We start from the raw sequence: 56,638 nt of genomic DNA, 5'->3' as shown, positions 1-56,638 counted from the left end.
GCCGGGTCCAACCCGGCCCGCCGAAGACCGATTTCCAGTTGTTCGGAGGCAACTCGCCGTGCGTGCCCCGCCCGTCGCGGAACAGGTACATCTCCCGCTCCGGCGAGCCGGGGCCGGCCGCCACCGCCTCCCGGAACCAGCGGTGCTCGTCGGAGGTGTGGTTGGGCACCAGATCCACCACGACCCGCAGCCCGGCCGCGTGCGCGGCCTCGATGAGCCGGTCGGCGTCAGTCAGGTTCCCGAAGAGCGGATCGATCTCCTCGTAGTCGGCGACGTCGTAGCCGGCGTCCGCCATGGGGGAGCGGTAGAAGGGGGACAGCCAGATCGCGTCGACACCCAGCGCGGCCAGGTAGTCGATCCGGGAGATGATGCCGGGTATGTCGCCGTAGCCGTCGCCGGTCGAATCGGCGAACGAACGGGGGTAGATCTGGTAGATGACGGCGTCTCGCCACCATTCAGCGGTCATGCACAGGGTCCTGTCGAGTGTCGGATGATCAGATCGGGGTGGAACAGCATCTCGGTCGGGTCGGTGGGGAGGCCGCGGATCGCGGTGAGGAGGGAGCCGACGGCGGCCTGCGTCATCACGGCGACGGGCTGCCGGACCGTCGTCAGCGCCGGGTTGGTGAAGGCCATGAGGGCGGAGTCGTCGTAGCCGACCACCGACACGTCGCCGGGCACCTCGAGGCCGCGGGAGCGTGCCTCCCGGATGGCGCCCAGCGCCATGACGTCGGACCCACAGACGAGCGCGGTGTGGCCGGCGTCCAGGAGGCGTGCCGCGGCGGCCTGACCGCCCTCGACGGTGAACAGCGTCGACACCACCGAGCGCTCGTCGAAGCCGAGGCCGAGGAACGCGGCGTGCTTGCGGCGACTGGGCAGATAGCGCATCTGGCCCACCGCCAGCCCGATCCGCTCGTGCCCGTAGGAGCGCAGGTGGGCGACGGACATCGAGACGGCCTCGGCGTCGGAGCAGGAGAAGAAGGCGCCGTCGACGGACGGGTTGTACCCGTTGATGAACACGGCGGGGACGCCGGCGTCGATCAGCCGCTGGTAGTGCTCGGGGGATGCCTCGGTGTCGGCTGGGGTGCCGGAGACGGAGATGATCCCGGCGATCTCGACCCCGAGCAGGGCGTCGAGATACTGCTCCTCGCTGGTGCCGCCGGGGCCGGCGGTGCAGAGGATCATCTGGCGGCCGGCCGCCGTCAGGACCAACGCGAGCTCGTTGGCGAACGAGGCGAAGGACGGGTTGGCCAGCTCCGGGACCATGACGGCGATGAGGCCGGCGCTCTCCGCGGGCTCGGGTTCCGTGCTGTAGCCGAGTGTCTCGAGCGTCGCCAGTACGGAGGCGCGCGTGGCGTCGGCGACGCCGGGCTTGCCGTTGAGGACTCTGGAGACCGTCGCCGTCGAGACGCCGGCGGCGGCGGCCAGGTCGGCCAGCCTCGCGCGGGTGGGAATCATGGTCTCCTCTTCCTTGAGAGCACCGTCTGCTGCAACGTGTCGAGGGATAGTTTGCAGGTGTCCGGCAAACTTTGCAACGGTCTTGCAGAAAGCGTTGCAGAATGAGATCGTTCACATTCGGCGCCGTGGGGCTCGGATTGGATCGCGGTCTCACCAAGCGGGGCCGTGGGCTCAGCCAGTTGTTATCGAAGTGTTATGCAACAGACTTGCAAGCGTTGCAAAAACCGTTACGATTCACATCAGAACGGGCTGCAGTGGAGCGGCCCGGATGACGAAGGAGTTACACACATGCGCAAGAGCTTCCTCGCCGCAGCCGCGGTCGGGCTCTCCCTGACGCTCGCCGCCTGCGGCAGCGGGTCGTCGACCAGCACCCCCTCTGCCACCGGCGACGCCACCACCAGCGCCGCCGCCACCACGTCGTCGGCTCCCGCTGCCGCCGGCAGCCTGACCGTGTGGGCCGACGAGACCCGCATCGACGCGTTCAAGACGCTGGGCGAGACCTTCTCCGCCGAGACCGGCGTCGCCCTGGACGTCGTCCAGAAGCCGTCGGCCGACATCAAGAACGACTTCATTGCGCAGGTCCCGACCGGTGAGGGCCCCGACCTGATCGTGACCGCGCACGACGCGACGGGTGACCTCGTCAAGAACGGCGTCGTGTCGCCCGTCGAGCTCGGCGACAAGGCCGAGGCGTTCGGGGACGTCGCACTGCGCGCCGTCAGCCTCGAGGGCCAGGTCTACGGCGTGCCCTACGCGGTCGAGAACATCGGCCTCGTGCGCAACAACGCGCTCGTCCAGGACACCCCCGCCACCTTCGACGAACTGATCGCCCAGGGCAAGGGCGTCTCCGGCGCCGAGTTCCCGATCGTGATCCAGCAGGGCGAGAACGGGGACCCGTACCACCTGTACCCGCTCCAGACCTCGTTCGGCGCCCCGGTGTTCAAGTCCGACGCCAACGGCGACTACACCGCGGAGCTCGGCATGGCCGGACCCGAGGGTGAGGCGTTCGCGCAGTACCTGAAGAAGCTGGCCGACGAAGGCGTGCTCTCGGCGTCCATCGGCGGCGACCAGGCCAAGCAGGCCTTCCTCGACGGCAAGTCCCCGTACATCATCACCGGCCCCTGGTGGACCGGCGAGTTCGTGGACGCCGGCCTCGACATCTCCGTCCTCCCGGTCCCGTCGGCCGGTGGCCAGCCCGCCGCCCCGTTCGTGGGCGTCCAGGCCGTGTTCCTGTCGTCGAAGTCCGAGAACCAGCTGCTCGCGCAGCAGTTCCTCGACTTCATGGGCACCAAGGAGACCCAGGACACGCTGTTCGAGATGGGCGGCCGCATGCCTGCCCTGAACGAGTCCGCCGACGCGGTCTCCGACGAGATCCTCGCCGGCTTCGGTGAGGCCGGTGCCGAGGGCCAGCCGATGCCCGCCATCCCCGAGATGGGTGCCGTGTGGCAGTACTGGGGCGGCGCCGAGGTCAGCATCCTCACCGGCAAGGCCGAGCCCGTCGCGGCGTGGCAGACGCTGGTGACCAACCTCGAAGCGGCCTTCCAGGCCTGATCGACCTCTCCGGGGGCTGCGTGGCCACGGCCGCGCAGCCCCCGGACTCTACAGACGCAACGACGCGAAGGCCACCACCTTGAGCAGCACCCCGACCCAGCCGCCACGGCGGCTCTCCCACGCGCGCGACATCTCGCGCCCAGGCTTCTACATCAAGCTCGTCCTCATGATGCTGGTCAACGCGCTTGGCCTCTACGGCATCCTCGCCGCCTACGGCCAGCGGGAGTGGGGCGTCCTCGCCTTCCTCGTCCTCGCCCTCATCATCGCGGACTACGTCTACTTCTCGAAGCGCGCGATCCCCGGCAAGTACCTGTACCCCGGCCTGCTGTTCCTGGCCGTCTTCCAGATCTACGTCATGGTCAACACGGCCTACGTGGCGTTCACCAACTACGGCGACGGCCACAACGACTCGAAGCCGTCGGCCATCACCCAGATCATGAAGACCTCGGACCGCCGCGTCGACGGCACCCCCACCTATCCGGTGACGGTGCTGGACCGCGACGGCGAGATGGCCTTCGCCATCGTCGACGACGACCGCGTCCTGGTCGGCGACGCGGAGGAGCCCTTGACCGAGGTCGGCGACGCCGTGGCCGAGGACGGCCGGGTCACCGAGGTTCCAGGCGCGACCGTGCTGCAACTGGCCGAGATCCAGCAACGGCAGAACGAGGTCCTGGGGCTGCGCGTCAGCATGACCGACGACCCCGACGACGGCTGGCTACGCACCGACAACGCGGCCATGGCCTACGTCGCCAAGTCGCTGCTGCAGTACGACGAGGCCAGCGACACCTTCACCGACGCCGAGGGCACGGTCTACACCGCCGATCCTGCCCAGGGGCTGTTCGTCTCCGACTCCGGCGAAGCGCTCACCCCCGGCTGGCGGGTCCTGGTGGGCTTCGACAACTTCACGCGCATGTTCACCGATTCGCGGCTGGCGGGCCCGTTCGTGTCCATCCTCAGCTGGACGTTCGCGTTCTCGATCCTCTCGGTGCTCACGACCTTCGCGCTCGGCCTCATCCTGGCCGTCGTGTTCAACGACCCGCGCGTCAAGGGGCGCACCATCTACCGGGCGTTGTTCATCCTCCCGTACGCCTTCCCGGGCTTCCTCGCGGCGCTCGTGTGGCGCGGGCTGCTCAACCAGGAGTTCGGCTTCATCAACGAGGTTCTCCTCGGCGGAGCCAACATCCCGTGGTTCTCCTCCGGCATCCTCGCCAAGCTCAGCATCATCGGCGTCAACCTCTGGCTCGGTTTCCCGTACATGTTCCTGGTCGCCACGGGCGCCCTGCAGGCCATCCCGGGGGAGCTGGCGGAGGCGGCCGTCATGGACGGCGCCGGGCCGTGGCGCCGCTTCTGGTCGATCACGCTGCCGCTGCTCCTGGTGAGCGTCGCACCGCTGCTCATCGCCAGCTTCGCGTTCAACTTCAACAACTTCTCACTCATCTACATGCTGACCGGTGGCGGCCCCAACTACCCCGGTGCTCCGCTGCCGATCGGTGAGACCGACATCCTCATCTCGATGGTCTACGCCATGGCCTTCGAGTCGGGGACCCGTCAGTACGGCCTGGCGAGCGCCATGAGCATCATCATCTTCGTCGTGGTGGGCGTCATCTCGTGGCTGGGCTTCCGTCAGACCCGCAAGCTCGAGGAGATCATGTGATGGCCAGGAAGATCCTCGCCAACGGCGACAACGACACCCGCCTGCGCGGCGCCAAGTGGTGGAGCCAGGTCGGCTGGAAGCACGTCTTCGCGATCCTCATGATCGTCTACTGCGTCTTCCCGCTTCTCTACGTGCTGTCCGCCTCGCTCAACCCGGGTGGCACCCTCACCGGGAGTACCCGCCTGTTCACCACCGTCTCCGGCGTGAACTTCGCAGACCTCATGGAGACCGACTTCCCGCGGTGGATGATGAACTCGTTCATCGTCAGCACCGTCACCGCGGTGGGGACCGTCGTGATGGGGGCGGCCGCGGCCTACGCGTTCAGCCGGTTCCGGTTCGCCGGCCGCCGCGGGGGGCTGACTGCCCTGTTGATCATCCAGATGTTCCCGCAGATGCTCGCCTTCGTCGCGATCTTCCTGCTGGCGCTGACCCTGGGTGAGATCTTCCCGGGCCTCGGCATCGGGTCGAACCTGCAGCTCATCGCCATCTACCTCGGCGGCGCGCTCGGCTCCAACACCTTCCTCATGTACGGCTTCTTCAACACGGTCCCCGCCGACATCGACGAGGCCGCCAAGATCGACGGCGCCACGCACGCGCAGATCTTCTGGGGCATCATCATGCGCCTGGTCACGCCGATCCTCGCCGTCGTGGGGCTGCTGAGCTTCGTCGCCTCCTACGGCGAATTCATTCTGGCCCGCATCGTGCTGGCCCGCCCGGAGAACTACACGCTGGCCGTCGGCATGTATGTGTGGGGCTCGGACGAGCGCAACGCACCGTGGTCGCTGTTCGCGGCCGGCGCCGTGGTGGCCGCGGTGCCGATCATCCTGCTGTTCATGTACCTGCAGAAGTACATCGTCGGCGGGCTGCTGGCGGGCGGCGTCAAGGGCTGATCCGCGCCACTGTCACCACCGTCGCGGCGGGCCGGCCCCTGGGGTCAGCTCGCCGCGACGCGCATCTGCGCGCCGGCGTCATGCAGGTCGAGGTGGCACAGCCGGGGCCCCACCTGGATGCGATCGGCGCTGTGCGTTCCGCCGCAGGAGTCCAGGTAGCCGTCGATGAACCCCTGGTGGATGGCGCAGACGACGGGCAGCTCCGCCAGGCCGACCTCGGGGCGGAAGGGGCAGCGGGTGAAGGTGAGCGCGTCCTCGCCCCGGATGGTGCCGAAGCCGCGCTCGGCGAGCTGGGCGACCAGACCGTCCAGCACGTCGGTGGCCGGCTCCGTGTCGTCGCTGACCTCGCGCCCCCACGAGCGGCCGGCCTCCTCCGCCAGCCGCGACGCATCCGGCAGGCTCGACACGAAGCTGCGGATGAGGACCTGGGTCAGCTCCATGAGATGGGAGTTCGTGACGTTGGGGGAGTCGCTCGTCGCCGTGAACAGCAGCGGTGGGCGGCCCAGGTGGCCGGTGGCGCCGGTGGTGCAGTCGACGTAGCCGGCCTCGCGCAGCCCCTCCAGGTGGAACCGCGCGGAGTTCTTGTGCAGCCCGAGCTCGTCGGCCACGTCGGCGACGCTGAGTGGCGCGGCGGCCGACTGGAGCAGGGCCAGGACGCGGGCCCGCGTGGGCCCCAGGCCGTGGTGTTCGCTCGTCACCGACCCAGTTTCTCACGAGCATGGTGGAGTAACTCGGTCGGGGTAGGCTGCACCCCATGCATGGGCCGGGTCTGCTCGACGGTTACGGGAGGGTCGCGCGCGATCTGCGCGTGTCACTGACCGACCGCTGCAACCTGCGCTGCACGTACTGCATGCCCGCCGACGGCCTCGCCTGGCTGCCCACGGAACAGACGCTGACCGACGCCGAGGTGGCCCGCGTCATCGGCGTCGCCGTCGAGCGCCTCGGCGTGACCCGCATCCGGTTCACGGGCGGCGAGCCCCTCCTGCGCCCCGGCCTGGAGCGCATCGTCGGCGCCGCCGCGGCCCTGCGCGGACCGGGCGGTCGCCCCGAGCTCGCGTTGACGACCAACGGCCTGGGCCTGGACAAGCGCATCGAGAGCCTGGCCGCGGCCGGGCTGGACCGGGTCAACATCTCGCTCGACTCGCTCGATCCTGTCCGCTACGCGCGCCTCGCCCGCCGCGACCGCCTCCACGACGTCCTCACCAGCATCGACGCCGTGGACAGGGTCGGGCTGCGGCCGTTGAAGGTCAACGCGGTCATCATGCGCGGCGAGAACGAGCCCGACATCGTCCCGCTGGCCGAATTCTGCCTGGCCCGCGGCCACCAACTCCGGTTCATCGAGCAGATGCCGCTCGGCCCGCACGGCGAATGGGACCGCAGCCAGATGGTCACCGCCGCGGAGATCCTGGGCGCGCTGGGGGAGCGCTTCGCCCTCACGCCGTTGGGCGAGCCGCGCGGGGCGGCGCCGGCCGAGCTCTGGGCAGTGGCTGCAGACGCCGCGCAACCGGGCGGGCGCATCGGCGTCATCGCCTCGGTCACCAACCCGTTCTGCGGCGCGTGCGACCGCACGCGGGTCACGGCAGACGGTCAGGTCCGCACGTGCCTGTTCTCGCGCACCGAGACGGACCTGCGCGGCATCCTGCGCTCCGGCGGATCGGACGACGACCTGGTCGCCGCTTGGACCGGCGCGCACGCGCGCAAGGCCAAGGCCCACGGCATCGACGAGCCGGGGTTCGTCCAGCCGCAGCGCACCATGAGCGCCATCGGCGGCTGAGGTCGTGCGCTGTGCGGTCGTGCTTGCGGGGGGACGCTCCTCGCGCATGGGCACGGACAAGCTGGCCCTGACTCTGGAGGGCGAGACGCTGCTGGGCCGGGCGGTCCGGGCTGCTGCGGCGTGGGCTGAGCGCGTGGTCGTCGCCTCTCCCGAGCGGTCGGACCCCGCGCTGGCCGGGGTCACCGTCGTGCTGGAGGATCCACCCCTCGGCGGCCCCGCGGCCGGGCTGGCCGCGGCCGTGACGGCGCTGCCGGAGGGTGCCGTCGAGACCCTGGTGCTGGCGGGGGACCTTGCCGACCCGTGGGCGGTCGTCGCGGCGCTCGCCGACGCGGATCTGGGCGACGACGGTGTCGTGCTGGTCGACGACGAGGGCTGGCCGCAGTACCTCGCCGGGAGGTATCGGGTCGCGGCGTTGCGCCGGGTCGTCGAGGCCGCCCCGACTGTGCGCGACGTGGCCGTGCGCCGCCTGCTCGCGCCCCTCGTCGTGCGCCGGTTGCCCGCGTCCTCCGAGGTCACGCGCGACATCGACACCCCGGAGCAGGCCCGCGCCGCACGTGTCGAATAGCGCATCTACGACACCATGTAATAGCCTTTTCCCGAGAAGTTCGAACGTATCCGTCCTCGGCATGGAAAGCTGACCGCTATGAGCACCGACACCGCGCGAGTCGACGGCCCCGCCTCCGATGCCCTGTTGAAGATCGGCCGGTTCTTCACCCACTGGGACCAGACCGACGACGGCCGGGCCGTGTTCCGTGAGGGCGGCCGGGCCGGCGACGTCTTCTACCGGGACCGCTGGAGCCACGACAAGGTCGTCCGCTCCACCCATGGCGTCAACTGCACGGGCTCCTGCTCGTGGAAGGTCTACGTCAAGGACGGGATCATCACCTGGGAGGCCCAGCAGACGGACTACCCGACGACGGGGCCGGACCGCCCCGAGTACGAGCCCCGCGGCTGCCCCCGTGGGGCCGCCTTTTCGTGGTACACCTACTCGCCGACGCGCGTGCGCTACCCCTACGGTCGCGGCGTGCTCATCGAGATGTACCGCGAGGCCAAGAAGCGTCTGGGGGACCCCGTCGAGGCGTTCCGGGAGATCTCCACCGATCCGGCCAAGCGACGCAGGTACCAGCAGGCCCGCGGCAAGGGCGGCCTGGTACGCATCTCGTGGGAAGAGGCCATCGAGATCGCGGCTGCCTCCTACGTCAACACCATCAAGCACTACGGCCCGGACCGGTGCGTGTCCTTCTCGCCCATCCCTGCCATGAGCATGGTCAGCCACGCGATCGGCACGCGGTTCACGCACCTCATCGGCGGCGCCATGACCAGCTTCTACGACTGGTACGCCGACCTGCCGGTGGCGAGTCCCCAGGTCTTCGGCGACCAGACCGACGTGCCCGAGTCCGGCGACTGGTGGGACGCCACGTACCTCATGATGTGGGGCTCCAACGTGCCGGTGACGCGCACGCCCGACGCCCACTGGATGGCCGAGGTCCGCTACCGCGGCACCAAGGTCGTCACGGTCAGCCCGGACTACGCCGACAACGTCAAGTTCGCCGACGAGTGGCTCCCCGCGCAGGCCGGCACCGACGCCGCCCTGGCCATGGCCATGGGCCACGTCATCCTCAAGGAAAACTTCGTCGACCGGAAGGTCGACTACTTCGACAGCTACGTCAAGCAGTACACCGACCTCGGGATGCTCATCACGCTGGTCGACCACCCGGACGGCCACGGCCTGGTGCCCGGCAAGTTCCTCACCGCCGCCGACCTGCCCGCGCACGCCGCCGTCAGCGACGCCGCGTTCAAGACGGTCGTCTGGGACGAGGCGACGGCGGGCCCGGCCGTCCCGAACGGCTCGATGGGTTACCGGTACGCCGAGGACGGCGCCGGCCAGTGGAACCTCGATCTCGGGGACATCCGCCCCGCGCTGAGCCTGATCGACCAGGCCGACGCCGACAAGGTCGAGGTCGCGCTGCCCTGCTTCGAGGACCCGAAGGGGGAGGGCAGCGTCATCCGCCGCGGCGTCCCCGCCCGCGTGGTCGAGGGTCGCCTCGTCACGACCGTGTTCGACCTCATGCTCGCCCAGTACGGCGTGGGCCGCGACGGGCTCCCGGGCGTCTGGCCCTCCGGCTACGACGACGCCACCGTGCCTTACACGCCCGCCTGGCAGGCCGAGATCACGTCGGTGCCCGCGGAGGCCTGCATCCGGACCGCCCGCGAGTTCGCCCAGAACTCCGAGGAGTCCAAGGGTCGCACGATGATCATCATCGGCGCCGGCATCTGCCACTGGTTCCACGCGGACGTCACCTACCGCGCCATCATCGCGCTGCTGATGATGACCGGCTGCATCGGCCGCAACGGCGGCGGGTGGGCGCACTACGTCGGCCAGGAGAAGTGCCGGCCCATGACGGGCTGGTTCAACATGGCCAACGCGCTCGACTGGTCGCGCCCGCCGCGCACCATGATCGGCACGGCGTACTGGTACATGCACACCGACCAGTGGCGCACCGACGGCTTCTCGGCGGACCGCATCAAGTCGCCGCTGTCGACCGGCAGCCTCGACGGGACGCACACCGCAGACGCCATCGCCCTGTCGCACCGCCTCGGCTGGATGCCCTTCTACCCCCAGTTCGACCGCAACCCGCTCGAGCTCGCCGACGAGGCCGAGGCCGCCGTCGCACGCGGCGAGTACGCCACGCCGCAGGCCTACGTCGCGGCGCAGCTCAAGTCGGGCGAGTTGAAGAGCGCCGTCGAGGACATCGACGCCCCGGAGAACTGGCCGCGGACGATGATTCTGTGGCGGTCCAACCTGTTCGGGTCGTCGGCCAAGGGCAACGAGTACTTCCTCAAGCACCTCCTCGGCACGCACAACAACGTCATGGAGAACGGCCACGGCGCTGACCAGCGGCCCGAGGTGGTGCGCTGGCACGACGACGCTCCCGAGGGCAAGCTCGACCTCCTCATCACCGCGGACTTCCGCATGACCAGTTCGACGCTGCTCAGCGACATCGTCCTGCCGGCGGCCACGTGGTACGAGAAGTACGACCTCAGCTCCACCGACATGCACCCGTACGTCCACGCGTTCACGCCGGCGATCGACCCGCCGTGGGAGGCCAAGAGCGATTTCGACGTCTTCACCGAACTCGCGCTGAAGCTGTCGCAGCTGGCCAAGGGGCGTCTCGACACGCGCCGCGACCTGGTCGCGGTCGCTCTCCAGCACGACACCCCGGGACAGATCGCGCAGCCGGGCGGGCACGTGCCGGACTGGCGTGGCACGGACCTCGAGGGCGTGCCCGGGAAGAACATGCCGGTGCTGGCCGTCGTCGAGCGCGACTACACGGCGATCGCCGACAAGCTGCTCACCGTAGGCCCGCTCGCCGAGAAACTCGGCTTCACCGTGAAGAACATCACGTACCAGGTGGGGCACCAGGTGCATCAGCTGGCGCAGAAGCACGGCGTCTACCCGTCGGGGCCGGCCGCAGGGCGGGCCGCCATCAACACGGACCAGCGCATGGCCGAGGCGATCCTGACCTTCTCGGGCACCACCAACGGCGAACTCGCCACGCAGGGCTTCCGGGACCTGGAGCGCAAGACCGGCCGCAAGCTGGCCGACCTGTCGCTGGGCTCGGAGGAGAAGCTCATCACGTTCGCCGCGACGCAGCAGTCGCCGCAGCCGGTCATCACGTCGCCGGAGTGGTCCGGCTCCGAGACCGGTGGCCGCCGCTACGCCGCCTTCACGATCAACACCGAGCGCCTCAAGCCGTGGCACACCCTCTCGGGGCGGATGCACTTCTTCCTCGACCACGACTGGATGACCGACGCCGGCGAACAGTTGCCGACGTTCCGGCCGCCGCTGGACATGACCAAGGCCTACGGGGAGCCGGAGCTCGGGCCGAACGGGGAGAAGGCCATCACGCTGCGCTACCTGACGGTGCACAACAAGTGGTCGATCCACTCCGAGTACCAGGACAACCTGTTCATGTTGAGCCTGGGCCGTGGCGGACCCCAGGCATGGCTGAGCGTCGGTGACGCGACCAGCATCGGGGTCAAGGACAACGACTGGATCGAGCTCACCAACGCCAACGGCGTCTTCGTGGCCCGCGCCGTCGTCACGCCGAAGCTGCCCGACGGCATCTGCTACGTGCAGCACGCGCAGGAGCGCACGATCGACGTGCCCAAGTCGGAGGCCACGGGCCGCCGCGGCGGCATCCACAACTCGGTCACCCGCATCCTGCTGAAACCGACCCACCTCATCGGCGGATACGCGCACCAGGCGTACGCCTTCAACTACATCGGTCCCACCGGCGTGCAGCGCGACATCGTGTCGACGGTGCGGCGCCGTTCCCAGGAGGTGCAGTACTGATGGCCAAGCAGCGACGCGTGATGGCCCAGGTGGCCATGGTGATGAACCTGGACAAGTGCATCGGCTGCCACACCTGCTCGGTGACGTGCAAGCAGGCCTGGACCAACCGGGCCGGCACCGAGTACGTGTGGTTCAACAACGTGGAGACCCGCCCGGGGCAGGGCTACCCGCGCACCTACGAGGACCAGGAGAAGTGGCAGGGCGGCTGGGTCCGGACGAAGTCGGGCCGGCTCAAGCTGCGCTCCGGCGGCCGGTTCAAGAAGCTGCTGAGCATCTTCGCCTCGCCGGTGCAGCCCGAGCTCACCGACTACTACGAGCCGTGGACCTACGACTACGAGAACCTGGTGCAGGCCCCCCTCGGCGACGACTTCCCCGTCGCTCGGCCCAAGTCGCTCATCACGGGCGACAACATGGCGATCAAGGCCTCCGCGAACTGGGACGACGCGCTGGGCGGCATCCACGAGACGGGGCAGGACGACCCGATCGTCAAGAAGCTCCGCGAGGACGCCAACCTGCAGATCAAGTTCGAGTACGAGAAGACGTTCATGTTCTACGTGCCGCGCATCTGCGAGCACTGCCTGAACCCTTCGTGCATGGCGGCCTGCCCCTCCGGCGCGATCTACAAGCGGGCCGAGGACGGCATCGTGCTGGTCGACCAGGACAAGTGCCGCGGCTGGCGCCAGTGCATCACCGGGTGCCCGTATAAGAAGATCTACTTCAACCACCGCTCCGGCAAGGCCGAGAAGTGCACCATGTGCTACCCGCGCCTCGAGGTCGGCCTGCCGACGGTGTGCTCGGAGACCTGCGTGGGCCGCCTGCGCTACATCGGGATCATCCTCTACGACCCCGACATGGTCACCAAGGCCGCGCTGGCCGACGACAAGGACCTCTACCAGGCGCAGCTGGACCTCATGCTGGACCCGTCGGATCCGCAGGTCATCGCCGACGCGAAGGCCAACGGCATCCCGAACGACTGGCTGGCAGCCGCGCAGAAGTCGCCGGTGTACGCGCTGATCAAGCACTTCAAGGTCGCGCTGCCGCTGCATCCCGAGTACCGCACCATGCCCATGGTCTGGTACGTGCCTCCGCTGTCGCCCGTGGTGGACCTGCTCAAGGCGCAGGGCCACGACTCCGAGGCCGGCGGCAACCTGTTCGGGGCCATCGACTCGCTGCGGATCCCCGTCGAGTACCTGGCGGAACTCTTCACGGCGGGCGACACCGAGGTGGTCACGCTCGTCCTGCAGAAGCTCGCCGCCATGCGCTCCTACATGCGCGACGTGACGCTGGGCCGCGAGCGGCAGCCGGAGCTGGCGCACGCCGTCGGCATGGAACCGGGCGCGATGGAGCAGATGTACCGGCTCCTGGCGATCGCGAAGTACGACGAGCGCTACGTCATCCCCAAGGCGCACCGCGAGCAGGCGCACAACCTTGAGGAGATGGGCTGCTCCCTGGACTTCGAGGGCGGACCGGGCTCTGGCGGCGACGGCCCGTTCGGCACGTCGTCCGGCCGGGTCGTTCCCGTGGCCATCGAGAGCTTCGCCGACGCGCGGGCGCGGCAGCGCGACGCGAGCGGGGCATGATGTCGGCGGTCGTGTTCCAGGCGGCGGCGCTGCTGCTCAGCTACCCCGAGCAGGAGCTGCTGGACCGTCTCCCTCTCATCGAGGAGGCGGTCGCGGAGGCCGGCGCGGCCCAGGACTTCGCGCCGACGTTCGCCCACCTGCGGAGCCGGCCGCTCATGGAGCTGCAGGGCTGGCACGTCCAGGAGTTCGACCTGTCCCGGCGGCACGCGCTGCATCTGACCTATTGGACCGACGGCGACACCCGCCGGCGCGGCGAGGTGCTGGCCGCCATCAAGCAGACCTACCGGGACTCCGGCCTGGTCGTCGACCTCGACGGGGAGTTGCCCGACTTTCTGCCGATGGTGCTGGAGTTCGCCGCCGTCGGGCACCCGGAGCTCGGCCGGGCGCTGCTGACCACCTATCGGGCCAGCCTCGAGTTGCTGCGCATCGGCCTCGCGGAGGACAAGCTGCCACAGGCCGGCGTCGTCGCGGCGGTGTGCTCCGCCCTCGGGGGCCCGTCTCCGCGCACCCGCTCGGAGGTCCGCGACCTGCTGGGCGGACCGCCCACGGAGGCCGTCGGGCTCGAGCCCACCCTCCTGCCCTACCCGCAACTGCAAGGGAGCTAAGCGATGGACGTTCTGCTGTGGGGGATCCTTCCCTACGTGGTGGTGCTGGTGCTCGTGGGCGGGCTCATCTGGCGCTACCGCTTCGACCAGTTCGGCTGGACGACGCGCTCGTCGCAGCTGTACGAATCGAAGCTGCTGAAGATCGGCTCGCCGATCTTCCACTTCGCGCTCATCGCCGTCCTCATGGGACACCTGGTCGGACTGTTGATCCCCAAGGCGTTCACGGACTGGATCGGCATCGACCAGCACACGTACCACGCCGGCGCGCTGTACGGCGGCGGGCTGGCGGGGCTGGCGCTCATCGTCGGCCTCGCGATGCTCATCTGGCGGCGCCGCTCCACGTCGGCGGTGTTCAAGGCCACGACGTGGAACGACAAGATCATGTACCTGGTGCTGGCCACGGTCATCGGCCTCGGCATGGTGGCCACGCTGACCGGCGACACGACGCCCACGGGAGAGGAACACAACTACCGCGAGACAGTCTCGGTATGGTTCCGTTCCCTGTTCGTGTTCCAGCCCGATGTCGAGGCGATGGGCGCAGCGACCTGGCAGTTCAAGGCCCACGTGGTCGTCGGCATGCTGCTGTTCGCGATCATCCCGTTCACCCGACTCGTGCACGCGTTCTCGGCCCCGTTCCACTACCTGTTCCGGCCCTACATCGTCTACCGGTCCCGCGATGCTCAGGGCGCGCGGCGGTCGGCGACCGTTAAGGGCCGCGGATGGGATCCGGTCGGGACTCCCGACAACCAGCGCTCCCGCCGCTGACCCATTGACCCCGCCGTCGGCCCGGCCCAGCCGCGCCGACGGGAGGAACCCTGCCCCGACGACCATGAGGAGACCAGTGAGCAAGCACCTGATCGAGGTGCCCCCCATCCACGAGACGGGCAAGGGCGCCGGCCGGGTCCTGACGATGTCGACCATCGCCTTCACCGTGATGTTCGCGGTGTGGCTGATGTTCGGCATCCTCGGAGTGCCCATCCAGAAGGAACTGGGCCTCACCGACGTTGAGCTGTCGTGGATCTCCGCGGTCGCCGTCCTCAACGGCTCCATGTGGCGGCTGCCCGCCGGCATCATCGCCGACCGCATCGGCGGGCGGCGCGTCACGCTGTTCCTCTTGTTCGCCACCGCGATCCCGGCGTTCCTGGTGTCGAAGGCCGACAGCTACCCGCTGCTGCTCGCGCTTGCGTTCCTCGTCGGCTTCGCCGGGAACCTGTTCTCGGTGGGCACCACCTGGAACGCCGCCTGGTACTCCCGCGAGCGGCAGGGCCTGGCGCTGGGCGTGTTCGGCGCCGGCAACGTCGGGGCGTCGGTGACCAAGTTCATCGGGCCGCCGCTCATCGCCGGCACCGCCGGGGTCACCTATGCGTTCGGCATCGAGGGCGGCTGGCGACTGGTGCCCGTGATCTACGCGGTGCTGCTGCTTGTCGTCGGCGTCATCACGTGGCTCGTGGTGCCGCACGTCGACCGCGCGCCTGGGCGCGGGAAGCCCCTCCGAGAGATGTTGCTGCCGCTCAAGCACATGCGCGTGTGGCGGTTCAGCCTCTACTACGTCGCGGTGTTCGGCGCCTACGTGGCGCTGTCGGCCTGGTTGCCGAAGTACTACGTCGACAACTTCGACGTGTCGCTGACCACCGCCGGCCTTTTGACGGCCACATTCATCTTCCCGGCGTCGCTGCTGCGGCCCGTCGGGGGGTGGCTGTCGGACCGCTACGGGGCGCGGCGCGTCATGTACTGGACCTTCGGACTCATGCTCCTGACCTCCGGTGTCCTCATGATGCCCAACGGGCATATCGTCATCGACCACGCCGACGGGACCCAGACCGAGCATCTCGCCTACAGCCTCAACGTGTGGTTCTTCGCGCTGCTCGTGTTCCTGCTGGGCTGTGCGATGGGTCTGGGCAAGGCTGCGGTGTTCAAGCACATCCCGGAGTACTTCCCCGACAACGTCGGTTCGGTCGGCGGCCTCGTCGGAACGCTCGGCGGCCTGGGCGGGTTCATCCTGCCGCCCCTGTTCGCGTACACGAAGGCGTGGTCCGGGTTCCCGACCAGCACCTTCTTCGTCATCTTCGTCCTGACCGTCATCTGCGCGGCGTGGATGCACCTCACCATCGTCAAGATGCTGCACGACAAGTCCCCCGAACTCGCCGGCACCATCGAACTTCCCCTTGAGGAGGCCAAGTCATGAGCACCAAGCTCGAGACGAAGGGCGACTGGCTCCAGTCCTGGGATCCGGAGGATCCCCAGAAGTGGGACAGCAAGCTCGCCTGGAACACCCTTGCCGTCACCACGTTCACGCTGACGCTGTGCTTCGTGGCGTGGTTCCTCCCCAGCGCCATCGTGCCCAAGCTCAACGCGCTCGGCTTCGACTTCACGAAGGAGCAGCTCTACTGGATGGCGGCCATGCCCGGCCTCTCCGGCGGCCTGCTGCGCCTGGTGTGGATGGTGCTGCCGCCCAAGATCGGCACCCGCAAGATGGTCACCCTGACCACACTGCTGCTCGTCCTGCCGGTCCTCGGCTGGGGCGTCGAGGTGACCAACCCGGACGTGCCGTACTGGCGCCTCATGGGGCTGGCGTTCCTGTCCGGCATCGGCGGCGGCGCCTTCTCCGGCTTCATGGCCTCCACCTCGTACTTCTTCCCGAAGCGCCTGCAGGGCACCGCCCTCGGGCTCCAGGCCGGCATCGGCAACTTCGGCGTCTCGCTGGTGCAGCTCCTGACGCCCTGGCTCATCACGTTCGGCATGTTCGGTTTCCTGGGCTCGCAGCAGATGACCCTCGCGGGCAAGGAGCCGGTCGTCGTCTGGTACCAGAACTCGGCGCTGGTCTACCTGCCGTTCATCATCGCGGGCGCGATCTGGGCGTACATCGTCCTGCGGTCGGTGCCGATCAAGGCCAACATCAAGCAGCAGTTCGACATCTTCGGCAACCAGGACACCTGGTGGATGACGATCCTCTACATCATGACCTTCGGCACGTTCTCGGGCCTGGCTGCCCAGTTCGGCCTGCTCATGCTCAACCTCTACGGCGCGGGCAACACCGACATCGTCGAGGGCTCGGGCACCACGGCCACCATCCTCGTCGAGGGCTACTCGCTGCCCGACCCGGTCAAGTTCGTGTTCCTCGGCCCCCTGGTCGGGGCCGGGGCGCGCGTCCTGTTCTCGCCCCTGACCGACCGCATGGGCGGCGCCATCTGGACCCTCATCTCCGGCATCGGCATCCTGGGCTCGATCCTGTTCACCATGCCCGCGCTGACGCCCGACACCTCCAGCGCCGCCGCGCTGCAGGGCGACTTCAACCAGTTCCTGTGGGGCATGCTGCTGATCTTCCTGTTCTCCGGCATCGGCAACGCCTCCACCTTCAAGCAGATGCCGATGATCTTCGAGAAGCGGCAGGCCGGCGGCGTGATCGGGTGGACCGCGGCGATCGCCGCCTTCGGGCCGTTCCTGTTCGGCGTGGGCCTCACCATCATGAGCCCGACGACGTTCTACGCCATCGGAGCGGTCTGGGCCGTGGGGTGCATCGCCATCACGTGGTTCCGCTACGCACGGCCGGGTGCCCCGAAGCCCAGCTGACGGGGTCGCGGGCGCCTGCCCTAACGCCAGGCGCCTGCCCTCACCCGAGGCGCCTGCCCTAACGCTGGACGCCTGCCGTCCGTCCAGCCGCCTGTACTAGAGCGCAGGCTCCCGGTGAGCGCCTGCCTAACGTCGCGGCGCCTGCTCTCTAGCGCAGGCGCCCCGCGCTAAGGCAGGCGCCCCGCGCTACGGCAGGCGTGCCGCTCCAAGGCAGGCGTCCCGCGCTAAGGCAGGCGTCCCGCGCCAAGGCAGGCGTCCCGCGCCAGGGCAGGCGCCGCCGCTCCAGGGCGTTGGACAACAGCCGGATCCACGACGACGACTCGCAGTTAGGCTGGTCAGTGTGAAGCAACTCGCAGGGGTGACGGCCGACGACGTCGACGTGGCCGCGCTCACCGCGTTCGTCAGCGACGACCGCGCGGGCGCCGTCGTCACGTTCGGCGGCATCGTGCGCAACCACGACCACGGCGTCGCGGTGACGGGCATCGAGTATGTCGGCCATCCGACGGCGGACGCTGTCATGCGGGATCTGGTCGCCGAGTTCGCGGACCGGGAGGGCGTGCACGCGATCGCTGCCCAGCACCGCGTCGGCACGCTCGGCATCGGGGGAGTGGCGCTGTTCGTCGCCGTCGCCGCGTCGCACCGGGCGCAGGCGTTCGGCTGCGCATCCGACCTCGTCGAGCTCGTCAAGGAGCGCCTGCCGATCTGGAAGAAGCAGTTCCTCGCCGACGGCACGCACGAGTGGTCGATGTGCCCGTGATGCTGAGCGTCGAGGACTATCTGGACCGCGTGCTCGGCCTCGCCACGGTCCTGCAGGCGGAGGACACGCCCATCGGCGGCGGGTGGGGCCGGGTCCTCGCCCAGGACCTGCCCGCCCGTCTCGCGGTGCCACCGTTCGACAACTCGGCCATGGACGGCTTCGCCGTGCGGGTCGCCGACTGCACGCCCGGCGCCCTGCTGCGGGTCGTCGGTGACATCCCCGCGGGCGCCACGGGCACGCCGACGGTGGGGCCTGGCGAGGCGGCCCGGATCATGACGGGCGCCCCGCTGCCTCCCGGCGCCGACGCCGTCGTCCCGGTCGAGCTGACGGACCAACCGATGGGCGCGGCACCGCTCCCGTCGAGTGTCGTCGTCCGGGACTCGACGTCCGCCGGGCGCCATGTGCGTCGCGCGGGGGAGGACGTGCAGGCTGGCGACCTCGTCCTCCGCGCGGGCGCCGTGTGGTCGCCCGAGGCGGCCGCGGCCGCCGCATCGATCGGGTACGGGTCCGTGCCGCTGCGTCGTCGCCCGCGGGTGGCCGTGCTGGCCACCGGCTCCGAGCTGGTCGCGCCGGGAGGGACCGTGGGCTTCGGCCAGATCCCGGACTCCAACTCACTCCTGGTGGCCGGGCTCGTGGAGCGGTTCGGTGGCGAGGTGGTGCTGTGCCGCGCGGTCGACGACGACCCCGCACGCTTCGCCGCCGCCATGGACGAAGCCGTGGCCGCGGACATCGTCGTCACGACCGGCGGGGTCTCCGTCGGGGCGTTCGAGGTCGTGCGCCAGGTGGTCGAGGACCGCATCGAGTTCGTCAAGGTCGCCATGCAGCCGGGCAAGCCCCAGGCGTGCGGGACCCTGCGCGATCCGGACGGCCGTGGCGTGGCGTTCCTGGCCCTGCCCGGCAACCCCGTCAGCGTCTACGTGAGTTCGTACGCGTTCCTCCGCCCCCTCATCGCGGCGTTCCAGGGCCTTCCCACGGCCTGGGCTGGAGCGGACCTGCCGGTGGCCGAGGGGTGGCGCAGCCCGCCCGGGCGGCGGCAGTACACGCCCGTGCGCGTCGTCGACGGCGCGGTGCGGCCGGCGCATCGCCTGGGATCGGGTTCACACCTGGTGGCGTCGCTGCACCTGGCCGACGGGCTCGCCGTCGTCGCCGAGGACGTCGATGGTGTGTCGCCGGGCGACGTCGTCGCGGTGCACCGCACTCGCGCCTGAGCGGGCGCGCCGGGGCTCGACACCCGGCACACCCGGCACGCCCGCACACGGTCAGCCCGCGAGTTCGTCCATCGACTGCCCGGTCTCCAGCAGCGACTTCAGATCCGAGAGCGCCCACGGCCATCCGCCGCCGCCGGTCTGCGGATCGGCCCCGCCGCTGACCTCGGCCAGCAGTTGCGTGTTGTTCGTGACGTCGTGCGTGAGGACCACCTGGGTCAGGCCGCTGGGGTACTCCGTGAGTTCCCAGGTCAGCCGGGTGGCCTCGGCGCCCGGGTACCAGCTCGGCGCCCAGTCCAGGACCAGCCGGCGCGGCTCGTCGATCTCGATGACCCGGCCCTGGACGGCCACGTCGCCCATGCCCATCTGCTTCATTTCCTCGGTACTGAGGCTCCGGTAGTCGCCGCCGGGACGGGGATCGATCTCGACGCTGCCGCCGTAGCCCCAGCGGGAGGTGTCCTCGGGGGTGGTGAGGGCCTTCCAGATCCGCTGGGCGGAGGCCTTGATGTAGATGCTGTAGACGACGGTGTTGCTCATGGTCAGCCTTTCGTGGAGTCGCTCTCGACGACGTGTTTGAGCTGTAACAGGGCCGAGGCGATCCCGGCCCGGTCGGTGTACTTGCCGATCCATCTCTCATGGATCTGCTGGATGGGGACCGGGTTGAGGTGGTGGAGCTTCTCCCGGCCTTGCCTGCGCGTGGTCACGATGCCCGCCTCCTCCAGGATCCGGGGGTGTGTTGGTGAGAGCCCGCGAACCTGACAGGCTGGGCGCATGGAGTTCACGCATCTCGACGCCCGCGGCCAGGCCCGCATGGTCGACGTCACCGCCAAACAGCCCACCGTCAGGTCCGCCACCGCGGTCGCGACGGTCCGGTGCTCGGCCGACGTCGTCGCCGCGCTGCGGGGCGGCACGGTGCCGAAGGGCGATGTGCTGGCCGTCGCCCGCGTCGCCGGCATCGCGGCGACGAAGAAGGTGCCGGACCTGCTGCCGCTGGCCCACGTCATCGGGGTCCACGGCGCCGTCGTCGACCTGACCATCGTCGAGGAGGGCGTCGACATCGAGGCGACGGTGCGCACCGCGGACCGCACCGGCGTCGAGATGGAGGCGCTGACCGCGGTGACCGTCGCGGCGCTCGCCGTCGTCGACATGGTCAAGGGCGTGGACCGGTCCGCGGAGATCGTGTCGGCGCGGATCACCGCGAAGAGCGGCGGCCGCTCGGGGGACTGGACGCGCCCGGCGCAGTCCTGACCTCGCCTCAGCCCTGGCTGGCCGGGCGGCTGAGGTCGTGGTCGGCCCCGTCGAGTTGCTGCACGATGTGCACCAGCAGGGGGCCGAGCACCGCGATCGCGTCCCTGGCCCCGCCCCGCGACCCCGGAGCGTTGAACACGAAGGCCCGGTTCCCGTCCTGCTCGATCACCCCGGCCAGGCCTCGCGACAGCCACGACAGCGGCGTGTTGGCCGAGCCGAGGCTGCGGACGGCCTCCGCGACACCTGGGACCTCGTACGTCAGCAGGGGGCGGGTCGCCTCGACGGTGACGTCGCGGGGACCGACCCCGGTGCCGCCCGTGGTGAGCACGACCCGCGCGCCGTCGGCCACCGCCAGCCGGATCTCGGTCGCGATCACCTCGGCCTCGTCGGGGACGATCACGGCCTCCGCGACATCGAAACCCAGCCCGTCGAGGGCCTCACGCAGCACCGGGCCGGAGCGATCCTCATAGACGTTGTCGGCGGCCCGGTCGGAGCAGGTGATGACGGTGGCGCGGTACGGCATGTCGGCCAGCCTAATGTGCGGGTGCCCCCGGCGGAGCCGCAGTGCTAGCGTGCCGCCCATGGCGACGATCGGGCAGCGGGTGGGTGCGCTGGTCGCCGTCGCGGCGCTCGCCGGGTGCGGCCAGCCGGCCCAGGGCGACGCGCCGGTGGTCTTCGCGGCGTCCTCGCTCAGCACCGTGCTGCCCCACCTCGACGACACCGCCCGCTTCAGCTTCGACGGCTCCACCGGCCTGCTCGACCAGCTCCGCTCGGGGGCCCGGGCCGACGTCTTCGTCTCGGCCGACCACGACACCATGCTGGCCGCCGCGGAGGAGGGCCTGCTCGACGGCGAGCCCGTCATGGTCGCCACCAACCGCCTGGTGCTCGTCGTGCCCGCCGACAACCCGGCCAGCGTCACGGGCTTCGACGGCTCGCTCGCGGACACCAGGCTGGTGGTCTGCGCCCCGGAGGTCCCCTGCGGGTCCGGTGCCCGGCGGCTGGCCGAGGCGGCCGGCGTGCGCCTCGACCCGGTCTCGGAGGAGCTCAAGGTCACCGACGTGCTGGGCAAGGTTGCCTCCGGCGAGGCCGACGCCGGGATCGTCTACGCCACCGACGCCGCGCTGGCCAGTGACGCGGTGACCGCCATGGAGATCCCGGGAGCGGCGGCCGACCCCAACACGTACTGGGCGGGCGTCGTCGCACAGGCGCCGCACCCGGAGGGCGCCGAGGCCTTCGTGGCCGCCCTCGCCGGTCCATGGCAGGCGGACCTTCGGGCCGCCGGATTCGGGCCGCCGCGATGACCGGCGCCGGCCTGCCGCGCTGGGCGTGGCTCCCGTTCGCGCTCGCGATGGCGCTGCTTGTCATTCCGCTGGCGGGCCTGCTGGCGCGCGCCCCGTGGGCCCGGCTGGGGGAGCTGCTCGCCTCCGACCGGTCCCGCGACGCGCTCCTGCTCAGCCTCGCCACCTGCGCCGCCTCGACCGTCATCTGCCTGATCCTGGGGGTCCCGACGGCCCTGGTCCTGGCCCGCGCGCGGGGTCAATGGGTGGCGGCCGCCCGGACGCTGCTCACGGTCCCGATGGTGCTGCCTCCGGTGGTGGCGGGCCTGGCTCTCCTCACGACGCTCGGCAGGCGCGGGCTCCTGGGGCAGCCGCTGGCGGTGCTCGGCGTCGAGATCGGGTTCACCACGGCCGCCGTCGTGGTGGCACAAACCTTCGTGGCGCTGCCGTTCCTCGTGGTCTCGCTCGAGGGGGCGCTGCGCACCGCCGGCACCGACATGGAGCGCGCGGCCGCCCGCCTCGGCGCGTCGCCGTCGTACGTGCTCGCCCGGGTGACGGTGCCGCTGGTGGCGCCGGCAATCCTGTCGGGCACCGCGCTGTCCTTCGCGCGGGCGCTCGGGGAGTTCGGCGCAACCCTCACGTTCGCCGGATCCCTGCAGGGCGTGACGCGGACCCTGCCGCTGGAGATCTACCTCCTGCGCGAGTCGGACACGGACCTGGCGCTCGCGCTCGCCATCGTGCTGCTGGGCGTCTCCGCGCTGGTCGTCGCGGCCGCCGCCAGGCTGGGCAGAACCCATGGGTGAGGCCATCCGCGTCCGGGCCAGGCACGCCGCACGCGGCCTCGACGTCGACGTCACGGTCCCCGAGGGCTCCATGCTGGCCGTCGTCGGTCCCAACGGCGCGGGCAAGTCGAGTCTGCTGCAGCTCATCTCCGGCGACCTCGTACCCGACGACGGGGAGGTGACGGTGCACGGGCGCACACTGACCGGGCCCGATGTCCACATCCCCCCGCACCGCCGGGCGGTGGGCTACCTGGAGCAGCGCGCCCTGCTCTTCCCGCACCTCACCGTCGTCGACAACGTCGCGTTCGGCCTCCGGGCGCGAGGCCGCGACCGGCGCGCGGCCAGGGCGAGGGCCGCCGCCGAGCTCGCCGCCGTCGGATGCGCCGACCTCGCCGGCAGCCGGCCCCGCGAGCTCTCCGGCGGGCAGCAGCAGCGCGTCGCCCTGGCGCGGGCGTTGGCGACCGACCCCGAGGTCCTCCTCCTCGACGAGCCCCTCGCTGCCCTGGACGCCGGTGTCGCCCCCGAACTCCGTCGGCTCCTGCGCACCCGGCTGCGCGGGGTCACCACCGTCATCGCGACCCACGACCTGCTCGACGTCGCGGCGCTGGCCGACCGCATGGTCGAACTCACCGGCGGACGCGTGACCGCCGAGGGCCACGTCGACGATCTCTGCCAGCGGCCGGCGTCGGCCTTCCTCGCCGGATTCGTCGGCGTCAACCTCCTGCACGGCGACACCCACGGCGACGCCCGGGTGTGGCTCGCGCCGACGATCGCCATCGCCGGCGCCGTGGACGGCGATCTCCCGCCCGGGCCGGCGCGGGCCGTCTTCGCGCCCGCCGCGGTCGCCGTGTACCGCGCGGCAACCCACGGCAGTCCGCGCAACGAACTGCCCGCCGTCGTGGTCGCCGTCGAGGACCGCTGGCCGGTCCAGCGGGTGACGCTCGCGGTGGCAGGGCAGCGCATCGCGGCGGACCTCACGCCGGCGTCGGTGCGGGAATTGGCGCTCGCGCCGGGCGACGACGTGCTCGCCGTGGTGAAGGCCACCCAGGTCGCACTGCACCCCGGCTGAGCGCATCCGGCGTGCGGCCGGATGGGCGGAGGAGGCCGCCCCAGCCGGCAGCAGGTAGAGTCTGGCGCGTGCTCGGCTACGACGGTCCCAAGGAAGAGTGCGGCGTCTTCGGGGTGTGGGCGCCCGACGAGGACGTCGCGCAGCTGACGTTCTTCGGCCTCTTCGCGCTGCAGCACCGCGGCCAGGAGTCCGCCGGCATCGCGGTCAGCGACCAGCAGCGGATCATGGTCTACAAGGACATGGGCCTGGTCAGCCAGGTGTTCAACGAGGCGACGCTGAAGTCGCTGCCGGGACGCCTCGCCATCGGCCACACCCGCTACTCGACCACCGGCGCCAGCATCTGGCACAACGCGCAGCCCACCTTCCGCGCCACCCGCGACGGCGGCCTCGCCCTGGCCCACAACGGCAACCTCACCAACACGCACGAGCTGGAGGCCTGGCTCGCCGACCTCGATCCGACGGAGCGGGTGCCGGAGAAGAAGACGATGGACTCGACCAACGACACGTCGCTGGTCACGGCCCTCATGGCGAGCTTCGGCGACGAGCCGATCGAGTCGGTCGCCATGAAGGTCCTGCCCCGCCTGCAGGGCGCCTTCTGCCTCACCTTCATGACGGAGCGGACCCTCTTCGCCGCCCGCGACCCCCAGGGCATCCGGCCGCTGGTGGTCGGGCGGCTGGCCAACGGCTGGGTCGTGGCGTCCGAGACCGCCGCCCTGGACATCGTCGGGGCCAGCTTCGTCCGCGAGGTCGAGCCCGGCGAGTTCCTCGCCATCGACGAACGCGGCCTGCGCTCCGCCCGGTTCGCGGAAGCGCGCCCCAAGGGCTGCATCTTCGAGTACGTCTACCTCGCCCGCCCGGACACGACGATCGCCGGTCACGGCGTCCACGCCGTCCGTGTGCGCATCGGGCAGCACCTCGCCGAGGAGTACCCCGTCGACGCGGACCTCGTCATCCCCGTGCCGGAGTCGGGCACGCCGTCGGCCATCGGCTACGCGCAGGCCTCCGGCATCCCCTACGGACAGGGCCTGGTCAAGAACGCCTACGTGGGCCGCACCTTCATCCAGCCCAGCCAGACAATCCGGCAGCTGGGCATCCGGCTCAAGCTGAACCCGCTGCGCGAGGTCATCGAGGGCAAGCGGCTGGTCGTCGTCGACGATTCCATCGTCCGCGGCAACACGCAGCGCGCCCTGGTGCGCATGCTGCGCGAGGCCGGCGCCCGCGAGGTGCACGTGCGGATCTCGTCGCCGCCGGTGCAGTGGCCGTGCTTCTACGGCATCGACTTCGCCACCCGCGCCGAGCTCATCGCCCCCGGGCTCACCGTGGAGGAGATCCGCCGCTCGCTCGGCGCCGACTCGCTGGGCTACATCTCGCTCGACGGGCTGACCGCCGCCACCCAGGTGCCGGCCGACCAGCTCTGCCGGGCCTGCTTCGACGGGCAGTATCCCGTCGCCATCCCGCCGGCCCAGGCCGAGCTGCTGAAACTGGAGGAGAGGTCATGAGCGACAGGAGCGCCTACGCCGCCGCGGGCGTCGACATCGAGGCCGGCGACCGCGCCGTCGACCTCATGAAGGCCCACGTCGCCGCCACCCGGCGCCCCGAGGTGCTCGGCGGGCTCGGCGGGTTCGCCGGCTTCTTCGACGCGTCGGCGCTCAAGGGCTACCAGCACCCGGTGCTCGCCACCTCCACCGACGGCGTCGGCACCAAGGTGGCCGTGGCGCAGGCCATGGACAAGCACGACACCATCGGCATCGACCTCATCGGCATGCTGGTCGACGACCTCGTGGTCTGCGGCGCCGAGCCGCTGTTCGTCACCGACTACATCGCCTGCGGCAAGGTCGTGCCGGAGCGCATCGCGGACATCGTCAAGGGCATCGCCGACGGCTGCCTCGCGGCCGGCTGCTCCCTCGTCGGCGGCGAAACCGCCGAGCACCCGGGCCTCCTGCAGCCGCACGAGTACGACATCGCCGGCGCGACCACGGGCGTCGTGGAGCGCTCGAAGATCCTCGGCCCCGAGCGGGTCCGCGTCGGTGACGCCGTCATCGCCATGGCCGCGTCGGGCCTGCACTCCAACGGCTACTCCCTGGTGCGGCACGTCCTGCTGTCGGGCGCCGGCTGGGCGCTGGACCGGCACGTCGACGAGCTCGGCCGCACGCTCGGCGAGGAGCTGCTCGAGCCCACCCGCATCTACGCGCTCGACGTCCTGGACCTCATCGGACAGGTCGAGGTGCACGCCATGAGCCACATCACCGGAGGCGGCCTCGCCAACAACCTCGCCCGGGTCATCCCCGGCGACATGGTCGCGGTGCTGCAGCGCTCCAGCTGGACCCCGCCTGCCATCTTCCAGCTCGTGCAGCGGGTCGGGCGGATCTCGCAGGCCGACATCGACGCCACCCTCAACATGGGCGTCGGCATGGTCGCCATCCTGCCCCAGGACCAGGTGGACGCGGCTCTTGCCCGCCTGGCGGGCCGCGGCGTCGAGTCGTGGGTCCTGGGCCGTATCGAGGCCTCCGAGGGTCCGGGCGACGCCGTCCTCGTCTAGCGGGGGCCGGGGCCGGCGCCGCCGCCCCACTCGTTAGGGTGCAGGTGTCCCCCCCACCGTCGAACGAGGAATCCATGGGCACCATCGCGCAGACGCTCACGGGCGTCATCCCCATCGTCGCGCTGATCATCCTCGGCGCCCTGCTGCGGCATCTGCGGGTGCTCGACGACATCGTGGTCGAGGGCTACAAGCGGCTCATCGTCACCGTCGTGCTCCCCGCCGTGCTGTTCACCGCCTTCCTGTCCATGGAGTTCCAGGCCGCGTACCTGGCGCTCATCGTGATCGTGCCGCTGGCCTGCGTCGCGCTGCTCGCGCTGGGCGTCGCGGTCGGGCGGCTGCTCGGAGCGCCGCGCGTCGCGCCGTTCCTGTTCACCGGATTCGAGTTCGGCATGGTGGGCCTGGCGCTCTACACGGCCGCCTACGGTGTGGCCGAGGTGCCGACCGCCGCCATCGTCGGGCTCGGCCACGAGTTCTTCATCTGGTTCGTGTACGTCACCCTGCTCAAACGCCAGAGCGACGGCGCGGTGTCCCTGTCCGAGACGCTCCTGTCGTTCGTCAAGTCGCCCGTGATCATCGCCATCGCGGCCGGCCTGCTGCTCAACGTGCTCGGGTGGCGCGGGCTGCTGGCCGACAACCCGGTCGGTGGGGGAGTGTTACGCAGCCTCGAGTACCTGGCGGCGGTCATCGTCCCCCTGATCCTCCTCGTGGTCGGCTACGGCACCAGGCTCACGCGTGCGGGTGCGAAGGCCGCCGCGCCGCTGGTCGCCGCGCGGTACGTGACGACGCTCGCCCTGGCCGTGCTGCTGTCGGAGGTCGTCGCGGGACAGTGGCTCGGGCTCGGTCAGCCGGTCCGCGCCGCGGTGTTCATGCTGTTCATCCTGCCGCCGCCGTTCATCGTGCCGATCTTCCTGCCGCGGGAGCGCGCCGTCGAGACCATCTACGCCAACAACGTGCTCAGCCTGTACACCGTGGTGAGTGTGGTGACGTTCGTCGCCTACGTCATGGCGACCGTCGGCTGACGGTCCGCCCGTCCCGGAGCAGTTGATTACTCAAGGTAATGACCTAGACTAATCAACTGCTACTGAAGGACTGCATGCCCGACTACGACCCACAACTCCTCACCCTCGCCAACGACGTCCGTGTCGCGTGCCAGCGCATCTCGCGCCGGGTGCGCTTCGAGAGCACCAGCGACGTCGCCCCACATCAGTTCTCGGTGCTGGTCTACCTGCACTTCGCCGGACCCCAGACCCCCACGCACCTGGCCTCGCGGGACGCCGTCAGCACGCCGTCGATGACTCGGACCGTGAACTGCCTGGCGGACAAGGGCCTGGTGGAACGGTCGCAACACCCCGACGACGGGCGCCAGATCCTCGTCTCGCTCACCGCCGAGGGCCTGCGGGTGGTCGAGGAGACCATCGCCAACCGCGACACCTGGATGCTCGCGCACATCGCGACGCTCTCGCCCGAGCAACTGGACCTGCTCCGCCGGGCGGCCGACCTCCTCATGGAGGTGTCACATGCGGAGTGAGCGGGGGAGGATGTTCGCGTCGTTGGCCGTGCGCAACTACCGGCTGTTCTTCGCGGGGGCGCTGATCAGCAACCTCGGCACCTGGGTGCAGCGCGTGGGGCAGGACTGGCTGGTCCTCACCGAGCTCACCGAGGGGTCCAGCGCCGCGCTGGGCATCGTCACGGCCCTGCAGTTCCTGGCGATCCCCATCCTGGCGCCGTACGCGGGCGCGGTCGTGGACCGGATGCCGAAGCGGAGAGTGTTGTTCGCCACGCAGGTGCTCCTGGGGGTCACAGCCTTCGCGCTCTGGGGCGTCGTGGCGGCGGGCGTCGTGGAGCTGTGGCACGTCTACGTGTTCGCGTTCCTCCAGGGCGTCATCACGGCCTTCGACAACCCGGCCCGGCAGTCGTTCGTCTCGGAGATCGTGCCCGCGGAGCTGCTGCCGAACGCGGTGGGGCTCAACTCGACGTCGTTCAACGGCGCGCGGCTCATCGGGCCCGGCTCGGCGGGCCTGCTCATCGCGGCGTTCGGCGTGGGCCCGACGCTGCTCATCAACGCGGTGAGCTTCGTCTTCATGCTGGCCGCTGTGGTGGCGCTGCGGCCGGCGGAGCTGCACCCGTCGCGCCGGATCAAGGCGCGCGGCGCCACGCGCGACGGGCTGCGCTACCTCGCCGGGCGGCCGGACCTCATCATCCTCATGGTGATCGTCTTCTCGCTCGGCACCTTCGGGATGAACTTCCAGATCTACAACGCGCTGATGGCCACGGAAGTGTTCGGGAAGGGTGCGGAGGAGTACGGCCTGCTCGGCACGGTCATGGCCGTCGGCACCCTCGGCGCGGCGCTGGCCGCCACCCGGCGCATGCGGCCCAGCCTGCGGACGGTCCTGGCGGCGCTCGGCGCCTTCGCCGCCAGCACGGCGCTGCTGGCCGTCACGCCGTCCTACCCCGTGTACGCCCTGCTGCTCGTGCCCGCCGGATTCTTCGCCCTGACCGTGATGACGACGGCGAACGCCGCGGTCCAGCTCGGGACGGCCCCGGAGTTCCGCGGCCGGGTGATGGCCGTCTATGTCGCGATCTTCACCGGCGGGACGCCGATCGGCGCTCCGCTCATCGGGTGGCTGGGCGAGGTGTGGGGCCCTCGCGCCATGGTGCTGACGGGCGCCCTGGCGACGGGGCTGGCCGCCGGCGCGGTGCTGGCGTACCTCATGCTCCACGACGGCGTCCGCCTCGCCGTCGAGCGCGGCTGGCCGCTGCGGCTGCGGGTCTTCGTCGCGCGCAGGGAGGCGGCCGCGGTCGCTGATTGACAGTTCAACGAGACCGGGCGTAGAGTTTTGTTAAACATTCAACAAAGCTCAGGAGTTTCCATGACCACCGCCCCCGCCACCGCCCCCACGATCGCCGCCCTCTCGGGCCGATACACGATCGATCCGAGCCACACCGAGATCGGCTTCGTCGCCCGCCACGCCATGGTGACCAAGGTCCGTGGTGCCTTCACCGAGTTCGAGGGCTCGGCCACCACGCGCCCCGGCCTGGCGGACGCCGCCATCGCGCTCACCATCCAGGCCGGCTCGGTCGACACCGGCAACGCCGACCGCGACGGGCACCTGCGCTCGGCCGACTTCTTCGACGTCGAGACGCACCCGACGATCACGTTCGTCTCCACCCGCGTCGTCGAGACCGCCCCGCAGGTGCTGCGTGTCGAGGGCCAGCTGACGATGCGCGGCGTGACCCGCCCCGTCGCGATCGACTTCGACTTCGACGGCGCCGCCACCGACCCCTTCGGCAACGAGCGCGTCGGCCTGTCCGGTTCCGTCGTCGTCAACCGCAAGGACTTCGGCCTCGAGTGGAACGCCGCCCTGGAGACCGGTGGTGTCCTCGTGTCGGAGAACGTGACGCTGGTCTTCGAGGTGTCCGCCATCCGCAGCGGCGACGCCCCCGAGGCCGCGCCGGTGGAAGACGAGCAGCCCGCCCCGGCCCGCGCGTCCGCGCCGGCCGCACAGGCCCAGCCCGCCGCCCGGGGCGGCTTCGTGGCGTGGCTGAAGAAGATCTTCGCCTGAGCCCAGCCCCGACCATGCGACGGCGCCGCCCCCGACAGGGGAGCGGCGCCGTCGCCGTCTGGCCGGCTCAGGCCAGGGAGTCGATGATCGCGTTCAGCGTCGCCGACGGTCGCATGACCGCGGTCGCCTTCGCGTCGTCGGGGCGGTAGTAGCCGCCGATGTCGGCGGGGGAGCCCTGGACGCCGAGGAGCTCCGCGACGATCTGGGACTCGCCGTCGGCCAGCGCCTGCGCCACGGGGGCGAAGACGGCGGCCAGCGCCTGGTCATCGGTCTGGGCGGCCAACTCCTGGGCCCAGTACATCGCCAGGTAATAGTGCGAACCACGGTTGTCGATGCCGCCGAGCTTGCGGGTCGGCGACTTGTCGTTGTCGAGGAACGTGCCGGTCGCGCGGTCCAGTGTCGCGGCGAGGATGGCGGCGCGGGCGTTGTCCTCGGCGCGGGCAAGGTGGTCGAAGGACGCCGCCAGCGCCAGGAACTCGCCGAGCGAGTCCCACCGCAGGTAGTTATCGGCGACCAGCTGCTGCACGTGCTTGGGCGCCGAGCCGCCGGCGCCGGTCTCGAACAGGCCGCCGCCCGCCATCAGCGGCACGACCGAGAGCATCTTGGCCGACGTGCCGAGTTCCAGGATGGGGAACAGGTCGGTCAGGTAGTCGCGCAGGACGTTGCCGGTCACCGAGATGGTGTCCTCGCCCCGACGGATGCGCTCGACGCTGAACCGCGTGGCGTCGACCGGGTTCATGATCTCGATCTGGAGGCCGTCGGTGTCGTGGTCCGCGAGGTAGCCGCGCACCTTCTCGATGAGGTTGCGGTCGTGCGCGCGCTCCTCATCGAGCCAGAACACGGCGGGCGCCCCGGTGACGCGGGCGCGAGTGACGGCGAGCTTGACCCAGTCCTGCACGGGGGCGTCCTTGGTCTGGCAGGCGCGCCAGATGTCGCCCGCGGCCACGTCGTGGCTCATGAGCACGGAGCCGGACGCGTCGACGACCTCGACGACGCCGTCGGACGGGATCTCGAAGGTCTTGTCGTGCGAGCCGTACTCCTCGGCCTTCTGCGCCATGAGGCCCACGTTGGGGACCGAGCCCATGGTGCGCGGGTCGAAGGCCCCGTGCGCCTGGCAGTCCTCGATCACCGCCTGGTAGACGCCGGCGTACGACGAGTCAGGCAGCACCGCGAGCGTGTCGTCCTCCTCGCCGTCCGGGCCCCACATATGGCCGGACTGGCGGATCATGGCGGGCATAGAGGCGTCGACGATGACGTCCGACGGGACGTGCAGGTTGGTGATGCCCTTGTCGGAGTTCACCATCGCAAGCCGCGGGCCGTCCGCGATGCCCTGCTCGATCGCGGCCCGGATGTCGGCGCCGTTGGGGAGGGAATCGAGCCCGGCGAGGATCGCGCCCAGCCCGTCGTTGGGGGAGAGGCCGGCCGCCGCGAGATCGGCGCCGAAGCGCTCGAACACCTCGGGCAGGAACGCCTCGATGACGTGGCCGAAGATGATCGGGTCCGAGACCTTCATCATCGTCGCCTTGAGGTGCACGGAGAACAGCACGCCGCTCTCCTTTGCCGCGGCCACCTGCTCGCGCAGGAACGCGTCCAGGGCGGATGCCCGCATCACCGTGGCGTCGACGACCTCTCCCTCGAGCACCGCCAGCGACTCCTTGAGGACGGTCTCGGTGCCGTCGGCGGCGCGGTGCCGGATGGTCAGCGTGTCGGCGGAGGGGAGGATGACGGACTGTTCGTTGTGCCGGAAGTCATTGGCGTCCATCGTGGCCACGCGGGTGCGGGAGTCGCTCGACCAGGCGCCCATGCGGTGCGGGTTCTTCTTCGCGTAGTTCTTCACCGACTCCGGGGCGCGGCGGTCGGAGTTGCCTTCGCGCAGCACCGGGTTGACCGCGGACCCCTTGACGCGGTCGTAGCGGGCGCGGACCTCGCGCTCCTCGTCGGTCTGCGGATCCTCGGGGTAGTCGGGGAGCTGGAAGCCCTGGCTCTGGAGTTCGGCGACCGCGGCCTTGAGCTGCGGGACGGACGCGGACACGTTGGGCAGCTTGATGATGTTGGCGTCCGGCGTCTTCGCCAGCTCGCCGAGCTCGGTGAGCGCGTCATCGACCCGCTGGTCCTCCGGCAGCCGGTCGGTGAACTGGGCGAGGATGCGGCCCGCGAGCGAGATGTCGCGGGTCTCGACCGCCACCCCGGCCTGGCCGGCGAACGCGTTGATGATGGGGAGGAAGGAATACGTGGCGAGCAGCGGGGCCTCGTCGGTGAGGGTGTAGATGATCTTGCCCATGTTGCTGAAGAACTCCTCTGGGTAGGCTGGCGTCAGCTTATCGCCCGTGCGCTGCGTTCGGCGGGGGCGAACATGGGCCGGCCGGGCGGAGCGTGCTTTGGGGAAACCCGCCGCATTGGGTAGCCTGTACCCCACGAGTATCTGACAGATTCCGCGGCCTGCCGCGAAGGACAAAGCAAGGGGGTCGACCCGTATGGGGCGCGGCCGTGCAAAGGCGAAGCAGACCAAGGTGGCGCGCGATCTGAAGTATCGCTCGATCGACACCGATTTCTCGTCTCTGGAGCGCGAGCTCCGCGGGGGCTCTTTCGTCGAGGAGTCCACCGAGGACGAGATCCCCGATGCGTACGCAGACCTCGTTGAGGGCGCGGGACTGGCAGAAGGCTACGAGGACGACGACGAGTACGAGCGCCGTTCCTCCTGACGCCCAGCGTCAATGGCTGCCCGACACGGAGCTGCCGGGCTATGAACTGCTGCCCATTCCCCTGCCCGACGAGCCCACGTACGCGTTGGAGCCGGAGGGGAGCCTCGTGGCGACGTTGGTACGTCGCTCGCACCCTATGTCTCGGCGGGCGGTGCTCTACGTCCACGGCTGGAGCGACTACTTCTTCCAACGGCACCTGGCCGACGAGATGGCGGGCCTGGGCTACGACTTCTACGCCGTCGACCTGCGACGCTACGGCCGCTCCCTCCGCGACCGGCAACTGGCCGGCTACATCGCCGACCTGAGCGACTACTTCACCGAACTGGACGAGGCGCTCGAGGTCGTGCGTTCCGAGGGGCACGACGACGTGGTCCTCATGGGCCACTCGACCGGCGGACTGACGGCCTCCCTGTGGGCGCACGAGCGGCCCGGCGCCTTCTCCGCTGTGGTGCTCAACGCACCGTGGCTCGAGTTGCAGGCGAATTCGCTGCTGCGGCCCGCGACACAGCCCGTCCTCAGCGCGGCCCGCGCCGTCGCCCCCACGACCGCGCTACCGCAGCTCGACACCGGCTTCTATCGCCGCTGCATCTCCAGTTCGGAGGAGGGCGAGTGGGACTACAACCTCAACCTCAAGGGTGACCCGGCCTTCCTCATCCGGGTCGGCTGGATGGCGGCCATCCTGGACGGGCACGCGCGGGTCGCGGCCGGGCTCAGCATCGACTGCCCCGTGCTGGTGGCGATCTCGGCGCGCAGCGACTTCCGGCGCTCCTGGGACGAGGGGTTCCGCCTGGCGGACATCGTCCTGGACGTGGACCGCATCGCGTCCCGGGCCCCGAAGCTGGGCGATCTCGTGGTCATCGCCCGGATCCCGGACGCGATGCACGACCTCGTGCTCTCGCGCACCGACGTGCGCGAGCGGGTCTTCTCGGAGTACTCCCGTTTCCTGACTGCCTACGCCCCTGAGGCAGACAGGGCCGCCAACTGAAAAACCCCCGCCACGTGGGGCGAGGGTCATGCGGTGGCCAGGGCCGGGATCGAACCGGCGACCTTTCACTTTTCAGGCGAACGCTGCTACCAGCTGAGCTACCTGGCCAGGTGGCCGGGCGTTTCCGCCGACCTAGCGACCCCGACGGGACTCGAACCCGCGACCTCCGCCGTGACAGGGCGGCGCGCTAACCAACTGCGCTACGGGGCCAATTTCTTGACCTGCTGGCCGTGCCAGCCCGGTAACTATAGCGTGATTCCCGCAGAGATGGGAAATCGGGTGAAATCCCTTGTCGTTACCGGTTTCAAGCCCCTTCCCGAGGGAAGGAACGAGAGCATCCCCAACGGGATTCGAACCCGTGCTGCCGCCGTGAAAGGGCGGAGTCCTAGGCCGCTAGACGATGGGGACCAGCGTGGTGGACAGTCTAGGGAGTAGGCGGCGGCCCGCGCAAACCCCGGGGAACGCAGCGACGGCGCCGCATCGGGGGAATGCGGCGCCGTCGCGTTCAGGGGTGGACCGATCAGCCGTAGGTGTTGATGTGGACGTGGTTGTAGTGGTTGGCGTTGTCGCTGCCGCGGTCGGCCATCAGCCGCCATCCCTCGGAGTCACGCGCCACCGACCAGATCTTCTGCGCGAAGATGATGTAGTTGATGTTGTACTCCTTGGCGTGCGCCCGGTAGTAGTTCGCGATCTCCCAGCCGAGGGCCTGGTTGGAGGAGTACGACGGGATCATCACGTCGACGGCGCGGCCGGCCGGATGGTCCGGCGTGACGTCGCGGCGCCAGCCGTACATCGTCTTGATGGCGGGGTAGCGGTTCCAGATGTCGCGCGTGATGGCCTGGACGTTGGCGTTGGTCTGGTCCAGACCGCTCGAGTAGCCGCGGTTCAGGGTGGTGCCGCTGCCGGCTGACGCGGTGCCGTCGGCCGGCTTGGTGGCCGACACGTAGCGTGCGGTGAACCAGCGGACGGCACCGTTGACGACAGCCTGCGCGCGGCCGTTCTCGACGACGCCCGTCACCTGGATCTCGGTGCCCTTCGGGATCTCGCCGACGAAGGAGGTGCCGCTGCTGGCGGTCCAAATGTTCAGCACCGTCGTGGCGTACCGGGTGGTCGTGGCGGGCGTCGCGGGGACCGTGGGTGCAGGGGTGGCGGCGTCGACGGCCACCAGGTAGCGGGCGTTGACCCAGCGGACGGCGCCGTTGTAGACGATTTGCGCGACGCCGTTGGTGACGACGCCGGTGACGTCGAGGATGGTGCCGCGCGGGACGTCGCCCAGGTTGACGAACGAGGTGGTGTTCGTGGTGCGGATCATCAGGGCCGTCGTGGCGCGGGCCTTACCGGTCACCTTCGGCAGCTCGGAGGAGGCCTGTGCGGCGGTGGCGCTGAGGTAGCGGGTCGCGGCCCAGTAGGTGACGCCCTTGTAGGTGACCTGGGCCCAGGTGCCGCTCACCTTGCCGGTCAGCTGCAGCGCCGTGGCGCGCTGGACGACGACGCCGATGCGGTCGGACGTCGAGGGGCCGGTGCGCAGGTTGAGGTTGGCGGTGGTGTAGACGGCGCCCGTGGTGCCCTGGCTCGTGCCGTTGGTGGTCTCGGACGACGGGCCGGCGGCGGCGGTGCCGCCCTTGAGGTACGCGGATGCGATGTATGCGGTGCGCCCGTTGTAGGTCACCTTCGTCCAGCCGTTGGCGGAGCCCAGGCTCGGCAGGGACTGGCCGCGGTAGAGGAGGCCCAGCTTGGAGCCGGACGTGGACGGAGCTGTGCGGATGTTCACGGCGGTCGTCGCCGTGACGTCGCCCAGCTGAGCGTCCGCCAGGGGGCCGAGTGCGAGGGTGCCGAGCCCCTGGACGAGGACCGCGATGCCGGCGGCCGATGCCAGCCCGCGAAGGCCCTTCAGTGCTGTTCTCACGTCTCTCCTCATGTGCGTTTCTTGCGTGAGGTCGGACGTGCCGCTTCCTCGGGGCTTCGTCGGCCCCCGACACGTCCGGCCACTGCCCCGGACATTAAGAGCCCTAGTCATCGCCCAACAATGGGCACTTGAGGGTTGCCTGAGAGTCCTCGCCGCGACACGCCGGGCGCGGGATCACAATCACATCGGTGTGATTCGAGGGCGGTCGCCGCCAGTTGGTCGGCCCTGACAAGGGCTGATGTGAGCTGGTGGCGCGTGTTGCGCCGCCTGAGAGGAGGATGAGAAAGTGCCGGGCGCCTCAGAATCAAGCCAGCTGAAGTCCCACTTGAGGTTCAGGGTGCGTGGTTGAGGTTCAGTTCAGCTGGTCGTGACCCACGTGCGCGTCGCGGTGCTGGTCCACCGCTGGGCCCGGCCGAAGGCGGCTTCAGGCAGGTAGCCGGCGCGCAGGTCGGCCTCGGTCAGTTCCTCGCCGCCGGTGAGTTCCGCCAGTCGACGGCGGTCGCGCGCGTCGGCGACGGCGGCGAGCACCGGCAGGCGCAACGCCCGCCGGTTCGCGGCCAGCGTCTGGATCACCTCGGGGTGCAGAGAGGCGGCCACCACGACCAGCGGGTGCTCGGCCGTCGCGGCGCCGAGCGGGGCGAGGAGTTCACGCATTGACGTCACGGCGCCGTCGACCACGAGGATCAGCGGGTCGCGCAGATCGGCCCCCGCGGGCGCGGTGGCGAAGTCCGCATGGGCGTGGCCGAACCGGAATCCCTCACCGGTCCGAGGCCCGAGGCCGGCGTCGGGGTCGTAGGGGCGCGGTAGGGCGTCGATCTCGTGCTGCGTGACGTAGCGCGGGACGTGGCGGTCGACGTCGGGCACATCGCGGCGCGGGGCGGGGACGCCGACCCCGGCTCTCCGGCGGCTGGAGCGACGGTCGGCCGTCGCCGCCAGCGCGAGCAGGCCGACACCGACCGTGAGGGCGATGGCGAACCAGGACCAGGCGGGCATGCGCCCAGCCTGCCACGCGATAGACTGCACGGGCCCCTATAGCTCAGCCGGTAGAGCAGTGGACTTTTAATCCATGGGTCGCGGGTTCGAGCCCCGCTGGGGGCACCGACGGCCGCTCGCGGATCCCTCAGGCGGTGAACCAGTGGACCGCGTACGGCCGCAGCGTCATCACCCACGGCGTCAGGTCCCACTCGACGTCGTCGAGCAGCTCGTGTCCCGTCTCGCCGAGCGTCTCCGCCAGGCATCCCATCGGCACGGTCACCTCCGTCGGCGAGAAGTTGTACACCTGCACCATGGGACCCAGCGGATGGTCGCGCCTGACGGCCAGCACGCGCGGATCCCCCGTCTCCAGGAACTCGGCCTCACGGGACGCGTGCAGGTGCGGCGTGGCGCGCCGGACGGCCAGCACGTGCCGCAGCCAAGCGTTGACGCGGGCCGCCGGCGACGACGGGTTCTCGCCCAGCGCCGCGACCGCAGCCCAGTCCATGACCGGCCGGTGCACCCACCGGTTGTCCTCGGCGTGCGCGGGGTCGCGGGCGAAGTCGTGGTCGTTGAGCATCGCCAGCTCGTCGCCCATGTAGATCAGCGGGATGCCTCCCCAGCCCGCGATGACCGCGTGGAGCAGGTTGATCCGCGCCACCGCGAGCTCGACGTCGTAGGGCCGCCCCGCCTTCAGCGCCGCCTCCAGGCCGGCCAGTGAGGCCAGGGAGCCCGAGATGCGGCGGTCACCCGTCGCGGGATTGGCTTGGAAGACCAGCCCGCGCGCGAAGGACCCGGGGTGCTCGCCGGAGTAGAAGTCGCTCAGGAACCTGCGGTGCGCGGCACCGTTGAGGCCCGCCGTGGCCGCGTCGACGTCGTCGATCGCCCAGCCGATGTCGTCGTGGCAGCGGACATAGGTACCCCACGTCGCCGTGGCGGGCTTCGGTGGGAACGCGCCGAGCGCCCGGCGCAGCAGCGTGGTGTCGTGGGTGGCCAGCGTCGACCACAGCTGCGCCATCAGCGAGTTGTGGTACGCGATGTCGGAGAGCTTCCCGTGGTGCTCCCCGGTCCCGAAGTACGCGATGAGGTCCTTCGGCCCGACGATCGCCTCCGCCTTGAACGCGACGGCGGGAGCCGCGATCCGCGCCGCCTGGCGCAGAGCCTGCGTGATGGCGTGCACGGGCGGCTCGTTCTGGCAGTCGGTGCCCATCTCCTTCCAGATGAAGGCGATGGCGTCGAGCCGGAACACCTCCACACCCAGGTTGGCCAGGTCCAGGATCAGATCCAGGTACTCGACGAAGACGTCGGGGTTCGCCCAGTTCACGTCCCACTGATAGTCGTTGAACGTGGTCCACACCCAGCCGTCGAGGTCGTCGTCCCACGTGAAGTTGCCGGGCGCGAAGTCCGGGAACACCTCCGGCAGCGTCGCCTCGTACTGCTCCGGCATCTCCCGGTCCGGGAACACCATGAAGTAGTCGCGGTACTTCTGCTCACCGGCGCGCGCCCGGACCGCCCACTCGTGCTCTCGGGCGACGTGGTTGAGCACTAGGTCCACCACCAGCGAGATGCCGTGCCCCCGCAGCTGGCCGGTGAGCGCCTCCAGGTCCGCCATCGTGCCCAGGTCCGGCCGGACGGTGCGGTAGTCGGCCACGGCGTAGCCGCCGTCGTTGGCGCCCTCGCGCGGCTGGAGCAACGGCATGAGGTGCAGGTAGGTCACGCCCAGGTCTTGCAGGTAGTCCACGTGCCCGGTGATCCCGGCCAGCGTGCCGGCGAAGCGCTCCGTGTAGGCGACGTAGCCCACCTGCGAGGGCAGCTGCAGCCAGTCCGGCCGCAGCAGGCGAGCCTCGTCGAGCTCCCGCAGCTCGTCGCTTCGCTGGTCGAACTTCGCGCGAACCAGCTCGCGGACCCGATCGGTCACCTCCCAGGCGCGCTCACCGTAGACGCTCTCCAGCGCGGTGATGAGGTCCGCGCCGTAGCGTTCCCACCTGAGGTCAAAGGTCGTCTTCACGTGCCTCAGCCTAGTCTCACCCCTGTGGCGGCAACGGCATCCACGGCGGATCCCCGGCAGGGGGCACGGGGTGCCGCTCCCACGTGGTCCACCAGGTGTCGGCGCCGTCGGGCAGGGGGGTGTCACGGGCCATGCGGAGAGCGTCGCGGAGCTGGATCTTGGCGCTGCGCAGCGCTAGCTGGTCCTTGCGCACCGGGTCCCGCGACGCGATCACCCGCTCCTCCAGCTGCAGGAGGCGCATGCGGAGTTCGATGATCGCCCGGTGCAGCGATTCTGTGCTCTCGCCCAGCCCCAGGTGACGTTCTGCCGCCCGCAGCCAGCCGTAGTCTCGGTTGATCGCCAACAACCCAGGATGCACCGTCATCGAATCGTGGACGGCGATCTCCGGGTGGACGACGAACGCGCCCGCCGAGTGCGCGTAGGCCAGCTCGTCGCGCCCGGCCTCGTCGATGAGGATCTCCGTGGAGCGCATGACGACGCTGAACAGGTCCGCGTCCGCCATGCTCGCGCGGCGCGGGACACCCTGCGACTGCGACGAGATGACGTAGTTGCGGCCAGCGCCCAGGTGGCCCACAGCGAGTTCGGCAGGCAGGTTCTCGCGCGCGCCCCCGTCGACATAGGTGAGGTCGCCGATCGGCACGGGGCGGAACACCGCCGGGATGGCGCACGACGCCAGCACACCCACGGGCAGGTCGTGGACCTCCGGCCCTACGGGCTGGTCCGTGCGGTCGACCAGCCGGCCCGTCTCTGTCATGAAGTGCAGCTCGCCCGTCTCCAGCGCCACCATGGCGATCCGGAGGGTCGCTCCGGAGCCGGCGACGCGGCTGGGGTCGAACGTCGCGGGGTCTAGGAGGTCGCGGAGCATCGGTCCTGGCCGGTACATGGACCGGGACCGTTCGACCCCGTGCCAGATGGAGTTCAGTTCGCTGCCGATGCGCGGCAGCCGGCCCAGCTGGTTGGCCAGCCCCGACAGCACCGCGAGGGACCAGTCCGACCGGACCGTCTCGTCGTCCGGCGCCAGCGCCAATTCCAGCGGGTCGAGTGCCGTCGGCTCCGGTGGGGTGACGGGGCTCGCGGGGGAGGGGCGGCGGAAGGGCAGGATCCCCGGGCGTATCCACGGCGTCCGCGGAGCCGGTGGCGGGGGAGCCATCACCTGCAACCATGCCGGGCCCTCGTCCTGCAGTCGGCTGAACCAAGGGCGCGGCGTGAACATGTCCGTCTGGGAGGTCATGCCCATCCAGATGTCGTCCAGCCGGCGGAGGAACGCGATCTGTCCGTCTCGGGTCGCGGACTGCGCCAGCGTCGCGGCGAGGATGGCACCCGCGGAGGCGCCCACGAACGCGGTGGGGGTGAAGTCGTCGTCGTGGCGGTAGAGATAGTCGAGCGCGCCGAGCTGGAAGCTCGCCCGGGATCCGCCCCCGGACAGCGTGCAGGACACGCGTTCGTCGCGTGGGCCCTGCCCGAAGAACGGGAGCCCGAACCAACCCTTGCCAGCCACCCGCCCAGCCTAATCGGGGCCGCAGTGCATCGGCGTCGGACCTGGGTCTGGTCCGCGCCCCACCGCCCCCTGAGGTCGCACCCGCCCGCTCGCTAACGTCGCGCGTGCACCGTTCGCATAGGTCGCGCCTTCCCGTTCGCTGAGGTCGCGCCTGCATCGTTCGCTGAGGTCGCGCCTGCACCGTACGCTGAGGTCGCGCCTGCATCGTTCGCTGAGGTCGCGCCTGTCCGTTCGCTGAGGTCGCGCCCGGTGCGCAGCACCCGGGCGAGTCTCGAAGCCGACGCCGTAGGCGTCGATCCCTTGACCCCATCCTCTGAAGGTGCGGGGAGCCGTGACCCGTCGCTCGGGCGGCCTTTGTCGCCGGGTGCCCTGTTTGGCTGACCGACTGGCTGGGGGTGAGTAGTCGAGGCCGCCCGAGCGTCGGTTCCCGTCTCCCCACACATGTTTCGGCGGTGGCGTGGCCGGGTCCGGGTGCGTGCCGGCGGGGCGGCCCTGGCACGGGTTTGTCTAGGCGGGACGCCAGTGGGGTGATCGTCGGGTTGGGCGTCCCTGCGCGCAGCCGCCCCACCGTCCCACCCCCTCGCGGGAACGCCTCCGACTGCGTCGCCGCGCAGGCCCCGCTCGCTGAGGTCGCGCCCATCCGTTCGCTGAGGTCGCGCCCGACGGCGCAGCCGTCCGGGCGAGTCTCGAAGTCGACGCCGCAGGCGTCGATCCCCCAACCCCGCTCGCTGAGGTCGCGCCCGACGGCGCAGCCGTCCGGGCGAGTCTCGAAGCCGACGCCGCAGGCGTCGATCCCCCAGACGGCGCAGGTCAGGTGCCGTCGCCCCAGATGGCGGCGGAGCGGCGGATGAGATCATCCAGGTCCGGCCGGCCGGCGGCGGACAACTCCGTCTCGGGAGGGTGGACGTCCGGCGGGTCAGCGTCGGGTGGGTCGGGGTCTGGGCATGGTGGTGCCCCGGCCTGGATCTGTCGGAGTCGGAAGCGTCGATGCTGCCGCGGCCGCCGCGCGGGATCAACATGCTTGGGCGGGGTGAACCACGGCAGCCCGGTGATCGGATCCAGATCCACCCGCCACTGCGACGCCTCGGACTGCAACGGATCCGGTTCCACCAGGCGGTGGTGGTGCGGACAGAGCAATACCCCGTTGCCAAGCCGCGTGACACCGCCCTGCCACCACGGCACGATGTGATGCGCCTCACAACACGCCGGGGTCGCCGCACAGCCGGGGAACGCGCACCCACCGTCGCGCTGCACCAGCGCGGCGCGCAGGCCGGGGGTGAACATGCGGTAGGTGCGGCCCACGTCCAGCAGCCGGGATGGCCCGCCCAGCACGACAGGGATGACGCCGGCGTCGCAGGCCAATCGGCGGACCTCCCCGGCGGACAGGCCGTCGACGTCGTCGACCCCGATCAGGCAGGCCTTCCCGAGGCCCTGCTTGAGGGTGTCGAGGTCGAGGGTGACGTGCACCTGCGGCCTGTCCCCACCATGCGCCGGCAGAGCGCCACTGGAGGCGGCCTTCTGGATCAGTAAGACCAGCGCATCCGCGCGGCGCGCGTCCCGTGACGCGGCCTCACCGGCGGAGGTGTAGGTGGACGCGTCGGGCAGCAACGCGTCCAGTTGCGCGGTCAGCAGTGCCGCGTCGGAGACGGGCAACTGTCCGGTGATGCGCATCGAGCCGTGATAGTCCGGCGCCAGCCGCAGGAACCTGCCCCGATGCGCTGCCACTTCCTCGCGCGCCAAGCGCTTCGCGTCATCCGCGTCCGATGCGTCGGGGTCGATCACTTCCACAAGCCGCGCCGCGAGCACCCGCAGTTCCGAGGGGCCCAGGGTGTCGACGTGGGCGAGGATCTCCTCCTCGCAACGCGTCAGTTCCGCCCGGGTCAATCGCCCGGGCAGTTTCCGCAAGCCCGTGACGATGGCGTCGGCCTGCGCCAATGAGATCAAGCCGTCGTTCAAGGCGGCGCCGATCAGCGGGAACCGGTCACACAGATCAGCGGCCAGGCGGAGGCTCGCGGTGGCCTGGGCGGGCGTGGTGCGCACCGACTGCCGCACCCCGTCGATCACGGCCTCCGCCGCGGCGAGCTTTGCCTCATGCAGCAGGTGGAGGCGTAGACCGGCGAGTTGGGCTTCGGCTTCGGTGACTGCGGTGACCAGTGTGGCGAGACGCTGGGCCGCGGCGCCCGGATCCTGAGTGAGGGAGCGCGCGGCGTCCCAGAGCGCGGCGAGGTGCCGCTGCCCGAGATCCCGCAAGTCGCTCATGTGCACTATTCTTACGGAGGCCACTGACAAAAACGCGTCGCCGTCGACCCGATGCCAGGATCTTCTACGACCGCCCTAGCATTACCGCCCCGCGCATGGTGACCCCGCCCCCGGTCGTTGTCGGAACACGCGTCACTAGTTTCTCCACGCGTGAGCGACGAACGAACGATTGCGATGGCGACACCCGCCGAGATGGCCAGGCTCGTGCAGGACACCATGCTCTATAAAGCACAAGCGACTGTCCCGCGCACTCTGCTGCTCTCCCTGACCGGCGGCGGCTACATCGCGCTCGGTTTCGTGTTCTATGTGACGACGCAGGTCGGCGCCGAGGCACTCCCGTGGGGCGTTGCCAAGTTGCTGGGTGGCGTGGTGTTCAGCGTCGGACTGATCCTGGTCGTCCTGACCGGAGCGGACCTCTTCACGTCCACCACGATGACGCTGATGCTCAAAGCGTCAGGGCATCTGTCCTGGTGGAAGCTCCTCCGGCACTGGGGTCTGGTGTACCTCGGCAATGCAGCGGGAGCCCTGACCATCGTGGCGCTGATGGTTCTCGGTGGCGTCCAGCACAGCGCCGACGGTGCGTGGGGCCAGGTGGTGCTGGCCGCCGCGAGCCATAAGCTCGACCACTCTTTCATTGAGGCACTGGCGCTCGGCGTCGCGTGCAATCTGCTGGTGTGCCTGGCGGTGTGGGCGGCGTTCTCCGGGCGGACGACCACCGACAAGATCATGGCCCTCGTCGGCCCAGTGGCGCTGTTCGTCGCCACGGGATTCGAGCACTCGGTCGCCAACATGTTCCTGGTTCCGCTGGCCATCTTCATCCAGCCGGAGTTGGCGCCGGCCGGGGTCGAGCACCTGGGATGGTGGACGTTCCTCACGGCCAACCTGGTCCCGGTGACGCTGGGCAACATCATCGGGGGCGGCCTGATGATCGGGTTGTTCTACTGGCTGGTCTTCCGCCCGAAGCGCGACGCCGGCCGCTGAGAGCCGGGCCACCGCGAAGAGGAGCGCTCGGAGGGTGGTGTCTGAGTGAACGATGCCTGCGGCATCGGCTTCGAGACTCGCCCGAACGGCTCCGCCGTCGGGCGCGACCTCAGCGAGCGGGGTGGCGTCGGCTTCGAGACTCGCCCGGGTGCTTCGCACCGGGCGCGACCTCAGCGAGCGAGACAGGCGCGACCTCAGCGAACGGTGCAGGCGCGACCTCAATGAACGGGAGTGTCCCGCGAGGGGGCGAGACGGTGGGGCGGCCGCGCGCAGGGATGCCCAACCCGACGATCACCCGTCTGGCGTCCCGCTTAGACAGACCCGTGCCAGGGCCGCCTCACCGGCACGCCCCCGGACCACGACGGCCGCCCGGGCGACGGGTCACGGCTCCCCGCACCTTGAGCTGATTGGGTCGGGGGATCGACGCCTGCGGCGTCGGCTTCGAGACTCGCCCGGACGGCTCCGCCGTCGGGCGCGACCTCAGCGAGCGGGGTGGCGTCGGCTTCGAGACTCGCCCGGACGGCTCCGCCGTCGGGCGCGACCTCAGCGAGCGGGGTGGCGTCGGCTTCGAGGCTCGCCCGGACGGCTCCGCCGTCGGGCGCGACCTCAGCGAGCGGGGTGGCGTCGGCTTCGAGGCTCGCCCGGGTGCTGCGCACCGGGCGCGACCTCAGCGAACGGGGTGGCGTCGGCTTCGAGACTCGCCCGGGTGCTCCGCACCGGGCGCGACGTCAGCGAACGGGACGCCCCGACCTTAGCGAACGATGGGGTCGGGGGATCGACGCCCGCGGCGTCGGCTTCGAGACTCGCCCGGGTGCTGCGCACCGGGCGCGACCTCAGCGAACGAGGCAGGCGCGACCTCAGCGAACGGGACGCCGCGACCTCAGCGAACGAGGCAGGCGCGACCTCAGCGGGCGGGCAGCCGCGACCTGAGCGAACGACCCGTCACCCGAGGGCGATGTCCAAGGCCCTCCAGTCGATCCCCGACGGCGCCAGCGACAGGACCGACGCCAGCAGACCCTGACGCGCGGCCCGGACCGCCTGGTCCTCGGCGTTGACCAGGATGTCGGTGAAGAACCGGTCCGCCGCCGCCACCACGTCACCCGTGGCGTCCAGCAAGGCAGGGATCGACTCGTCGGCTGAGCCGGCCGCGACCGCCTCCACGGCCGCGCGCAACTCCGCCTCGGCGGGCTCCGTCAGCAGCGCCGCGTCGTAGCCGACCGCGGTGCCCGCCGGGAGGATCCGGTCGATCCGCACCAGCGTCGACACCAGCGTACGCAGCCGCCCGTCCTCGCGGGCCGCCACCAGCTCCCGCAGCAGGCGCGCGGCCCGGCCCGGGGCGTCGGCAGCGGGCAGGATCGCCGCGACCAGCTCCGCCGGCGTGCCCTCGTCGCGCAGCAGCTGCGCGAACCGGCCGACGGTGAACTCCAGCGCCGCGTCGACCGCGTCCTCGGCGACCGCGACACCCTGCTCGGCGAGCCGGGCCACGGCATCCTCGAGGCCGGCCCGCACGGTGAGGGTCTCCAGCGGCGTGCCGGCGGACTCGCGCAGGATCCGCACCACGCCCAGCGCGGCGCGGCGCAGGCCGAACGGATCGGACGATCCGGTGGGCTTGGCGCCGAGCGCGAACATCGCGGCCAGCAGGTCGAAGCGGTCGCCCAGGGCCAGCAGGGCGCCAGGGGTCGACGCGGGCACCGGGTCGGCCGACGTGTGCGGCTGCTCCATTTCGAACAGCGCGTCCGCCACCGCTTGCGTCTCGCCCTTGCGGACGGCGTACTCGCGGGCGATGAACCCGGCCAGCGAGCTCATCTCCACGACCATCTGCGTGGCGAGGTCGAACTTGGCCAGGCGGCCGGCCCGCTCCAGCGTCGCACGCTCGTCGCCCGCGAGGCCCACGCGGTCGGCCAGGCGGGCCGCGACGTCGGCGATCCGTCGTGCGCGCATGCCCACCGAGCCCAGCCGGTCCTCGAAGGTCAGCTGGTCCAGCCCCGGCACGAACGACTCGACGTCGTCGGCCGTCAGGTCCGCGTTCCAGAAGAACAGCGCGTCCTCGTAGCGGGCGCGGATGACGGACTCGTTGCCCGCCCGCACCGTATCGTCATCGCACAGCCCGTTGGCCATGGTGACGAAGTGCGGCGCCAGGGCGCCGTCGCGGTAGACCGGCAGGTAGCGCTGGTGCTTGCGCATGACGGTGGTGAGGATCCTGGCCGGCAGGTCGAGGTAGCGCTCGTCGAAGTGGCCCAGCACGCCGCGGGGGTCCTCGACGAGGTTGGTGATCTCGTCGACGACGGCCGCGTCGGCCTCGACGTCGACCGTGCCGCCCACCCCGGCGGCCAGCGCCTCGGCCTGCGCGACGACCGACGCGCGGCGCTCCGCGGTAGACAGCGTGATGGCACCGTCCGCGATGGTGCGGGTCAGCTCGTCCGCGGACGCCACATGGACCCAGCCGACGCGGGCGCCGTCGGGGCGGACCCCGGACGTGGCCTGGTCCCCGACGGGGCGCTGCAGGTAGGTGCGGCGCCCGGCCGTGAGCCCGGACACGGACACGGGGACGACGGCCTCGCCCCACAGCGCGACCAGCCAGCGGATGGCCCGCGAGAACGACAGCGACGCGTCGTTCCAGCGCATGTTCTTCTCCGCGCGCAGCCCGCCGACGATGTCCGCGATGGCCTGGCCCGCGACGTCGAGCACGTGGCGCCCGGCCACGGTCGCGGCGACGGCGGCGTGCTCCTGCCCGCCGATCTCGGCCTTGACCACCTGCGACGCGTCGACGCCCTGGCCCCGCATGAAGCCCTCGAGCGCCTTGGTGGGCTTGCCGTCGGCGTCGAACGCGGCGGCCCACTTCGGGCCCTTGCGCAGCTGCTCGGCGTCCGGCTCCGATGCGGCGAGGCCCTCGACCACCGCGACGATGCGGCGCGGCGTGCCGTCGACGGTGATGGCGCCGTACTCCAGGCGGGTGGCGGCGAGCTTCGCGGTGAGTGCCTCGCGCACCGCGTCGACCGTCTGCGGCACCACGTGCGGCGGCAGTTCCTCGACGCCGATCTCGAACGCCAGCGTGCGCGGCGCGTCGCCCAGCGCGGCCCGATCCACGGACTCCTCGGCGGCGGGCTCGACGGCCTTCGGCTCGCGCAGCAGCGGGAAGCCCAGCTCCTCGCGGCGCTCGATCCACAGGGCCGCGGTGTCGCGCATGAGGCGGCGCATCGTCGCGAACGCCTTCGCCCGCTCGGTGGTGGAGATGGCGCCGCGCGCGTCGAGCACGTTGAAGGCGTGGCTGGACTTGAGGATGTAGCCGTGCGCGGGCACCGGGAGCCGGGCCTCGACCATGCGCGTCGCCTCCGCGACATAGGTCTCGTACAGCCGCCGGTTGGCCTCGACGTCGGCGTCGTCGAGGTAGTAGCGGCTCATCTCGTACTCCTGCTGGCCGAAGGCCTCGCCGTACGTGACGGGCCGGCCGTCGGAGGCGACGGAGTAGACGATGTCCTTGAAGTGCGTGACGCCCTGCTGGGCCATGAGGATGCGCTCGACGCCGTAGGTCAGCTCCACCGGGATCGGGTCGAGGTTCTGGCCGCCCACCTGCTGGAAGTAGGTGAACTGCGTGATCTCCATCCCGTCGAGCCACACCTCCCACCCCAGGCCCCACGCGCCGATGGCGGGCTGCGCCCAGTTGTCCTCGACGAAGCGCACGTCGTGTTTGGCCAGGTCGATGCCCAGCGCCTCGAGGGAGCCGAGGTACAGCTCCTGCGGGTCGCCCGGCTCGGGCTTGAGGATGACCTGGAACTGCGTGTGCATCTGCAGCCGGTTCGGGTTCTCGCCGTAGCGGGAGTCGTCCGGGCGCACCGACGGCTCGACGTAGGCCACGTCCCACGGCTCAGGGCCCAGGACGCGCAGCACCGTGGCGGGGTTCATCGTCCCCGCGCCGACCTCCGTGTTGAAGGGCTGCCACGTCAGGCACCCCTTCGAGGTCCAGTAGTCGGAGAGGCGGCGGAGGGCGTCTTGCATCGTCAGCACCCCTGCAGGGTACCGAGTCGCGGCCGTGCGGGGCCACCGCCCTGTGCCATGCTGGGGTCACCCGCCGATGGAGGTCAACCACAGCCATGAAGATCCTTGTTCCCGATGCCTACCGCGGAGCGCTGCCGCACATCGACGACGCCGACGTCGTCGTCATCGCGGCGGGGGAGCCGGTGCCCGAGGAGCACGTCGACGCCGAGGTGCTCGTCGTGTGGGGCCAGCCGCTCGACGTCCTCACCGACGCGGCGCGCCGCATGCGCCACCTGAGGCTCGTGCAGGGCCTCCTCGCCGGCCCCGACATCCTCCGAGCCGCCGGATTCGCGCCGGACGTGGCGCTGGCCAGCGGCGTGGGCCTGCACGACGGCCCGGTCGCCGAGCACGCGCTGGCGCTGACGCTGGCGCTGGTGCGCATGCTCCCGCTCGCGATGCGGCGGCAGCGCGAGCACGCGTGGGACGCGGTCCTGGGCGGCGCCATGCTGGAGCGCGCGCACGACGGGCGCGTCATCTCGCTGGAGGGCGCCCAGGTGACGGTGTGGGGGTTCGGGTCCATCGCGTCGCGGCTCGCTCCGCTGCTGCGCGGCATGGGCGCCTGGGTCACCGGCGTCGCCCGCTCGGCCGGGCCACGGCACGGCTTCGACGTCGTCGCCGAGGACTCGCTGCCCGAAGTGCTGGGCCGCACCGACGTCCTCATCATGATCCTGCCCCGCGACGAGTCGACCCACGCCGCCCTCAACGCCAAGCGGCTCAAGCAGCTCAAGCCGTCGGCGCTGGTCGTCAACGTGGGGCGTGGGACCACGGTGGACGAGGACGCGTTGCTGGCGGCGCTGCGGTCCGGCCACGTGGCCGGCGCCGCCCTCGACGTCACGGCGGTCGAGCCGCTGCCCGAGTCGTCACCGCTGTGGGACGAGCCGTCGGTGATCATCACCCCGCACGTCGCCAGCGGGCGGCCGCAGCGCGCCGAGCGCCTCATCGAGGCGAACGTCGCAGCGCTGCGCGAGGGCGGGGACATCACCAACCTCATGGCGCGCTGAGTCGGATTGGCCGCCGGGGCGGGGGACAGGCACAATGGAGTCCATGTCCCAGCCCCGCGTCGATCTGACGAAGTTCGCCTGGCTCTCCATCGCGGCCGCGCTGGCGACCATCGCGCTGAAGACGGCCGCCTGGTGGGTGACCGGGTCGGTCGGCCTGCTGTCCGACGCGGCCGAATCGGTGGTCAACCTCATCGCGGCCGTGGTGGCGCTGTTCGCGCTGCGGGTGGCGGCCCGCCCGGCTGACAAGAATCACCACTTCGGCCACTCCAAGGCCGAGTACTTCTCGTCTGCCATCGAGGGCGTGATGATCTTCGTGGCCGCCGCGGCCATCGTCGGCTTCGCCATAGAACGCCTCATCGTGCCGCGGCCGCTGGAGGAGATCGGCATCGGCCTGGTCATCTCGGTCGTCGCGGCGCTCGTCAACGGCGCCGTCGCCTGGGTGCTGCTGCGCGCGGGGCGCCGCTACAACTCCATCACCCTGCGCGCGGACGCCCACCACCTGTTCACCGACCTCGTCACGTCGGCGGGCGTCGTCGTCGGCGTGGTGCTGGTGGGCGTCACGGGCTGGAACTGGCTGGACCCCGTCGTCGCGCTCCTCGTGGGCATCAACATCCTGTGGACCGGGTGGCGGTTCGTCTCCGAGTCGGCCTCGGGGCTCATGGACGAGTCCCTGCCGAAGGAGGACAACGCCCGGCTGCGGCAGATCCTCACCGACCACGAATCCGACGAGGTGCACTTCCACGCCTTCCGCACCCGCATCTCGGGGGCGCGCGCGTTCATGGAGTTCCATATGCTGGTCCCGGGCGCCTGGTCCGTGCAGCGCGGCCACGACGCGATGGAGGACCTCATCGACCTCATCCGCAGCGAGTACACCGAGCTGCGCGTCATCGGCCACCTCGAACCGATCGAGGATCCTCGCAGCTACGAGGACATCCACATCGACTAGGTCCCTCGGGCGCGTCCTCGGCCCGGCGGTGCGCATGCTCGTGGATGAGGCGCCATACCGCCTCGTCGCGCAGCGGCCGGAAGTGGCCGCCGACGGCGAGGTCGACGTTGGTGGCGCCGGTCAGGTGCGAGCCGTCGGGGATCACCTGGTCCCAGGCCGGGGCCAGTGACACGATGCGCGCGTTGACCGCCAACTCGGCCGCCAGCCCGCCCAAGACCGCGTTCCCCGGTGAAAAGAGGCCCAGCGGCGAGCGGGCCACGAGGCGGTGCAGCCGACGGCCGACGCTCGAGCCGCCGAACGGGGTCGCCACCGCGACCAGCCCGACGGCCAGGTCCTCGTCGCCCTGACGCAGCAGGACCGCCTTCCCGATCAGCCCACCCTTGGAGTGCGCGACCAGAACCACCCGTCGCAGCCCACGCTCCCGCAACACGCCGAGGCAGCGCTCGGCGGACTGTTCCAGGTCGGCGTCGTTCCACCCGAGGGTCTCCACGAACTCGACCCGGTGCCCCCGCCGCCCGAGCCAGCGCGCGAGCGGCGCCAGGTAGCTCCACGGCTCGAGGATGCCGGGCAGCAGCACGACGGTGATGTCGGCGCACGCCGGTCCCGGGTCGCTCGCGGACTCGGGGTGCCAGCGACGGCGCGACCAGAGGGCCGCGGCCATGTCCCGCGCCGCGACCGTCCAGTCGCCCGCCGCGTGCCGGGCGCGGCGGAGTTCCGAGGCCAGGCGCGCCGCGCGCATCGTCGGGGACCCCATGCCGCTTCCGCTCGATCAGACCCGGTGGGCCGGCGGACCGGGTCGTGTGACCAGCGTCGTCGCCCGTGCGGCGGCGTCAGGGAACTCGGCCAGGTAGCGGGCGAGCCACTCGGCGGCGAAGCCGTCGGCGTCCGCGGTCGGGGCCATGGCCCACACTGAGCCGCCGAAGCCGGCGCCGAACCCGGACGCCGCGGGCGCGCCCAGGGCGCGGGCCAGCGCCTGCAGCCGGTTGGTCTCGGGGATCTGGTTGCCGAGGGCTTCATCGGCGGTGCGGTGGGACAGGTCTGCGGCGGCCCCGAAAGCGGCGACGTCCCCCGAGCGCAGCGCGGCCAGGGCGCGCGGGATGGCGACGGTCGACTCGGTGAGGAACGCGCGCAGCCGGTCGGACCACCACTCGTCGTGTTCCGTGATGGCCTCAAGCGCCAGCATCGCGTCCTCCCCGCTGGCGAGGGCGTCGGCCAGCGTGGCGTCCGAGCGGCCCATGACGTCGTTCCACTCGTCGACGATCTCCCGGGCGAGTGCCGAGGCCTCGTTGTAGGCCTCCAGCGCCGCCCCGGTCTTCTCGGCCAGGACGCCCGATACCGCGACGACGAACGACCAGCCCTCGGGCATCGGGACCGAGCCTCGCTCGACGATGGGACAGAAGGCGAACTCACTGAGCCGGCCCTCCCGGCAGCACAGCATCGCCGTATGGTCCTCGGAGCCGCCGAAGGTCCCGACGCCGCGGCGGCCCTCCAGCGGGCCGAAGCTCAGCCCGTTCTCCATGGTCGCGAGATACCCGGCCAGGTCGATGTCGTCGGCGATGGCGGAGCGCCACTCGTCCCGATCGCGGAGCCCGTTGTGGTCGATCAGCGCCAGCGCGACGGCCACCACGAGCGCCGACGACGAGCTCATCCCCGAGGCGAGCGGCAGGTCGGAGTCGACGACCAGGCGCGCCGGGCGCAGGTCGCCGAAGTTGAGGGCCAGGCGGTCGAGCACCGACTGCACGTAGTGGCCCCAGTGCCCGGGCGGCAGCGCGGGGGAGGCGCCGGCGGCCAGGCGCAACTCCCCGGGCAGCGCCGTGGAGGTGGCCGTCACGCCCGAGTCCCCGTCCGACAGACTGACGGTCACCCCGCGGTCGACGGCGGCGAGCAGCGAACTGCCGCCCGCGTAGTCCGTGTGCTTGCCCAGCACCTCCAGCCGGCCGGGCACGAACCACGTCACAGCCGCACCTCGCGGTCCCCGAGGGCCGCCACGACCGACGAGATGTCGCCGCGGCTGGACATGTCGAGGACGCCGACGGCGGCGCGCACCACGCGGTAGGGGTCGCCGTCGGCGATGGCCCGGCGGACGGCGTCGGTGATCTCGTACTCGCCGCGCGCGGACGGCTCGATGGCGCGGGCGGCCGGGAAGATCGCGGGTGAGCAGAGCCAGCAGTTCATCGACACGAGGGCATGGCCGCCGAGGCGGGCGAGCGTGTCGGCGTCCGGCTTCTCGCCGAGCTCTGCGAGGTTCCCCTCGGCGTCGACGGTGGCGAGCGCGAACGCGGCGATCCGGTCGGCCGGGATGTTGGACCCGGCCACCAGCGCCGCGCGGTCGAACCCGACCAGCGCCGAGCCGGGAGCGTCGGCCAGCATCCGCAGCGCCTCTGCGGGGTAGTAGTTGTCGGAGTTGATCACCAGGATCCGGTCCTCGCCGGCGAACTCCTCGGCCGCCAGCAGGGCGTCGGCAGTGCCGCGGGGCTCTGCCTGCACCGCGTAGTGGATGGTGACGCGGGAGGTCTCGAGGCCGTCGTAGTAGTCGCGGATCATCCCGTGCTCGGGGCCGATGACGAGGCAGACGTCCGTGAAGCCGGCGTCGGCGAGCGCGGAGATGACGTGGTCGAGGAAGGGGCGGCCCACCGAGATCATGGCCTTGACCCCGGCGTCGGCGGCCCGCGCCTGCGCCGCGTCCAGCGCGACGCCGTCGGCCTCCTTCCGCATGCGGGAGCCCAGACCGCGGGCGAGGATGACTGCCTTACGAGGGGTGTCGACGCTCACGGCGCCAGCGTAGTGCGCCGCGACGCCCCGCAGCCCGGCCGGGGGCGGGCGGCGCGAGAACCGCTCAGCGGACGTGCGTGGCGGCCGTCGTCACGATGATGGCGACGGACACGGCTCCCGGGTCGATGACGCCGACGGAGGTGTCCGCCTTCAACGCGGCGCGGCCCCGGCGGGCGACCATGTCGCGGGTGGCGTCGCGGCCGCGCTCGGCGGCGGCGGCGGCCGCCGGCAGCGCTTCGGAGAGGTCCTGGCCAGCCGCGGCGGCGGACTCCAGCGCCCGGACCGCGGGGGCGAGCGCGTCGACCATGGTCTTGTCGCCCTCCCGCGCGCGGCCGCGGATGACGACGGCGTCGAGACCGGCGCGCATGGCGCGCGCGACGCCGGCGGTGGTCACCTGGCTCGGCCAGGCGGCCCCTGTCCGCAGGAAGAAGGTGCCGAACAGCGGGCCCGATGCCCCGCCGACGGTGCTGACCAGGGCCATGCCGACCTTCCGCAGCGCCTCGGCCGCGGTGCGGGTCTCGCTGAGGTCGATGGCGCCGGCCGCCTCGGTCCCGCGGCGCATGTTGGTGCCGTGATCGGCGTCGCCCAGCAGCCGGTCCAGCTCGTCCAACTCATCGGCACGGCGGGCGAACTCGCGCGCGCAGTCGCCCAGCCATGCGGCCACGGCGTTCACTCCACCCATCGGGGTCCTCTCTCGATTCTGGACGACGGCTCAGTCTACGGCCCCGGCGTCGGCGGGGCAGGTGTCCGGGCTGCGCGTCAGCGCAGGCCGCGGAGGAAATCCTCGTCGTCGTCCGGGGCGCTGGGCCCGCGATCCAGCCGTGGGTGGTCCTTGACCGGGCGGCCCAGCAGCAGCCAGGCGACGGGGCCCACGACAGGCACGGCGATGACGGCGAAAGCCCACAGCCAGCGTGGCATTGCACGCACGCGGTAGCCCCGCGACTGCGCCACCTCGACGACGCAGTACACGGTCAGCATCACGATTGCGATGATCAGCAGGACCCGGGCCACTCCGCCATCCTACCCGCGCCGCACGGTGGCCTAGGGTGGCGACGTGGAGCAGTGGGTGGCGGCGGTGACCGGGATGCTCGCGGGCGGCGACGGCCTGTGGCTGGCCGACGGGCCGGGCGAGGCCCCGCCCGGCACCGCGGTGGTGGGGACCTCCGGCAGCACGGGGTCGGCCAAACGCGTCATCCTGCCGCGCGAGGCCCTCGCCGCGGCCGCCGACGCCGCCCACCAACGGCTCGGGTTCGCCCCCACCTGGCACCTGGCGCTGAGTCCCCGCTACGTGGCCGGCCTGATGGTGCTGGTCCGCGGGGTGCTGGGCGGCGGGGTGCGCGGCGCCGACCCGTCCCTGGCCGACCTCACGCCGGCCCCCGGCCACAACGCCGTCTCCCTCGTCCCCACCCAGCTGTACCGCGCACTAGGCGACCCGGAGCGCGCCGCCGTCCTCGCCCACTTCGACGCCGTGCTCGTCGGCGGGGCCGCGCTGGACCGCGGTCTGCGGGCACGCGCGGAGGCCGCAGGCGTCCCCGTCGTCTCGACTTACGGCATGAGCGAGACCTGCGGGGGAGTGGTGTGGGACGGCGTCCCGCTGCCGGGCGTCGACGTCCGCCTCGGCCCGGAGGGCCGGATCGCGATCGCCGGCCCCACCCTGTTCCGCGGCTACCTCGACCGCCCCGATCTCACGGCGGAGGCGCTCGTCGACGGCGCCGTCCTCACCCGCGACCGCGGCCACACCGAGCCGGGCGGCCGGCTTGTCGTCGAGGGTCGGCTCGACGACGTGGTGATCTCGGGCGGCGTCAACGTGGACCTCGCGGCGGTGCGCGGCGCGGTCGCGGGCATCGACCCCGAGACCGAGGTGCTGGCGGTGGCCGACGACGAGTGGGGCGTCCGGCTGGTCCTCTTCGCCCGCGGCGGCGACCTCGCCGGATGGCGCGACCGGCTCCGCGGCGCGCTGCCGGCGGCTGCCCTGCCGCGCCAACTCGTGTGTGTGGACCCGCTGCCGCGCACCGCCGGTGGTAAGCCGGACCGCGAAAAGCTCCTAGAGTTGCTCCGGTCATGAACGAGAAGCTCTCCGTCTGGGTGGCCGGCGCCCGCCCGCGCACCCTGCCCGCCGCCGTCGCGCCCATCCTCGCCGGAACCGCCGGCGCGGCCGCGGTCGGCCACACCGGATGGGGGCTGGCGGCGCTGTGCCTGCTCGTCGCGCTCGCGCTGCAGGTGGGCGTCAATTACGCCAACGACTACTCCGACGGCGTCCGCGGCACCGACGACCAGCGCGTCGGCCCCACGCGGCTGGTCGCATCGGGCCTGGCCACCCCGGCGGCCGTCAAGCGCGCCGCCTTCCTCGCCTTCGGCGTCGCGGGCGTCGCGGGCCTCGCGGTGGTGGCGCTGAGCGGCCACTGGTGGCTCCTCCTGGTCGGGATCCTGTGCATCCTCGCCGCCTGGTACTACACCGGCGGCAGCCGACCGTACGGCTACCTCGGACTCGGCGAGGTCATGGTCTTCGTGTTCTTCGGGCTGGTGGCCACCGTCGGCACCGGCTACGTCATCGCCGGCGTCGCGCCGGCACACCTCTGGCTGGCCGCGACGGCCGTCGGCGTGCTGGCCAGCGCGATCCTCGTCGCCAACAACCTCCGTGACATCGCCACGGACCGGGTCGCCGGCAAGATGACGCTCCCCGCGCGCCTGGGCGACCGCGCCACCCGCCGGTTCTTCGCGCTGCTGGTCCTGGTCGCGGTGGCGGCCGTGGTCGGCTACGCCGCCCTCACGACGTGGTGGGCGCTCCTCGCGCTCGCGGGCGCCGTCGTGCTGGCCGACCCGCTGCGCCGGGTGCTCGGCGGCGCCACGGGCCGCGAGCTCATCCCCGTCATCCCGGCGACCGGTTTCGCTGAGATCGGCATCGCGGCCGGCCTGCTCGTCGGATCCCTGGTCGGATGACGCCGTTCGTCTACGACATCGCGCTGCGGGTGCCGTTCCGCGGGCTGACGCGGCGCACCGGAATCCTCGTCGAGGGTTCGGCGGGCTGGGCCGAGTGGAGCCCCTTCCCCGAGTACGACGATGCCGAGGCCGCAGCCTGGCTGCGCGCCACGCTCGAGGCCGCGGAACTCGGCCACCCGGCTCCGGTGCGCGGCTCGGTCCCCGTCAACGGCATCGTGCCGGCCCTGCCCCCCGCTGAGGCGGCGGCCAGGGCGGTGGCCTCGGGCTGCGGCACCGTCAAGATCAAGGTTGCCGCGCCCGGGCAGGACCTGGCCGACGACGTGGCCCGCGTGGCGGCCGTCCGGGCCGCGCTGCCGGAGGCGCGCCTCCGGGTCGACGCCAACGGCGGCTGGACGCTGGCCGAGGCCCGCGCCGCCATGGCGGCACTCGCACCGTACGGGCTGGAGTACGCGGAGCAGCCGTGCGCCACCGTCGACGACCTCGCCGCGTTGCGCGCGAGCGGGCTGGGGGTGCCGATCGCCGCCGACGAGTCCATCCGGCGCGCCGACGACCCCCTGCGCGTCCGCGACGCCGGGGCCGCCGACATCGCGATCCTCAAGGTGCAACCCCTCGGCGGCGTGCGCGCCTGCCTGCGGCTGGCCGCCGAGCTCGACCTGCCTGTCGTCGTGTCGAGCGCCGTCGAGACGTCGGTCGGGCTGCGGGCCGGGCTCGCGCTGGCCGCCGCGCTGCCCACGCTCGACCTGGCCTGCGGGCTCGAGACGGCCCGCCTCCTGGCCGGCGACGTCGTGGCCGAGCCCCTCGTCCCGGACGCAGGCGTGCTGCGCGTCCGAGACGTCGCGGTGTCGCCCGACCTGCTGGTCCGCCACGCGGCGCCCCCGGTCGTGACGGCCTTCTGGTTGGATCGGTGGCAGCGCGTCAGGCGCCTCGTGGAGGAGGAGCGGTGAGCAGCATCGAACTCGGGTCCGTGGTCGTCGACGCCCTCGTCGGCCTGGGCGTCACCGACGTCGTGCTCGCGCCCGGCTCCCGCAGCGCCGCCCTCGCCCTGGCGGTGGACCGGGCCGACCGCGACGGCCGCCTACGGCTCCACGTCCGGCTCGACGAGCGAGTCGCGGGCTTCACGGCGCTCGGACTCGCCAAGGAGTCCGGGCGGCCGGCCGCCGTCGTGACGACCTCCGGCACGGCCGTGGCCAACCTGGCGCCCGCCGCCATGGAGGCCCGCGCCGCCGGGGTTCCCCTCCTCCTCATCACGGCGGACCGGCCAGCTCACCTGGTCGGTACCGGGGCCAATCAGACGGCGGACCAGGTCGGGGCCTTCGGCCCGTCAGCGCTCGGGGTCGTCAGGCTGTCCTCCGAGTCCGGGGACGCCGCCGCGTGGGCCACGGGCGTGCAACGCGCCGTGACGGCCGCCACCGGGCACCGCACGCGCCAACCCGGCCCGGTCCAGCTCAACCTCGAGTTCGCGGCGCCGCTGGTGGGGCTGCTGCCCGAGCCCGAGGAGCGACGCTTCGACGTGGCCCGCTCGGCCGGCCACAGCGTCGCGGAGTTGGACGGGCGCCGAACGGTCGTCCTGGCCGGCGACGCTCCACCCGCCGTCGGGGCCGAGGCCCGCGCGCTCGCCGAGGTTGCGGGCGCACCCCTGTTGGCCGAACCGTCGTCCAACGCCCGCAGCGGCCCGAATGCCATCGCCGGCTACCGGGACCTCCTGGCCGACCTCGGTGGGGCGATCGAGCGGGTGGTCGTCGTCGGCCATCCCACGTTGT

The 56,638-nt window shown here is 71.3% G+C and carries 51 protein-coding genes and 4 tRNA genes (2 of these 55 only partly in view); 33 read left to right on the top strand and 22 right to left on the bottom strand.

Annotated features, from left to right (window positions below):
- A protein-coding gene (locus tag BCR15_RS13215) for a glycoside hydrolase family 13 protein (RefSeq protein ID WP_068752679.1) crosses the window boundary here: on the bottom strand, positions 1-466 show its 5' portion. Its footprint begins 1,154 nt before the window's first position; 466 of the gene's 1,620 nt are visible here — the first part of the coding sequence; it begins with the start codon at positions 464-466; the stop codon falls past the left edge of the window.
- Complete coding sequence (locus BCR15_RS13210) at positions 463-1,455, bottom strand: LacI family DNA-binding transcriptional regulator (protein ID WP_068752678.1); 993 nt, start codon at positions 1,453-1,455, stop codon at positions 463-465. The genes BCR15_RS13215 and BCR15_RS13210 overlap by 4 nt, the downstream gene beginning before the upstream one ends.
- A 288-nt stretch (positions 1,456-1,743) precedes the next feature.
- Here BCR15_RS13210 and BCR15_RS13205 point away from each other — a divergent pair, with 288 nt between their 5' ends.
- The 3 genes from BCR15_RS13205 (at position 1,744) to BCR15_RS13195 (ending at position 5,547) form a co-directional block, all read left to right on the top strand.
- Complete coding sequence (locus BCR15_RS13205; protein WP_068752677.1) at positions 1,744-3,003, top strand: sugar ABC transporter substrate-binding protein; 1,260 nt, start codon at positions 1,744-1,746, stop codon at positions 3,001-3,003.
- Positions 3,004-3,082: 79 nt separating this feature from the next.
- The gene (locus BCR15_RS13200; RefSeq protein ID WP_068752676.1) at positions 3,083-4,657 is read left to right on the top strand and encodes an ABC transporter permease subunit; all 1,575 of its coding nucleotides are present in this window, start codon (positions 3,083-3,085) and stop codon (positions 4,655-4,657) included.
- Positions 4,657-5,547: a sugar ABC transporter permease gene (locus BCR15_RS13195; protein ID WP_068752675.1), complete on the top strand. Its 891-nt coding sequence runs from the start codon at positions 4,657-4,659 to the stop codon at positions 5,545-5,547. Before BCR15_RS13200 ends, BCR15_RS13195 begins: the two co-directional genes overlap by 1 nt.
- A 44-nt stretch (positions 5,548-5,591) precedes the next feature.
- Here BCR15_RS13195 and BCR15_RS13190 read toward each other — a convergent pair whose 3' ends face one another.
- Positions 5,592-6,245: a helix-turn-helix transcriptional regulator gene (locus BCR15_RS13190; RefSeq protein WP_068752674.1), complete on the bottom strand. Its 654-nt coding sequence runs from the start codon at positions 6,243-6,245 to the stop codon at positions 5,592-5,594.
- 56 nt (positions 6,246-6,301) lie between these two features.
- On the opposite strand from BCR15_RS13190, the gene moaA reads away from it, so the two are divergent.
- The 10 genes from moaA (at position 6,302) to BCR15_RS13140 (ending at position 19,398) form a co-directional block, all read left to right on the top strand.
- Positions 6,302-7,321 (top strand): GTP 3',8-cyclase MoaA, encoded by a 1,020-nt coding sequence (gene moaA, locus BCR15_RS13185; protein WP_068752673.1) that lies wholly within the window; start codon positions 6,302-6,304, stop codon positions 7,319-7,321.
- Between the two features lie 4 nt (positions 7,322-7,325).
- Complete coding sequence (mobA, locus tag BCR15_RS13180) at positions 7,326-7,886, top strand: molybdenum cofactor guanylyltransferase (RefSeq protein WP_369404257.1); 561 nt, start codon at positions 7,326-7,328, stop codon at positions 7,884-7,886.
- Positions 7,887-7,964: 78 nt separating this feature from the next.
- Positions 7,965-11,678 carry a nitrate reductase subunit alpha gene (locus tag BCR15_RS13175; RefSeq protein WP_068752671.1) on the top strand — a complete coding sequence of 1,238 codons (3,714 nt, stop codon included), beginning with the start codon at positions 7,965-7,967 and terminating at the stop codon, positions 11,676-11,678.
- The gene (gene narH / locus BCR15_RS13170; protein ID WP_068752670.1) at positions 11,678-13,258 is read left to right on the top strand and encodes a nitrate reductase subunit beta; all 1,581 of its coding nucleotides are present in this window, start codon (positions 11,678-11,680) and stop codon (positions 13,256-13,258) included. Before BCR15_RS13175 ends, narH begins: the two co-directional genes overlap by 1 nt.
- A complete protein-coding gene (narJ, locus tag BCR15_RS13165) occupies positions 13,255-13,863 on the top strand; it encodes a nitrate reductase molybdenum cofactor assembly chaperone (RefSeq protein ID WP_068752669.1) in 609 nt (202 codons plus the stop codon). Before narH ends, narJ begins: the two co-directional genes overlap by 4 nt.
- A gap of 3 nt (positions 13,864-13,866) precedes the next feature.
- The gene (narI, locus tag BCR15_RS13160; RefSeq protein WP_068752668.1) at positions 13,867-14,628 is read left to right on the top strand and encodes a respiratory nitrate reductase subunit gamma; all 762 of its coding nucleotides are present in this window, start codon (positions 13,867-13,869) and stop codon (positions 14,626-14,628) included.
- Between the two features lie 76 nt (positions 14,629-14,704).
- Positions 14,705-16,048 (top strand): MFS transporter, encoded by a 1,344-nt coding sequence (locus BCR15_RS13155; protein ID WP_256094658.1) that lies wholly within the window; start codon positions 14,705-14,707, stop codon positions 16,046-16,048.
- The gene (locus tag BCR15_RS13150) at positions 16,045-17,433 is read left to right on the top strand and encodes an MFS transporter (protein WP_068752666.1); all 1,389 of its coding nucleotides are present in this window, start codon (positions 16,045-16,047) and stop codon (positions 17,431-17,433) included. The genes BCR15_RS13155 and BCR15_RS13150 overlap by 4 nt, the downstream gene beginning before the upstream one ends.
- Positions 17,434-17,773: 340 nt before the next feature.
- Positions 17,774-18,190: a molybdenum cofactor biosynthesis protein MoaE gene (locus BCR15_RS13145; RefSeq protein WP_068752665.1), complete on the top strand. Its 417-nt coding sequence runs from the start codon at positions 17,774-17,776 to the stop codon at positions 18,188-18,190.
- Complete coding sequence (locus BCR15_RS13140; protein WP_068752744.1) at positions 18,190-19,398, top strand: molybdopterin molybdotransferase MoeA; 1,209 nt, start codon at positions 18,190-18,192, stop codon at positions 19,396-19,398. The genes BCR15_RS13145 and BCR15_RS13140 overlap by 1 nt, the downstream gene beginning before the upstream one ends.
- Before the next feature lie 51 nt (positions 19,399-19,449).
- On the opposite strand, the gene BCR15_RS13135 is transcribed toward BCR15_RS13140, so the two are convergent.
- Together BCR15_RS13135 and BCR15_RS15000 are read right to left on the bottom strand one after the other, a co-directional pair.
- Positions 19,450-19,932, bottom strand: coding sequence for an SRPBCC domain-containing protein (locus tag BCR15_RS13135; protein ID WP_068752664.1), 483 nt, complete (start codon positions 19,930-19,932; stop codon positions 19,450-19,452).
- 2 nt (positions 19,933-19,934) lie between these two features.
- On the bottom strand, positions 19,935-20,099 hold the full coding sequence (locus tag BCR15_RS15000; RefSeq protein ID WP_153302415.1) for a hypothetical protein: 165 nt from the start codon (positions 20,097-20,099) through the stop codon (positions 19,935-19,937).
- A 67-nt stretch (positions 20,100-20,166) separates the two neighbouring features.
- Between BCR15_RS15000 and moaC the strand changes: the two genes are divergently transcribed.
- Positions 20,167-20,643 (top strand): cyclic pyranopterin monophosphate synthase MoaC, encoded by a 477-nt coding sequence (moaC, locus tag BCR15_RS13130; RefSeq protein ID WP_068752663.1) that lies wholly within the window; start codon positions 20,167-20,169, stop codon positions 20,641-20,643.
- 7 nt (positions 20,644-20,650) lie between these two features.
- On the opposite strand, the gene BCR15_RS13125 is transcribed toward moaC, so the two are convergent.
- Entirely contained in the window at positions 20,651-21,166 is a 516-nt protein-coding gene (locus tag BCR15_RS13125; RefSeq protein WP_078920143.1) for a MogA/MoaB family molybdenum cofactor biosynthesis protein, read from the bottom strand.
- 58 nt (positions 21,167-21,224) lie between these two features.
- On the opposite strand from BCR15_RS13125, the gene modA reads away from it, so the two are divergent.
- The 9 genes from modA to BCR15_RS13080 all read left to right on the top strand — a co-directional run bounded on the left by modA (position 21,225) and on the right by BCR15_RS13080 (position 29,873).
- The gene (gene modA, locus BCR15_RS13120) at positions 21,225-21,944 is read left to right on the top strand and encodes a molybdate ABC transporter substrate-binding protein (protein WP_068752662.1); all 720 of its coding nucleotides are present in this window, start codon (positions 21,225-21,227) and stop codon (positions 21,942-21,944) included.
- A complete protein-coding gene (locus BCR15_RS13115) occupies positions 21,941-22,723 on the top strand; it encodes an ABC transporter permease (protein ID WP_068752661.1) in 783 nt (260 codons plus the stop codon). The genes modA and BCR15_RS13115 overlap by 4 nt, the downstream gene beginning before the upstream one ends.
- On the top strand, positions 22,716-23,771 hold the full coding sequence (locus BCR15_RS13110) for a sulfate/molybdate ABC transporter ATP-binding protein (RefSeq protein WP_068752660.1): 1,056 nt from the start codon (positions 22,716-22,718) through the stop codon (positions 23,769-23,771). Before BCR15_RS13115 ends, BCR15_RS13110 begins: the two co-directional genes overlap by 8 nt.
- 68 nt (positions 23,772-23,839) lie before the next feature.
- Positions 23,840-25,270, top strand: coding sequence for an amidophosphoribosyltransferase (gene purF, locus BCR15_RS13105; protein WP_068752659.1), 1,431 nt, complete (start codon positions 23,840-23,842; stop codon positions 25,268-25,270).
- Positions 25,267-26,310 (top strand): phosphoribosylformylglycinamidine cyclo-ligase, encoded by a 1,044-nt coding sequence (purM, locus tag BCR15_RS13100; protein WP_068752658.1) that lies wholly within the window; start codon positions 25,267-25,269, stop codon positions 26,308-26,310. Before purF ends, purM begins: the two co-directional genes overlap by 4 nt.
- A 74-nt stretch (positions 26,311-26,384) precedes the next feature.
- A complete protein-coding gene (locus BCR15_RS13095) occupies positions 26,385-27,329 on the top strand; it encodes an AEC family transporter (RefSeq protein ID WP_068752657.1) in 945 nt (314 codons plus the stop codon).
- A gap of 74 nt (positions 27,330-27,403) precedes the next feature.
- Complete coding sequence (locus tag BCR15_RS13090) at positions 27,404-27,838, top strand: MarR family winged helix-turn-helix transcriptional regulator (protein ID WP_068752656.1); 435 nt, start codon at positions 27,404-27,406, stop codon at positions 27,836-27,838.
- The gene (locus BCR15_RS13085) at positions 27,828-29,120 is read left to right on the top strand and encodes an MFS transporter (RefSeq protein WP_068752655.1); all 1,293 of its coding nucleotides are present in this window, start codon (positions 27,828-27,830) and stop codon (positions 29,118-29,120) included. Before BCR15_RS13090 ends, BCR15_RS13085 begins: the two co-directional genes overlap by 11 nt.
- A 60-nt stretch (positions 29,121-29,180) precedes the next feature.
- Complete coding sequence (locus tag BCR15_RS13080) at positions 29,181-29,873, top strand: YceI family protein (protein ID WP_068752654.1); 693 nt, start codon at positions 29,181-29,183, stop codon at positions 29,871-29,873.
- A gap of 67 nt (positions 29,874-29,940) precedes the next feature.
- On the opposite strand, the gene BCR15_RS13075 is transcribed toward BCR15_RS13080, so the two are convergent.
- On the bottom strand, positions 29,941-32,154 hold the full coding sequence (locus tag BCR15_RS13075; protein ID WP_068752653.1) for an NADP-dependent isocitrate dehydrogenase: 2,214 nt from the start codon (positions 32,152-32,154) through the stop codon (positions 29,941-29,943).
- 193 nt (positions 32,155-32,347) lie between these two features.
- Here BCR15_RS13075 and BCR15_RS13070 point away from each other — a divergent pair, with 193 nt between their 5' ends.
- A complete protein-coding gene (locus BCR15_RS13070; protein ID WP_068752652.1) occupies positions 32,348-32,575 on the top strand; it encodes a DUF3073 domain-containing protein in 228 nt (75 codons plus the stop codon).
- Complete coding sequence (locus tag BCR15_RS13065; RefSeq protein ID WP_083196616.1) at positions 32,493-33,560, top strand: alpha/beta hydrolase; 1,068 nt, start codon at positions 32,493-32,495, stop codon at positions 33,558-33,560. The genes BCR15_RS13070 and BCR15_RS13065 overlap by 83 nt, the downstream gene beginning before the upstream one ends.
- Positions 33,561-33,594: 34 nt before the next feature.
- On the opposite strand, the gene BCR15_RS13060 is transcribed toward BCR15_RS13065, so the two are convergent.
- From BCR15_RS13060 to BCR15_RS13040, 5 genes are all read right to left on the bottom strand, one after another.
- A tRNA-Phe gene (locus BCR15_RS13060) sits at positions 33,595-33,668 on the bottom strand.
- 28 nt (positions 33,669-33,696) lie between these two features.
- Positions 33,697-33,770: transfer RNA gene (locus tag BCR15_RS13055), tRNA-Asp, on the bottom strand.
- A gap of 125 nt (positions 33,771-33,895) precedes the next feature.
- Positions 33,896-33,968 (bottom strand) — tRNA-Glu (locus tag BCR15_RS13050).
- A gap of 112 nt (positions 33,969-34,080) precedes the next feature.
- Entirely contained in the window at positions 34,081-35,466 is a 1,386-nt protein-coding gene (locus BCR15_RS13045) for an SH3 domain-containing protein (protein WP_068752651.1), read from the bottom strand.
- A gap of 357 nt (positions 35,467-35,823) precedes the next feature.
- Positions 35,824-36,459, bottom strand: coding sequence for a hypothetical protein (locus BCR15_RS13040; protein WP_068752650.1), 636 nt, complete (start codon positions 36,457-36,459; stop codon positions 35,824-35,826).
- Between the two features lie 32 nt (positions 36,460-36,491).
- Here BCR15_RS13040 and BCR15_RS13035 point away from each other — a divergent pair.
- Positions 36,492-36,564, top strand: a tRNA-Lys gene (locus BCR15_RS13035).
- A gap of 22 nt (positions 36,565-36,586) precedes the next feature.
- Here BCR15_RS13035 and BCR15_RS13030 read toward each other — a convergent pair.
- The 3 genes from BCR15_RS13030 to BCR15_RS13020 all read right to left on the bottom strand — a co-directional run bounded on the left by BCR15_RS13030 (position 36,587) and on the right by BCR15_RS13020 (position 42,203).
- Entirely contained in the window at positions 36,587-38,446 is a 1,860-nt protein-coding gene (locus tag BCR15_RS13030; RefSeq protein WP_256094657.1) for an amylosucrase, read from the bottom strand.
- A 16-nt stretch (positions 38,447-38,462) separates the two neighbouring features.
- Positions 38,463-39,944, bottom strand: a complete 1,482-nt coding sequence (locus tag BCR15_RS13025) for a patatin-like phospholipase family protein (protein WP_068752649.1) — start codon at positions 39,942-39,944, stop codon at positions 38,463-38,465.
- 810 nt (positions 39,945-40,754) lie between these two features.
- Positions 40,755-42,203 carry an HNH endonuclease signature motif containing protein gene (locus BCR15_RS13020; RefSeq protein ID WP_068752648.1) on the bottom strand — a complete coding sequence of 483 codons (1,449 nt, stop codon included), beginning with the start codon at positions 42,201-42,203 and terminating at the stop codon, positions 40,755-40,757.
- A gap of 150 nt (positions 42,204-42,353) precedes the next feature.
- Here BCR15_RS13020 and BCR15_RS13015 point away from each other — a divergent pair, with 150 nt between their 5' ends.
- Complete coding sequence (locus BCR15_RS13015; protein ID WP_218058963.1) at positions 42,354-43,184, top strand: formate transporter FocA; 831 nt, start codon at positions 42,354-42,356, stop codon at positions 43,182-43,184.
- Positions 43,185-43,495: 311 nt separating this feature from the next.
- Here the strand turns inward: BCR15_RS13015 and BCR15_RS14755 are convergent, their stop codons facing one another.
- Complete coding sequence (locus BCR15_RS14755) at positions 43,496-43,840, bottom strand: hypothetical protein (RefSeq protein WP_141680141.1); 345 nt, start codon at positions 43,838-43,840, stop codon at positions 43,496-43,498.
- A 286-nt stretch (positions 43,841-44,126) separates the two neighbouring features.
- Positions 44,127-47,180, bottom strand: a complete 3,054-nt coding sequence (locus BCR15_RS13010) for a glycine--tRNA ligase (RefSeq protein WP_256094669.1) — start codon at positions 47,178-47,180, stop codon at positions 44,127-44,129.
- 95 nt (positions 47,181-47,275) lie between these two features.
- Here BCR15_RS13010 and BCR15_RS13005 point away from each other — a divergent pair, with 95 nt between their 5' ends.
- Both BCR15_RS13005 and BCR15_RS13000 read left to right on the top strand, forming a co-directional pair.
- Complete coding sequence (locus BCR15_RS13005) at positions 47,276-48,220, top strand: NAD(P)-dependent oxidoreductase (protein ID WP_068752645.1); 945 nt, start codon at positions 47,276-47,278, stop codon at positions 48,218-48,220.
- A 34-nt stretch (positions 48,221-48,254) separates the two neighbouring features.
- Positions 48,255-49,166, top strand: a complete 912-nt coding sequence (locus BCR15_RS13000) for a cation diffusion facilitator family transporter (RefSeq protein ID WP_068752644.1) — start codon at positions 48,255-48,257, stop codon at positions 49,164-49,166.
- Here BCR15_RS13000 and BCR15_RS12995 read toward each other — a convergent pair.
- From BCR15_RS12995 to BCR15_RS12975, 5 genes are all read right to left on the bottom strand, one after another.
- Positions 49,105-49,920 carry an esterase/lipase family protein gene (locus tag BCR15_RS12995; protein ID WP_068752643.1) on the bottom strand — a complete coding sequence of 272 codons (816 nt, stop codon included), beginning with the start codon at positions 49,918-49,920 and terminating at the stop codon, positions 49,105-49,107. The two genes, BCR15_RS13000 and BCR15_RS12995, sit on opposite strands and share 62 nt — an antisense overlap.
- 15 nt (positions 49,921-49,935) lie before the next feature.
- Entirely contained in the window at positions 49,936-51,123 is a 1,188-nt protein-coding gene (locus BCR15_RS12990) for a GHMP family kinase ATP-binding protein (protein WP_068752642.1), read from the bottom strand.
- Positions 51,120-51,938 (bottom strand): nucleotidyltransferase family protein, encoded by an 819-nt coding sequence (locus BCR15_RS12985; protein ID WP_068752641.1) that lies wholly within the window; start codon positions 51,936-51,938, stop codon positions 51,120-51,122. The genes BCR15_RS12990 and BCR15_RS12985 overlap by 4 nt, the downstream gene beginning before the upstream one ends.
- 64 nt (positions 51,939-52,002) lie before the next feature.
- Positions 52,003-52,620: a dihydroxyacetone kinase subunit DhaL gene (gene dhaL, locus BCR15_RS12980; protein WP_068752640.1), complete on the bottom strand. Its 618-nt coding sequence runs from the start codon at positions 52,618-52,620 to the stop codon at positions 52,003-52,005.
- A gap of 77 nt (positions 52,621-52,697) precedes the next feature.
- Positions 52,698-52,949 (bottom strand): PLD nuclease N-terminal domain-containing protein, encoded by a 252-nt coding sequence (locus tag BCR15_RS12975; RefSeq protein ID WP_068752639.1) that lies wholly within the window; start codon positions 52,947-52,949, stop codon positions 52,698-52,700.
- Positions 52,950-52,992: 43 nt separating this feature from the next.
- On the opposite strand from BCR15_RS12975, the gene BCR15_RS12970 reads away from it, so the two are divergent.
- The 4 genes in view from BCR15_RS12970 to menD are tightly spaced (each overlapping or abutting the next) and all read left to right on the top strand, a layout consistent with a single transcriptional unit that may run on beyond the window.
- Positions 52,993-54,003 carry an AMP-binding protein gene (locus BCR15_RS12970; protein WP_228383381.1) on the top strand — a complete coding sequence of 337 codons (1,011 nt, stop codon included), beginning with the start codon at positions 52,993-52,995 and terminating at the stop codon, positions 54,001-54,003.
- Positions 54,000-54,878 carry a 1,4-dihydroxy-2-naphthoate polyprenyltransferase gene (locus tag BCR15_RS12965; protein ID WP_068752638.1) on the top strand — a complete coding sequence of 293 codons (879 nt, stop codon included), beginning with the start codon at positions 54,000-54,002 and terminating at the stop codon, positions 54,876-54,878. The genes BCR15_RS12970 and BCR15_RS12965 overlap by 4 nt, the downstream gene beginning before the upstream one ends.
- On the top strand, positions 54,875-55,822 hold the full coding sequence (locus BCR15_RS12960; protein WP_068752637.1) for an o-succinylbenzoate synthase: 948 nt from the start codon (positions 54,875-54,877) through the stop codon (positions 55,820-55,822). Before BCR15_RS12965 ends, BCR15_RS12960 begins: the two co-directional genes overlap by 4 nt.
- Positions 55,819-56,638, top strand: the 5' portion of a protein-coding gene (menD, locus tag BCR15_RS12955) for a 2-succinyl-5-enolpyruvyl-6-hydroxy-3-cyclohexene-1-carboxylic-acid synthase (protein ID WP_068752636.1). 710 nt of this gene lie beyond the right edge of the window; only the first 820 of its 1,530 coding nucleotides appear in the window; the start codon lies at positions 55,819-55,821; its stop codon lies beyond the right edge, outside the window. The genes BCR15_RS12960 and menD overlap by 4 nt, the downstream gene beginning before the upstream one ends.

Source organism: Tessaracoccus lapidicaptus (assembly GCF_001693815.1).
GTDB classification, from domain to species: domain Bacteria; phylum Actinomycetota; class Actinomycetes; order Propionibacteriales; family Propionibacteriaceae; genus Arachnia; species Arachnia lapidicapta.
Note: the sequence above shows the minus strand (reverse complement) of the source record. Positions and strands in the feature narration are given on the sequence as shown.

Excerpts from the sequence above, each read along its gene's own strand:
- BCR15_RS13210 (WP_068752678.1), bottom strand. The coding sequence starts at position 1,455 with ATGATTCCCACCCGCGCGAGGCTGGCCGACCTGGCCGCCGCCGCCGGC.
- BCR15_RS13205 (WP_068752677.1), top strand. The coding sequence starts at position 1,744 with ATGCGCAAGAGCTTCCTCGCCGCAGCCGCGGTCGGGCTCTCCCTGACG.
- BCR15_RS13195 (WP_068752675.1), top strand. The coding sequence starts at position 4,657 with ATGGCCAGGAAGATCCTCGCCAACGGCGACAACGACACCCGCCTGCGC.
- moaA (WP_068752673.1), top strand. The coding sequence starts at position 6,302 with ATGCATGGGCCGGGTCTGCTCGACGGTTACGGGAGGGTCGCGCGCGAT.
- BCR15_RS13175 (WP_068752671.1), top strand. The coding sequence starts at position 7,965 with ATGAGCACCGACACCGCGCGAGTCGACGGCCCCGCCTCCGATGCCCTG.
- narH (WP_068752670.1), top strand. The coding sequence starts at position 11,678 with ATGGCCAAGCAGCGACGCGTGATGGCCCAGGTGGCCATGGTGATGAAC.
- narJ (WP_068752669.1), top strand. The coding sequence starts at position 13,255 with ATGATGTCGGCGGTCGTGTTCCAGGCGGCGGCGCTGCTGCTCAGCTAC.
- narI (WP_068752668.1), top strand. The coding sequence starts at position 13,867 with ATGGACGTTCTGCTGTGGGGGATCCTTCCCTACGTGGTGGTGCTGGTG.
- BCR15_RS13150 (WP_068752666.1), top strand. The coding sequence starts at position 16,045 with ATGAGCACCAAGCTCGAGACGAAGGGCGACTGGCTCCAGTCCTGGGAT.
- BCR15_RS13140 (WP_068752744.1), top strand. The coding sequence starts at position 18,190 with ATGCTGAGCGTCGAGGACTATCTGGACCGCGTGCTCGGCCTCGCCACG.
- BCR15_RS13135 (WP_068752664.1), bottom strand. The coding sequence starts at position 19,932 with ATGAGCAACACCGTCGTCTACAGCATCTACATCAAGGCCTCCGCCCAG.
- moaC (WP_068752663.1), top strand. The coding sequence starts at position 20,167 with ATGGAGTTCACGCATCTCGACGCCCGCGGCCAGGCCCGCATGGTCGAC.
- BCR15_RS13125 (WP_078920143.1), bottom strand. The coding sequence starts at position 21,166 with ATGCCGTACCGCGCCACCGTCATCACCTGCTCCGACCGGGCCGCCGAC.
- modA (WP_068752662.1), top strand. The coding sequence starts at position 21,225 with ATGGCGACGATCGGGCAGCGGGTGGGTGCGCTGGTCGCCGTCGCGGCG.
- BCR15_RS13115 (WP_068752661.1), top strand. The coding sequence starts at position 21,941 with ATGACCGGCGCCGGCCTGCCGCGCTGGGCGTGGCTCCCGTTCGCGCTC.
- BCR15_RS13110 (WP_068752660.1), top strand. The coding sequence starts at position 22,716 with ATGGGTGAGGCCATCCGCGTCCGGGCCAGGCACGCCGCACGCGGCCTC.
- purM (WP_068752658.1), top strand. The coding sequence starts at position 25,267 with ATGAGCGACAGGAGCGCCTACGCCGCCGCGGGCGTCGACATCGAGGCC.
- BCR15_RS13095 (WP_068752657.1), top strand. The coding sequence starts at position 26,385 with ATGGGCACCATCGCGCAGACGCTCACGGGCGTCATCCCCATCGTCGCG.
- BCR15_RS13090 (WP_068752656.1), top strand. The coding sequence starts at position 27,404 with ATGCCCGACTACGACCCACAACTCCTCACCCTCGCCAACGACGTCCGT.
- BCR15_RS13085 (WP_068752655.1), top strand. The coding sequence starts at position 27,828 with ATGCGGAGTGAGCGGGGGAGGATGTTCGCGTCGTTGGCCGTGCGCAAC.
- BCR15_RS13080 (WP_068752654.1), top strand. The coding sequence starts at position 29,181 with ATGACCACCGCCCCCGCCACCGCCCCCACGATCGCCGCCCTCTCGGGC.
- BCR15_RS13075 (WP_068752653.1), bottom strand. The coding sequence starts at position 32,154 with ATGGGCAAGATCATCTACACCCTCACCGACGAGGCCCCGCTGCTCGCC.
- BCR15_RS13070 (WP_068752652.1), top strand. The coding sequence starts at position 32,348 with ATGGGGCGCGGCCGTGCAAAGGCGAAGCAGACCAAGGTGGCGCGCGAT.
- BCR15_RS13065 (WP_083196616.1), top strand. The coding sequence starts at position 32,493 with ATGCGTACGCAGACCTCGTTGAGGGCGCGGGACTGGCAGAAGGCTACG.
- BCR15_RS13040 (WP_068752650.1), bottom strand. The coding sequence starts at position 36,459 with ATGCCCGCCTGGTCCTGGTTCGCCATCGCCCTCACGGTCGGTGTCGGC.
- BCR15_RS13020 (WP_068752648.1), bottom strand. The coding sequence starts at position 42,203 with ATGAGCGACTTGCGGGATCTCGGGCAGCGGCACCTCGCCGCGCTCTGG.
- BCR15_RS13010 (WP_256094669.1), bottom strand. The coding sequence starts at position 47,180 with ATGCAAGACGCCCTCCGCCGCCTCTCCGACTACTGGACCTCGAAGGGG.
- BCR15_RS13005 (WP_068752645.1), top strand. The coding sequence starts at position 47,276 with ATGAAGATCCTTGTTCCCGATGCCTACCGCGGAGCGCTGCCGCACATC.
- BCR15_RS13000 (WP_068752644.1), top strand. The coding sequence starts at position 48,255 with ATGGAGTCCATGTCCCAGCCCCGCGTCGATCTGACGAAGTTCGCCTGG.
- BCR15_RS12995 (WP_068752643.1), bottom strand. The coding sequence starts at position 49,920 with ATGGGGTCCCCGACGATGCGCGCGGCGCGCCTGGCCTCGGAACTCCGC.
- dhaL (WP_068752640.1), bottom strand. The coding sequence starts at position 52,620 with ATGGGTGGAGTGAACGCCGTGGCCGCATGGCTGGGCGACTGCGCGCGC.
- BCR15_RS12965 (WP_068752638.1), top strand. The coding sequence starts at position 54,000 with ATGAACGAGAAGCTCTCCGTCTGGGTGGCCGGCGCCCGCCCGCGCACC.
- BCR15_RS12960 (WP_068752637.1), top strand. The coding sequence starts at position 54,875 with ATGACGCCGTTCGTCTACGACATCGCGCTGCGGGTGCCGTTCCGCGGG.